Below are 57,280 nucleotides of genomic sequence, written 5' to 3' on the forward strand. Positions count from 1 at the left end.
CGCCGCCGCGCTCAAGCAGATGGGGCAGCACAGCATGGCAGGCGTACAGCGTGGGCATGAGTGAGCGGCGAATTTCCGCGTCGATCTGCCCAGGTTCGAACTCAGCGAAGGGACGCATGCGAATCGCGCCACCGACACCATTGACCAGTATGTCGATGCCGCCAAACTGGCGCACTGCAAAAGCCATCGCCGATGCCGCGCCTTCATATGTCTCGAGATCGGCGACGAAGCCGGCCGTGTCCGCGCCACCTGCTTCAGCGGCAACTTCGGAGACGAAGCCGGCGCGGTCGACGAAGAGCACCTTGCCGCCTTCGGCGGCTGCGCGGAGCGCTACGCCGCGACCAATCCCCTGTGCAGCGCCGGTGACGACCATGACCTTGCCAGCAAATCGTTGCCTGTTCATGCGGTCCTCGCTGCTGCGTTGGGAGTGAACTTCTCGTAGTGGAAGCTGTTGGGCTTCACCCCGTTGTCGTCGAAATGCTTACGCACCGCGTCGACCATCGGGGGCGGCCCGCAAAGGTAAACGTCGACATCACCATCGTTGACGGCCTCGGCCGGCATGTGCTGCGTCACCCAGCCCTTGCGTGGATGGGCCGACTCCGTGTCGGCCACGACCGTGCTATAGGTGAAATTCGGCAACTTCGCCACGTAGCCTTCGATCTCACCGACCTGTACCAGATCGGGATCCCGGGTCACGCCGTAAATGAGGTGGACCTTCTGTTGCGAATGGGTGCGCGCCAGCACTTCGAGCATCGACAGGAACGGAGCGAGGCCTGTACCGCCAGCAAGGAACAGCAAGGGACGCTCCACCGCGCGCAGATAGAAACTGCCGAGCGGTCCTGTCAGCTCCAGCTTGTCGCCGGGCTGCGCGGAATCGAGCCAGGTGCTCATCACGCCCCCGGTGATTCTCTTGATCAGAAAGCTGACTTTCGCTTCACCCGGTGCCGACGAAAAAGAATACGAACGGTGCTGACCGCTGCCAGGCACATCAATGTTCACATACTGACCCGGCAGGAATGCCGGCGCGGTCGCATCCACATTCAGTTCGAGCACGACAGCCGCATCGTTGTGCGGTTCGACCTTCGATACCGTCGCGGCAAACTTGTCCTGCCCGGTTTTGCACGCAGTGGAAGATGCCGGCACTGCAATCACACAGTCGCTTTCCGGCACCATCTGGCAAGTCAGTACGAGGCCACTTTCCTTTTCATCCTCGTTTAGTGCATCGTCGATGTAATCGTCGCCCAGGTCGTAGCGTCCGCTTTCGGCGCGGCACTTGCAGGTGCCGCACACGCCATCGGAGCAATCCATCGGCAGGTTGATCCTTGCGCGAAAGGCGGCATCAAGCACCTTTTCGCCCGCCTTGCATGTCACGAAGCGGGTTACGCCATCCTCGAAATTCAGTGCAATGTTATAGCTGGACATCTTGCCTCCTGTACTGCTCATGTCCTCCGATGCGCGACATCAAACGTGATAAACGTCGAGCACCTGGCGGATGTAGTCGTCCTTCAGCACAATTCGCTTGTACGAGATCAACAGTTGATCGTTGACCTTTCGCAGCGTGACGAACATCGTGCCGAAAAATTGATCGGTGGTTTTGTAGCGGTGGCTGAGCGTGTTGAAGTTGTAGCGCACATCCACTTCGTTCTCGCGCTCGTCCAGCACTTCCACATTGGTGACGTTGTGACTGGTACGCGGTTCAGGCATCGAAGCGCCGCTGCGCTCGGTCTTGATGCGGAATACCCGGTCTTCCAGGCCGCCACGGTCCGGGTAATACATCAGCGAAATCTGGCTCTCGTGATCGTCGGTGAGCTGGTCGTCGTCGTCCCATGCCGGCATCCAGTAAATGACGTCCGCGGTATAGCAGGCAAGCCAGTCGTCCCATTGACGATCATCGAGCAGGCGCGCTTCGCGGAACAGAGCAGCGCAGATTGTCTGGTAGTCGAAGCTCATGCCAGTGGCTCCCCGTGTTCCTTTTGCAGTGCATCGCGCATCACGTCGACCCAATATTCATGCTGGCAAACAAACAGTCCTTCGTCTTCGCTGCGCTCGCCTGAAATGCGCGGCTTGAGACCCATGCTCTTCGCATTTGCATCGGCGCCTTCGACCCACAGCGGCGCCCCGCGCGACAGGTCGTTCCACAACGCGGTAGTGCCGGCGTAACCTGCCTGGCACGCGCGGAACTCTTCAAGGTCGTCCGCGGTGCCCATGCCCGAGACGTTGAAGAAATCCTCGTATTGGCGGATGCGGTTAGCGCGGTCGGTTGTGCTCTCACCCTTTGGGGCAAAGCAGAAGATGCTGACTTCGGTTTTGTCCACGCTGATTGGGCGCACCACACGAATCTGGGTGCTGAACTGGTCCATCAGAAACACGTTCGGATAGAGGCACAGGTTTCGCGTCTGGTTGACGATAAAGTCCGCCTTGATTTCGCCCACGCGTGCCTTGATTTCGTCGCGGTATTGATAGACCGGGCGCACTTCCGGGTTCATCGTCCTGGTCCACAAGAGAATGTGGCCATGATCGAATCCGTACACGCCGGCCACCGATCTGCTCCAGCTGTTTGCGTCCACCGCCCTGGTGCCGTCGACCTTGCGACGATCCATTGTCGCGGCATAGTTCCAGTGCACGGTGCTGACGTGGTAGCCGTCGCAACCGTTCTCCATCTGCATCTTCCAGTTGCCGTCGTAGATGTACGAGGAGTTGCCACGTAACACTTCCAGCCCGTTTGCAGCCTGGTCGACGATCTGGTCGATGATGACCCTGGTCTCGCCGAGGTAGTCTTCCAGCGGCTGCGCGTCTGCATTGAGGCTGCCGAACAGGAAACCGCGATAGCTCTGGAAGCGAGCCACTTTCTTCAGGTCGTGCGAGCCGCTGGTATTGAATTGCACCGGGTATTCAGTGGTCTTCACATCCTTCACTTTCAGCAGCTTGCCGGTGTTGGCGAAGCTCCAGCCGTGGAACGGGCAGGTGAAGGTGCCCTTGTTGCCATGCTTTTTCCGGCACAGCATCGCGCCCTTGTGCGCGCAGGCGTTAATGACCGCGTGCAGTTCACCGTTCCTGTCGCGCGTAACAACCACGGGCTGGCGGCCAATCCAGGTGGTGTAGTAGTCGTTGTTGTCCGGAATCTGGCTTTCATGGGCGAGATATACCCAGTTGCTCTCGAAGATATGTTTCATCTCGAGCTCGAACAGATCGGCGTTCGTGAAGATGTCACGGCGGCAACGGAATACGCCGTTTTGCCTGTCGTCCTGAACGGCGGTGTGCAGCAGTTCATCCAGCTGCCTGGCTTTGTCGATAATGGCGGACATGGGTGTTCTCCCCACGCGTGCTCCGGGTTGTGGAACACGCGCATCGGTGTCGAAGGAATCTTGCGGAGAATTGAGCGGCAGCAGGGGTACGACGTGGCCGCCGCGTCGGGCGGTTACGCCGTGGCTGATGCACGCAGGCGATGGACCACCTGGTTATCCTTGCCCTGAACCAGCGGGGTCAACTCGATGTTGAATTCGATTTCCCTGTACGCGTCGGCCTTCATGCCCAGCGCGACGCCGCCGGTCTTTTCGACCACGTGGGGAATCAGGTCTTCACGCGTGGCGTAGGCGAAGTCGTCCCAGATCAACGGGTCGCCCTCGATGTTGATTTGCGTCGTCAGCTTGCGGTACTTGTCGGTGGTGGCGAAGAAGTGCACATGCGCGGGACGGTTGCCATGACGGGCAAGCACGTTCAACAGCTGCTGGGTGGCGCCATGCGGCGGACAGCCGTAGCCGACCGGCATCAACGTATGGAATTCGTACTTGCCGTCGGCACCCGTGCTAACCGCACCGCGCAGGTTGAACTCGTTCTGCGCGCCGGTCGGGTCGAAGTGCGAATAGAAGCCTTTTGAGTTGGCGTGCCAGCATTCGACTACCGCGCCTGCGACAGGCTTGCCGTCGGGGCCGGTTACCGTGCCGCGGATGACCAGCGGACCTGCATCCTGGTCCGGATTGATGTCAATCTTCGATACGCCATCACGCACGGGTGCACCGGCGACATACAGCGGACCTTCGATTGTGCGCGGCGTGCCGCCGGTGATGTCGGCCGCCTTGTCCTCTGCGTCCATGCGAATGTCGAGATATTTCTCCAGACCGAGACCAGCGGCAAGCAGCGCGGCTTCGCCGTCCTGACCGAGCTTGTTGAAGTAGCGAACGCCGGCCCAGATTTCGTCGGGCGTCATGTCGAGGTCGTCAATGGCCTTAAACAGGTCGCCCAGCAGGCGATGGACGATCTGCTTTGCGCGAGCATCGCCATCCTGGCTTCCGAGATTGGCAGCGGCCTTCAGCAGGTCCTGCGCTTCCTTCGAATCGAACACTTTTATGCTCATGTCTGCTCCTGAATCTCTATTTTCTCGTGGGGTTAACCCTTGGTTTAGCGCCCGTTTAAATATGCTTGAGAGGTATAATCGAGTGCTGAAACAGAGTGTGAAAGCAGAATAATGGACGCCAGAATGCCTCGTCCAACACTGATTTAGTATCGGTCTATATCCACGAGGTATTGAGATGGAGCTGCGGCATCTTCGCTATTTCGTCGCGGTAGCCGAGGAACGCAATTTCACGCGCGCGGCACAGCGACTGCACATGGCTCAACCGCCCTTGAGCCGTCAGATTCAGCAACTCGAAGAGATTCTTGAGGTGCAGCTTTTTCAGCGCGACTCGCGCCCGCTGAAGTTGACGGAAACGGGTAAGTTCTTCTACGCACACGCCGTCCAGTTGCTGGCTCAGACATCCGAACTCGAATCGATGACGAGGCGCGTGGGTAATATCGAGCGCAGTCTCTCGGTCGGTTTCGTGGGTTCCACGTTGTACGGAATGCTGCCCAAGATCATCCGGCGCTTCCGCGACGAAAACCCTACCGTCGAACTCAGCCTCCACGAGATGTCGACGATGGACCAGATCCGGGCGCTGAAGGACGGGCAGATTGATGTCGGGTTTGGCCGTATCCGACTTGAGGACGCGCACATCCGCCGGGTGATTCTTCGCGAGGAGAAGATGATTGTTGCCCTCCCGGAGGGTCATCCGCTTTCACTCGTCAAGACAGTCCTCGCTCTTGGCGATCTGGTCAACGAGACGCTGATTATCTTCCCGAAGGCGCCGCGTCCCAGTTATGCAGACCAGGTGCTTTCGGCATTCGAAGACCGTGCGCTCAAGCCGCGCCGGATATATGAAGTACGAGAGTTGCAGATTGCGCTAGGGCTCGTCGCAGCGGGGGAAGGAATTTCTGTCGTTCCGAGTAGCGTATACGGCCTGAAGCGAGATGATGTGAGCTACAAGGAACTCGACGATCCCACTCTGGTATCACCCGTCATCATGAGCATGCGCATGCTCGACGAGTCGCGGGACATTCGGGAGCTGCTTGAACTTATCTATCGGCTATATGAAGAGGAACGGACACCCCATGCGCCTCGCAACGAATTCGGGCGGTGATGGTCGCCATACCTCGGGGGTATGACACCAGACGTCGATGGTGTTGGACAGTCGATTATTGGGCGCGCAATACTTCAGTCACTCACCAACTCCAACATTCCAGGTATGAACGTCCAAATCACATCCGTCGAAGCGATTCTGGTTGATCTCCCAACCATTCGCGCGCACCAGCTCGCAATGGCGACGATGCAGCAACAGACCCTCGTCATCGTCCGTCTGCGCTCAAGCGATGGCATCGAGGGTATTGGCGAAGCCACCACGATTGGCGGTCTGTCTTACGGTGACGAGAGTCCCGAAGGCATCAAGCTGACCATCGACACTTATCTTGCGCCTGCAATCGTTGGGCAGGATGCGACCAACATCAACGACGCAATGCTCCGGCTGAACAAGGTTGCCCGGGGAAACCGGTTTGCCAAGTGCGCAATGGAAACCGCTCTGCTAGACGCTCAGGGAAAGCGCCTGGGCGTTCCAGTTTCAACGCTGCTTGGCGGCGTGGTCCGCAAGACCCTTCCGGTCCTCTGGACGCTCGCAAGCGGCGATACCCAGCGCGACATCGATGAAGCAGAAATGCTGCTTGCGGAACGTCGCCACAACACTTTCAAGCTGAAGATCGGCCGTCGCAGCGTTCGTGATGACGTAGCGCACGTATCGAAAATCAAGGCCGCGCTCGGCGACCGCGCCAGAGTGACCGTAGACGTGAATCAGGCCTGGAACGAGGCTGACGCAGCGCTCGGGATCGAAGCGCTCGAAGCGGCCGGTATTGACCTCATCGAGCAACCCACTCCGAGAGAACAGCGCGGAGCACTCGCCAGACTTGCCGCGCGTTTCATCGTGCCCATCATGGCCGACGAAGCAGTGACAGGCCCGGAGGATGCCCTTGAACTCGTGCGCGGAGCATGTGCGGATGTCTTTGCCTTGAAGATTGCGAAATCCGGTGGCATCTATGGAATGATGCGTACCGCTGCCATTGCGGATGCAGCGGGCGTTTCGCTGTATGGCGGCACGATGCTCGAGGGCAGTATTGGGTCGATTGCATCGGCACACGGGTTCGCTGCTCTCCCGCAACTTGCGTGGGGTACTGAGTTGTTTGGGCCACTCCTGTTGAAAGACGACATCGTCACCGCGCGCCCGCAATACCGGGACTTCGATCTTCATCTGCCAGAAGGGCCGGGTCTGGGCCTGCATATCGATGAAGAAAAGCTCGCTTTCTATCGTCGCGACAAAAGTAGCTGAGCGCTCGGACAAACCGGCGGCAACCACTTGGGCCCGTTCCGGTTGTTGTTCAGCTGGATCTGAGAGATCTCCACTTTTTCTGTTGAGAAACCCATGCTCTATCTCGTAAGAATGGATGTGCACCTGCCCCACGATATGCCGGTGGCTCAGGCCGACGAAATCAAGGCAAGAGAAAAGGCGTACTCACAGGAGCTCCAGCGCCAGGGCAAGTGGCAACAGCTACATCGCGTTGTCGGTGAGTATGCGAACTACAGCGTTTTCGATGTCGACTCGCACGACGAATTGCATACGATCCTTTCAGGTCTGCCGCTGTTTCCTTTTATGACCGTGAAGGTGACTGCGCTCGCACGTCATCCGTCGTCCATCCGCTGAAGCGGCAACGGTTGCCATGAATCGTGACGCCGGGGGCACCGCGATCCGTCCGCTTCAGGCGTTCTCGTGCACCGGGCATGCCCATACCCTGGTATGATTTTCGTTTGCGCTCAACCTGCGGATTGCCACGCCTGACGAAGCGTGTGCGATGCTCCAGGTCAAGGGCGGCGACAACGTCGCGTTCCAGCCGTTCGGGCGACAGGGCCGGCGGGCTGGGACAGGCACGGGAAGCGGAAGGCGTCGACAGAAACGATGCCGTCTGGAGAGGGCAATGCGTTTTGATCCGGCGTTCACCAATTGAATCAGTTCTCAGGCACCGTCCCCATATCGCTCGTCAACGGATTTCTGGCGGGCGCCGATCCGGTCGCGATCGAGCGGATGGCCGGGCAATCCGGCATCCCGTGCGAGCTGCTGCGTGAACCTGCGGCTCGCGTGACGCGGGAGCAGTTTTCGACGCTGTATCGCCGGCTGGCGATCGAACTCGACGACGAAATGCCTGGCATCTTCAGCCGGCCGCTTCGCAACGGCACGCTGAAGTATCTCTGCCTGAGCCTGCTCGATGCGCCCCGGCTCGAAATCGCGATGCACCGGTTCGGCCAGTTCTTCCATCTGATTGTCGATGACTTCAGGCTCGAATCGCGGCGCGAAGGCGCGCTCTGTCACATCGAGCTTGTGCCGGATCCCGAAGGTCCGGGCTTCGGCACGCTCGGCCGCGAGTTGATGCTGAAGCTCGCGCACGGGGTGGCATCGTGGCTGATCGGCGAGAAGATTCCGCTCTCCAGCGTGGCGTTCGATTGCCCGCGCCCGGCGCGTGCCGGCGACTACCTCTATCTCTTCCCTGGACCTGTCCAGTATGGTTGCGCGCGCACACTCATGTCGTTCGATGCGACGTACCTCGATATGGCGATCAGACAGCGCAAACCCGATCTGAAAAAATTCCTCGCGCGTGCGCCTGAGGACTGGATCTTCGTTTCGCTCGCCGAGCAACTGGTGTGCAACCGCACGCGCCAATACCTTGCAGCGTGTCTGCCGGCGATTCCCACCATCGAAGTCGTCGCGCGACATCTGCATTTTTCTGTCCGCACGCTGTGCCGGCGGCTCGTTGCGGAAGGCACGACGTTCCAGGCGGTCAAGGACGAAGTCCGTCGCGATATCGCCATTCAACGCCTGACCGGATCGACGGACGCGATCGCGTCGATTGCATACGACATCGGCTTCGGCAATACGACCGCGTTTCACCGGGCGTTCCGGCAGTGGACCGGCAGCACGCCGAAGACGTACCGCACGATGACCTGAGCGGCGACGCATGCTCCGTCGGCCCCGGGGCATGGCAGAAGATGTCAGCCGCGAGGTGATCCGGTCTCAGAGGTGGCCTGCCTCAATGGGCGCAATCTTGTGCGCTACAGCTACAGCTACGGCTACGGCCCCCCCATCGATGTGACGAGTCTGGGGGTGCAGGTACACGGCGGCATGGGCTTCATCGAGGAGACGGGCGCCGCGCAGTATTACCGTGACGCACGCATCCTGCCGATTTACGAAGGCACGACCGCGATCCAGGCGAACGACCTGATCGGCCGCAAGACGGTGCGCGACGGCGGCGCGGTGGCGAAAGCGCTGCTCGCGGACGTCGCGCGGACGATCGGGGCGCTCGGGCGGCACGACACGCCGGCATGCCGCTCGATGAAGCGCTATCTGGAGCAGGGGCACGATTCGCTCGCGGCGGTGGTCGAGTTCGTGGTGGCCAGTGTGAAGCACGATCCGAACGCGGTGTTCGCGGGCAGCGTGCCGTACCTGAAGCTCGCGGGCATCGTGCTGGGCGGCTGGCAGATGGCGCGGGCGCTGCTGGTCGCGATGGAGCAGCGTGCGGACGATCCGTCGTTTTACGGCGCGAAGATCGCGACCGCGCAGTTCTTCGCGGAACACGTGCTGGCGCAGGCGTCGGCGCTTGAAGCGTCGATCGTGACGGCGAAGGGCGATGAGGGTGTGCTGGCGCTTGACGCAGATCAGTTCTGACGCTTCAACGCCCCGGGCTTCACATGCGTGACCGGATCATACGAATCCGGTCACGCATCTTCCGCACGCGATACGCGGGTTTAGTGAGCCCAGCGCAGCACCAGCGGGTCGAGTCGTCGGGCGACCTTCAGGAGCCCGTCGCGCACTGCGGGCTGCATTGGCGCGAGCGGGTGACGCACGGTATCGGACTTGATGACGCCGCCCGCTTTCATCAGGGTCTTGCACGCCGCGAGTCCGCATTGGCGGTTCTCGTAGTTGATCAGCGGCAGCCATTGCTGATAAAGCTCCGCTGCCTGTTCCGTATCGCCTGACGCGTAGGCGTCCACGATCTTGCGGATGCCATCCGGATAGCCGCCGCCTGTCATCGCACCCGTCGCGCCTGCGTCGAAATCGGGAATCAGCGTGATGGCCTCTTCGCCGTCCCACGGGCCGACCACGGCGTCGCCGCCCAGCCTGATCAGCTCACGCAGTTTCGATGCGGCCTGCGCGGTCTCGATCTTGAAGTACGACACGTGTTCGATCTCCTTCGCCAGCTTCGCAAGGAACGATGCCGGCATCGGCGTGCCGGCGACCGGCGCGTCCTGGATCATGATCGGGATATCGATGGCAGCGGACACCTTGCTAAAGAATTCGTGAATGCCGGACTCGCCAACCCGGATCGTCGCGCCGTGATACGGCGGCATGATCATCACCATCGCCGCACCTGCATCCTGGGCCGCGCGGCTGCGGGCAGCGCATAGGTCGGTGCTGAAGTGCGTCGTCGTGACGATCACCGGCACGCGGCCCGCGACATGCTCCAGTACCACGTTCTGGACGGTGCTCCGCTCGTCGTCGCTCAGGACGAACTGCTCGGAAAAGTTCGCGAGAATGCAGATGCCGTTCGAACCGGCATCGATCATGAAATCGATGGCGCGCTTCTGACCGTCAAGGTCGAGCCGGCCGGCGTCGTCGAAAACGGTAGGCGCGACAGGGAACACGCCGCGATAGATAGGGGTTGCCATTGATCAAGTCTCCTGGATAGCTCGATGCGTGCCGTTCGCTCTGAGCGCAGCGGCGACTATACGGGTGCAGGCGCTGCGTCGTATAGCGAATGCTTTCTATCATGTGATCGCTTTCACGACTTACCCGGTGTCTCGGGTGTCAGTACGAAGGGAGGGAGGGGAGTGGGTCGCCGGGCGAACACCCGGGATTGCTTCGAACGGAAAAAGCGCACGTGCGGCTTTCGTTGAAGCACCCTTCCAGCGCGGAGCCAGAAGGGTAACGACCGATACGGCCTGGGATTCAGGCCGTATCGTGCGTGCTACAGCAACAACACGACAGCCTTACGCCTTGACCGAAGCCAGCGAGGCGTTCAGCGTCTTGCTCGGACGCATGACGGCGTCGAGCTTTTCGGCGTCAGGGCGGTAGTAGCCGCCGATGTCCGCCGGTTGGCCCTGCACCGCCGACAGTTCGCCGACGATGGTCTGCTCGTTCGCCGTCAGCTGCTTCGCGAGCGGAGCGAACTGTGCCGCGAGGGCTGCGTCACCGGTTTGCGCGGCGAGTTCCTGTGCCCAGTACATCGCGAGGTAGAACTGGCTGCCACGGTTGTCGAGCTGGCCGGTCTTCGGCGACGGATTCCGGTTGTTCTCGAGCAGCTTGCCCGTGGCGGCGTCCAGCGTCGTGGCGAGGATCTTGGCCCTGTCGTTGCCGGTCTTGATGCCCAGATCTTCCAGCGAAACAGCCAGCGCCAGGAATTCACCCAGCGAATCCCAGCGCAGGTGGTTTTCTTCCACCAGTTGCTTGACATGCTTCGGCGCCGAGCCGCCCGCGCCCGTTTCGTACATGCCGCCGCCGGCCATCAGCGGGACGATGGAGAGCATCTTCGCGCTGGTGCCGAGTTCCATGATCGGGAACAGGTCGGTCAGGTAGTCGCGCAGGATGTTGCCCGTGACCGAGATCGTGTCGAGGCCGCGGATCACGCGCTCCAGCGTGTAACGCATTGCACGGACCTGCGACATGATCTGGATGTCGAGGCCTTCCGTGTCGTGATCCTTCAGGTACGTTTCGACCTTTTTGATCATTTCGGCTTCGTGCGGACGGTACGGGTCCAGCCAGAACACGGCCGGCATGCCGGAGTTGCGTGAGCGCGTGACAGCGAGCTTGACCCAGTCGCGGACCGGCGCGTCCTTGACCTGGCACATGCGCCAGATATCGCCTGCCTCGACGTTCTGCACGAGCAGCACTTCGCCCGTCGCGATGTCGACGATGCGCGCTTCGCCGGCTTCCGGCACTTCGAACGTCTTGTCGTGCGAGCCGTACTCTTCAGCCTGCTGCGCCATCAGGCCGACGTTCGGCACCGTGCCCATCGTCACCGGATCGAAATTGCCGTTCGTCTTGCAGAAGTTGATGATTTCCTGGTAGATGCGGGCAAACGTGCTTTCCGGGATCACCGCCTTCGTGTCCTTCGGACGGCCGTCGGCGCCCCACATCTTGCCGCCGATACGGATCATGGCCGGCATCGACGCGTCGACGATCACGTCGTTCGGTGCATGCAGGTTCGAGATGCCCTTTGCCGAATCGACCATCGCCAGTTCCGGACGGTGTTCGTGGCACGCGTGCATGTCGCGGATGATTTCCTCGCGCTTCGAGCTCGGCAGCGTTTCCAGCTTTTCGTACAGGTTGACGAGACCGTTATTGACGTTCACGCCGAGTTCGTCGAACAGCTTGCCGTGCTTCTCGAACGCTTCCTTGTAGAAGATCTTCACGGCATGGCCGAACACGATCGGGTGCGAGACCTTCATCATCGTCGCCTTCACGTGCAGCGACAGCATCACGCCCGTCTTGCGCGCGTCTTCCATCTGTTCTTCGTAGAAGTCGCACAGCGCCTTCTTGCTCATGAACATGCTGTCGATGATCTCGCCGTCGAGCAGCGACACCTTCTGCTTGAGGACGATCGTCTTGCCGCTCTTCGTGACGAGTTCCATCTTCACGTCGCGGGCACGGTCGATCGTCATCGACTTTTCGCCGTGGTAGAAGTCGCCATGCGTCATGTGCGCGACGTGCGTGCGCGAAGCCATGCTCCACTCACCCATGCTGTGCGGGTTCTTGCGTGCGTAGTTCTTCACGGCGGCCGGCGCGCGGCGATCCGAGTTGCCTTCGCGCAGCACCGGATTCACGGCGCTGCCGAGGCAACGCGAGTAACGCTGACGGATTGCCTTTTCGGCTTCGGTCTTCGGCTCTTCGGGGAAGTCCGGCACCTTGTAGCCCTTGCCCTGCAGTTCCTTGATCGCGCTGACCAGCTGATGCACCGAAGCGCTGATGTTCGGCAGCTTGATGATGTTCGTATCCGGCAGCAACGTGAGACGGCCCAGCTCGGCCAGGTTGTCCGGCACGCGCTGTTCTTCGGTCAGGAATTCCGGGAACTCACCCAGGATGCGGCCAGCCACCGAGATGTCGCTGGTCGTGACCCGGATTCCAGCCGGCGCGGTAAACGTGCGGATGATCGGCAGGAAAGCACTGGTCGCCAGCAGGGGCGCTTCGTCGGTGAGGGTGTAGATAATCGTGGGTTGCTGGGTACTCATCGCGTGTCTCAAGAACAGAAAACAGGGTGGGGAAAGCCGCCGGCTGCGCGTAGCCCGGCACCAATGACCGAATTTTGCCTGATTTTGCGCGGGGCCTGAACCGGGCCCCGTACGGCAAACGCAAAACGCAAATTTTACCTGCAGACGGGGAAGGGCGTGTGAAAGTGTCAACGAGCCCGTGGCGGCGGGGCGGCGAGGCGGCTTTCGATCCGGCTCATCAGACTGCCGGTCCAGCGACGGATGAGCCTGTCCGATGCGACGGCCGGTATCGAATACGCAATGACCTGGTACACCCTGTTGCGTCTGACCTTCGAGACTTTCGCGGGGTCGAGCCACGCGTCGTTATCGACGAGCAGCAGCAATGTATCGAGTCCAATCACGACAGGCCACAGGCAGGCGAGCCGCAACCGCACCGAATGCGCGGGAATCGCGAGCGTGTATTCGATCGCTTCACGAAAGAGATCGAGCGTTTTGCGGACCAGCTCGAACATCAGCGGCTGGGCGCGTACCGAACTTTGGGGCAGTAGCAGGTCCTCGGGGCTCAGGCGCGCTTCGTCGAGCATCGTCGACGGAATGTAGCAGCGGCCGATGCGCAGGTCCTTGCCGCAATCGCGCAGCACGTTGGTCATCTGAAGCGCCTTGCCGAAACGCACGCCGCGGTTCAACGTCACGTCCGGCTGACCCCTGAGCGTGCCTGGCATGTGCGCCCAGGTCATCTTCGTCCAGAATTCGCCGACGCAGCCAGCCACCAGATACGTATACCTGTCGAGTTCCCCGAATTCGTGCAACGCAACGATGCGTCCCGACGATTCGTCCGGAAACGTGCGCAGATCGAATTCCATGCCCTCGGTCAGCGTCGTGACGATCTCGCGTACCGCGTCGCGATCGGATTCACCCAGTTGAGCCAGCACGTCGAGCGCGGGGCCGAGCGATTCGAGCAGGACTTTTTCATCCGGGTGAGTTTGCCGGGTCGCCACTTCGACCGCCATGCGTTCCAGACGATCGTCGTCTCCGCCCACACCATTCGCGCCGTTCACCTGCTCACGCAGCGCAAGCAGCATTTGCAGCCGTTGCCCCGGCGCAATCAGCGATGTATCCGCAATCGTGTCCGCGGCGCGCGCCAGCAGGTACGCGAGACCGATCGGATCGCGCATGCCGGCGGGCAATACGCGCAGCGTGAGGTAGAAGGAGCGTGAGACGCCCTTCAAAAGCGGGCCGAGGAGAAAGGCCCGGGCAGGATTGCGCATAGGGTGTTCGGATCAGGATGGGAAAGCGACGCTGCCGAATTGTACCTGGCAAACCGTTTCTCCTCAGCCTCACGTGTTCCGCACCCGGCACCGTGCGGCGATCCGATGCCCCGGTTCTCCGGTTCGAAGGAGGCCAGGCGCGGGGCGTGCTGCTTCCTTCGTGCCCTTACGTCTGGCGGCGTGGTCGAGGAACACACGGCCACGCCTGACAGCCTCAAGGGCCCGACGATACTCAGGCCAGACCGAATAGCACGGGCTGACCGTGCGCATCGAATGGAATGAACATGCCGATCGACCCGGTTTTGATCGACTCCACCATCCTGTTTAACGGCGCTTCCGCGTCTTCAGTCCGCGGCGCACACCCGTTTTGACCCGAGAGCGCCGCGACGAAGACGATTGCCCATTCCTGGAGAACCTGTCGCGATTCTTCGAGCAGATCGCTAAACGTGCCGAGTTCCTCGGGCGTCTTGTCCACGCACATCAGCGGTATCAGTGCGCCACCCTTACCCGCTTCGAAGCGGGCCCGTTCTTCAGGTGTGCAGTCAGCGGGCAACTCGACCGCGGTAAACACGAATAGCAAGCGCTGGGGTTCGGGTTGTTGCCGCGCGACGCGAACCAGCTCATCAAAACTCGAAATACTTGTCATCGATCATCCATGTGGTGTCGTGTCGGCAGCGCGCGGCAAGCTGGCTGTTCATTCCGTTACTGCGGGGCTGTTCCGTCGATGTGAACGTGTCGCACGCTGGATTGATACAGCAGAATCAGCGACACCCAGACGATACCGTACAGAAACATGAAGCAACTCGAGCGAACGCCAAGCCAGTCAAGAATCACACCGAAAAGGATCGGTAGCAGGAAGCCACCCAGCCCGCCAGCCAGTCCGACGATGCCGGTGACGACGCCCATCTGCTCCGGAAAGTCGTCGGCGACGTACTTGAACGTCGACGCCATACCGAACGCGAACACCGCGCCGAGAATGAACAGCAGTGCGATGAAGACCGGCACGCCAAGATGGATATGAAAACTGCGCGGGCCGTCGATCGTGCTCACCACGAACGAAGTGTCCGGGTACGACAACAGGAAGAGACATACCCACGCGACCCACAATCCCCACCACGTCACCTTATGCGCACCGAAGCGGTCGGACAGGGTGCCGCCGAGCGCGCGCAACACCGATCCCGGCAGCGAAAAGCCGGCGGCCAGCGCCGCCGCAGTGACGACCGAAAAGCCGAATTCGCCCTTCAGATACTGTGGGATCCACAGTGATAGCGCGGTGAAACCGCCGAAGCAGATCGAGTAATACTGGCAGTACCTCCATATCCTGGAGTCCTTCAGAACCCGAAACTGCCTGTACCACGGCCCCGACGTCTTACCTGCGCCCGGGTCGGTAGCGGAGCCCAGCCAGAAGATCAGCGCGGTGACGAGGAGCGCGATCGCATAGATCTTCGGGACAGCGCGCCAGCCCCATGCCGCCTGCAGCGAAGGCGTGATGAACAGATTCACGGCGGCGCCGACCGTGCCGGCGCCAAAGAATCCCATCGCGAAGCCACGCTTTTCGGGCGGGAAGAACCGCGCGACATACGGCGTTCCTACTGCGAACGATGCGCCAACCGCGCCGAGACACAGGCCGATCGCGAGGAACTGCCAGAACGCCGTCGCGTATGCGATCAGGAACACGGGGATGGCGCAGAGGACCAGCAACAGCGTCATCACCACGCGACCGCCGAAACGGTCCGTCCAGATTCCCAGCGGCACACGCAATAGTGCGCCAGTCAGAACCGGCGTGGCCGTCAGCAGCCCGAATTGCGTGCTGTTCAGTCCAAGCTCGGTTCGTAGTTCGATGCCGAGCACGCCGAACATCATCCATACGACAAAGCAGACCAGAAATGCCAAAGTCGTGACACATAGAACTACCATGGGACTTCTTCGTGAACTCATAACTGCTCCAGAGCAGGACGACAACGATAACGGCTACATGTGGACGTCATCGGTCAGGATGGGTGCGACGGGCAAACGCTACGGCCAGCCACTATTGCAACAACAGGCCCGGGCGCACATCCAGAGCGATGCCGCGCAGTTCGGCGCTGGATGCGAGCAAGGTCAGATATTGCTGAATCGACTTGTGCCGGACATGACCGGAGAGATAGCGTTCGATGGTCGCCTGCACCGCTTCAAACGGAAGGACTTCACCCGCGACGCGACGCTCCACCCAGACAATATGAAAGCCATAACGCGTATTGACGAGCCCCGGAAGCAGGCCGATGTGCTGGTTGCCGAAAATGGCTGCCTCGAATTCCGGCACGCTCTCGCCACGGATCAACTGCCCCAGATTTCCGCCGACCTGCCCGGACGGACAATTGGACAACGTCCGGGCGAGCGCATCGAACCGGTCGGGATGCTGTGCGAGCTCGCGGTGCGCTTCTTCGGCGCGCGCGCGGACCCGCGTCATCGCGGCCTTTTCGGTGAGCGCAAAGAGGATGTGGCGCGCGAAGACCAGATCCGGACTGCGGAATCTCTGCATGTTCGCTGCGTAGTAGCGCTGGCATTCCTCTGCGGACGGAACCGGCATCGCGCATTCCAGCTCCAGCAGACGGTCGACTGTCTCATCGTCGAGACCGGCGCCGTTCGCCAGCAAACCTGTTGCGGCGGCGCGCTGGGACAGCAGTTCACGTACCACCAGCGCCCGTCGCGCAGCGTGATCGGGATCTGGTTCGTCCGCGTGCAACGCGGATTCCGCCGCAATGGCAGCGCTTTCGATCACGGTACCGTTGACGCTAAGCACGTCAGGCGTGGCGGGCGCGGGTGAAATATCGCAGTTTGCCGACATGGGGAATTCCTCGCGTTAGCGCTTGCGAACGATCTGGTGAGGACGAACCAGGAAACTCACCGTCGCCATGCCGCTCCAGATGTGAACGAGGCGGGTGAATGGGGAAATGAGGAATATCGTGAAGCCGAGCGCAATATGGGTCTTGTAGACGAGCGGCGCCTGGAGGATGAGGTCCGCGGTGCCCGGTTGAAACGTGACGATACCCTTCACATAGTCGCTCAGGGTTTCGAACATCGCGCCGTCCATATGCGCCAGTGACAGTGGAATCGTGGCCAGCCCGAGTGCCAGTTGCAGCCACAGCATCACCAGCACGAGGATGTCCGCATGAGCACTGTTGATGCGAATGCGCGGATCGGACAGACGCCGGTACACCAGGATCGACAGGCCGATGATCGCGATGATGCCCGCGATGCCGCCCACCCCAACCGCGAGCCATTGATGCTGCGAGGCGTTCAGGAAGGGCGACACCATCCAGTGAGGCGCGAGGAAACCGGCGAAGTGTCCGCCGACCACGGTCAGCACGCCGACGTGGAACAGATTGCTGCCAAGGCGCAGTTGACGGCGCCTGAGCAGTTGCGACGAATCGCTCTTCCAGGTGTACTGCTCGCGATCGAAGCGGATCAGGCTGCCGAGCAGCCAGATCGCGAGACACACATAAGGATAGATGCCAAACAGCAATGCGTTGATGAAATGCTGACTCATGAGGTTTCTCCAGCCAGGATCCTGTTCTTTGATGCGTTGAATGTGAGCACGGAAGTCTGTCCGTTCCGGTTCATGTGACCAAGGTAATCAAGATGACTAACGTGACGGTCTTTTGTCGTAAAACTGGATCGGCTGCGGTGCCGTCGACAAAGGCGCTTGCGCGCCCAGGAAGCTCACCGGCTCCTCCTGCCACTCGCGATCGAGCGCTTCGCCGTCGATCGCGCGCGTGGTGGTGTCGTCGCATGCGGTCGCATTCGCGTTCTGCAGCGGCGCTTCGCCAGCGAGCGGCAGCAATGCGGCAACGGCCGCGAAATACGGCGTTCCGCGTTCGGCGAGCCGGGTTGCGATCTGCCGGTTGATATCGGCAATTTCGCCCAGCAGCGCGTGCGCTTGCGCCGGTGTTTCATGAGACAGGAACTCCAGGAAAACCGGCAGATAGTCGGGTAGTTCGCCGGCGCCGAGAAACAGTCCCTTCGCTTCGTACATGGCGAGCAGGTCCACCATCGCCTGCCCACGTTCGCGCGACTCGCCGTGGACGTGTTCAAACAGATAGAGCGAACTTGCCCGGCCACGGTCGAAGATTTCGACGTAGTCTTCCTGTAGATCCAGCAACGGCCGCGCCGACAGCCGGTCGACCAGCTCGATCAGGGCTGCGCGCGTGTCTGGCGGCAAGGCGGCGTACCCGGCCAGCGCGGCGCGGATTTCGTCGAGCGCGTCGATCAGCGCCTGATCGGGATAGTCCAGTAGCGCGCCCAGCATGCTGAGAATCTGACGGTTATCGTTCATTTATTCACCCGCCGCGCGAATCGGGATGGTCTTGCGTGTCTTGTTGATGCCCTTGCGTCCGCCGAACAGGCTGCTTTCCGTGGTGCCGTCGGAACACCCGTTGCCGAACGAGAAGCCGCACGATGCGCGCAGGTCGAAGGCATCTTCGGCATATTCGCGGTGGGCGGTCGGGATCACGAAGCGGTCTTCGTAATTGGCAATGGCCAGATACCGGTACATTTCATCGACCTGTGCGCTGCTCAGCTCGACTTCGTCCAGCAGTTCCGGACTCTCGCGACGTTCGACATGGCGTTCGCGCATGAAGGCGCGCATCGCCAGCATGCGTTTGAGGGCAAGCCGAACCGGCGCCTCGCGACCGGCAGTGAGCAGATTGGCCAGATAGCGCAACGGGATGCGCAGCGAATCGACGTCGGGCAGCAAGCCTTTCATGCCGAGCCGGCCATCGTTGGTGGCCGAGTTGATCGGCGAGAGCGGCGGGACGTACCAGACCATCGGCAGGGTGCGGTATTCGGGGTGAAGCGGAAAAGCGATCTTCCACTCCATCGCCATCTTGTACACCGGTGAATGGCGTGCGGCGTCGAGCCAGTTCTCCGGCACGCCGTCACGAGCGGCCTGTTCACGTACGGCCGGGTCGTTCGGGTCGAGGAAGATCGACAGTTGCGCTTCGTACAGGTCCTGCGGGTCCTTGACCGATGCGGCTTCCTCGATCCGGTCGGCGTCGTACAGCAGCACGCCGAGATAACGGATCCGGCCAACGCAGGTTTCCGAGCACACGGTCGGCTGACCCGCCTCGATACGCGGATAGCAGAAAATACACTTCTCCGACTTGCCGCTTTGCCAGTTGTAATAGATCTTCTTGTAGGGACACCCGGACACGCACATCCGCCAGCCGCGGCACTTGTCCTGGTCGATCAGAACGATGCCGTCTTCTTCCCGCTTGTATATTGCGCCGGAAGGGCAGGACGCGACACAGGCGGGATTCAGGCAGTGCTCGCAAAGTCGCGGCAGGTACATCATGAAGGTGTTCTCGAACTCCCCGTAGATGTCGGTCTGCACCTGATCGAAGTTGTAGTCGTGCTTGCGTTTCTCGAACTCGCCACCGAGAATTTCTTCCCAGTTCGGGCCGCACTGGATTTTCTCCAGGCGCTCGCCGGTGATCAGCGAACGCGGCCGGGCGACCGGTCCGACCTTGACGTCGGGCGCATCGTGCAGATGCGCATAATCGAAGGTGAACGGCTCGTAGTAGTCGTCGATCTCCGGCAGGTTCGGGTTGCCGAAGATATTGGCGAGCACACGCCACTTGCTGCCGGCGCGAAGCTCGATCTTGCCGTTCGTCTTGCGCTTCCAGCCGCCGTTCCAGCGCTCCTGGTTTTCCCAGTCCTTCGGATAGCCGACGCCCGGTTTCGTTTCGACATTGTTGAACCACGCGTACTCCATGCCTTCGCGTGAGGTCCAGACGTTCTTGCAGGTGACGGAGCAGGTATGGCAACCGATGCATTTGTCCAGATTCATCACCATACCGATCTGCGCGCGAATTTTCATCGCTTTTCTCCCGATTCGTCATTGGCCATCGCGAGGGTCGGCGCGCCGTGAGCGAGTGTGTGCTGATGACGCGCGGCCTCGGCCGCCGACAGCACGGACGCCGGCGTCGACTCGTCCTTCCAGTCGATCGTCTTCATTTTGCGGACGATCACGAATTCATCGCGATTGGAGCCGACGGTGCCGTAGTAGTTAAAACCGTACGAGAGCTGCGCATAGCCACCGATCATGTGGGTCGGCTTCGGCATCACGCGGGTGACCGAATTGTGAATGCCGCGCACGCCCGAGACTTCGGTGCCCGGTGTATTGATGATCTTTTCCTGCGCGTGATACATCATCACGGCACCCTCCGGAATGCGCTGACTGACGACCGCACGGGCGGCCAGCGCACCGTTCAGATTGAACGCCTCGATCCAGTCGTTATCGACCACGCCGATCTTTTGGGCATCGATCTCGGAGATCCAGACGATCGGCCCGCCGCGCGACAGTGTCAGCATCAACAGGTTGTCGGTGTAGGTGCTGTGAATGCCCCATTTCTGATGGGGGGTCAGGAAGTTCAGCGCGATCTCCGGGTTTCCATTCGAGTGGCTGCCGGCCATGCCGGTGGTGCTGCGCGTGTCGACCGGCGGCTTGTAGACACACAGCGACTCGCCAAAGTCGCGCATCCACGCGTGGTCCTGATACAGCTGCTGGCGTCCGGACAGGGTGCGCCAGGGAATCAGCTCATGCACATTCGTATAGCCCGCGCTATAGGACACATGTTCGGATTCGATCCCGCTCCATGTCGGCGACGAAATGATCTTGCGCGGCTGCGCCTGAATATCCCGGAAGCGGATTTTTTCATCCTCGCGAGCGCGCGCGAGATGCGTGTGATCGATGCCCGTGAGCACCGACAAAGCCCGCCATGCTTTGGTCGCGACCGCACCGTTGGTTTCCGGGGCGAGCGACAGGATCACTTCGGCTGCATTGATCGCCGAGAGAATCTGCGGCCGACCGTGCGAGACGCCGGCTTCGGCGACCGGATAATTCAGCGCCCGAAGCTGTTCGATTTCCTCGCCGGTTTGCCACGTAATGCCTTTGCCGCCGTTGCCGAACGAGTCGAGCAGCGGTCCGAGCGAGGTGAACTTGCGCCAGGTATCCGGATAGTTCCGTTCGACAACCGCAATGGTTCCCATCGTTTTTCCCGGCACCGGATCGCACTCGCCGTGACCCCAGTCGGCGATGCCCTCGGTTTGCGCGATTTCGCCGGCGCTGTCATGCTGGAGCGGCGACATCACGACGTCGCGTTCCACGCCCAGATGGCCTTCGGCCAGTTCGGAGAACCTGCGCGCGATGCCTTTATAGATCTCCCAGTCGCTTCTGGATTGCCACGCCGGGTCGACGGCCGCCGACAGCGGATGGATGAACGGGTGCATGTCGGACGTGTTCATATCGTCCTTCTCGTACCAGGTGGCGGTCGGCAGCACGATGTCCGAATACAGGCACGTGGTGGACATTCTGAAGTCGAGCGTGACGACGAGATCGAGCTTGCCCTCGGGCGCTTTCTCGTGCCACTTCACCTCTTTGGGCAGGATGCCGGCGCTTGTACCCAGATCTTTTCCCTGCACGCCATGCTCGGCACCGAGCAGATGTTTGAGGAAGTACTCATGTCCCTTGCCGGACGATCCGAGCAGGTTCGAGCGCCAGACAAACAGGTTTCTCGGAAAATTTTCCGCTGCGTCGGGATCGACGCACGACATCTCAAGCGAGCCGTCCTTGAGACCCTTCGCGACATAAGCGGCCGCGTCGGAGCCGGCTGATGCCCGGCCGAGATCGAGCGGATTGGTCTTGAACTGCGGCGCGGACGGCAACCAGCCCATCCGTTCGGCGCGAACGTTGTAGTCGATCGGGCTGTCGGTGAATCCGCTACCATCGGCGAGCGGCGACAGCAGTTCGGTGACTTTCATCGTTTCATAGCGCCATTGATCGGTATGCGCGTAGAAAAACGACGTGCCGTTCATGAAGCGCGCCGGCCTGTGCCAGTCGGTCGCGAATGCCAGCGGCAGCCAGCCGGTTTGCGGCCGGAGCTTTTCCTGACCGACATAGTGAGACCAGCCGCCGCCCGATTTGCCGATGCAGCCGCACATGACGAGCAGGTTGATGATCGAGCGATAGCTCATGTCCATATTGAACCAGTGGTTCAAGCCGGCGCCGACGATCACCATCGACTTGCCTTCGGTCTTGTGCGCGTTATCGGCGAATTCGCGCGCGACCGCGATGACGTCGTGTCGTTTGACACCGGTAATCTTCTCCTGCCACGCCGGTGTGTACGGGACGTCGTCGTCGAAACTGGTCGCGACGTTCGGGCCGCCGAGCCCCTGGTCCACGCCATAGTTGGCAATGAACAGGTCGTAGACCGTGGCAACCAGAATTTCACCGGCTCGAGTGGCGATCCTGCGTACGCCGATGCGGCGCGGCAATACGCTCGCATGGCCGGTATGCGTGAAATGCGTATGTTCGACATTGCCGAAATAGGGGAAGGCGACGTCGATTGCTTCGTCGTGCTTCTCCACGAACGACATGACCGGCCGGATCGCATTGCCGTGGACATCCTCTTCTTTCAGATTCCATTTGCCGGCGTCGCCACCTTCCTTCTGCCCCCAGCGAAAGCCGATCGATCCGGTTGGCGCGACAGGCTTGCCGCTCAATTCATCGAACGCGACAGTTTTCCAGGCGGCGTTGTTATCCTGGACGGACGCGTCATCGAGTTCGTCTGATCTCAGGAGTCTTTCGGGCACATAGTGGTCGCCCTGTTTGACGATGCGCACGAGCAGCGGCATGTCGGTATAACGCCGGCAGTAGTCAAGGAAATACTCGTTCTTGCCGGCGACGTGAAACTCCTTGAGCACGACGTGGCCCATCGCGAGACCGAGCGCCGCGTCGGTCCCCTGCTTCGGATGCAGCCAGATGTCGCCGAACTTCGCACCCTCGGCGTAGTCGGGAAAGATCGATACGACCCGGGCGCCGCGATAACGTACCTCGGTCATGAAGTGGGCGTCGGGGGTGCGCGTTTGCGGCACGTTGGAGCCCCACAACATGATGAAGCTCGAGTTGTACCAGTCGGCCGATTCCGGAACGTCGGTCTGTTCGCCCCACGTCTGCGGCGACGCCGGCGGCAGGTCGCAGTACCAGTCATAAAAGCTCAGACTGACGCCGCCGATCAGCGACAGATAGCGGCTACCCGCCGCGTAGGACACCATCGACATGGCCGGTATCGGCGAGAACCCGATGATCCGGTCCGGGCCGTGTCGCTTGATGGTGTGGATGTTCGCGGCCGCAACGATCTCGTTTATTTCGTCCCAGGTTGAGCGAACGAAGCCGCCCAGTCCACGGCGACGCGTATATGAGGCGCGGGCTTCCGGATCATTCACGATCGCAGCCCATGCCTCCACCGGGGCGAGCGTCAGGCGCTTTTCGCGCCACTGCCTGAGCAGCGCACTGCGAACCAGCGGATATTTAAGACGATTCGCGCTGTAGAGATACCACGAATAGGACGCACCGCGGGCACAGCCGCGCGGCTCGTGATTTGGCATATCGGGACGGGTGCGGGGGTAATCGGTCTGCTGGGTTTCCCAGGTGACGATACCGCTCTTGACATAGATCTTCCACGAACACGAACCTGTGCAGTTGACGCCGTGGGTCGAGCGCGCGATCTTGTCATGTTGCCATCGTTGCCGGTAGGCGTCTTCCCATCCGCGGTCTTCATGGGTTGTCATCCCATGACCTTCGGAGAACGTCGGCCTCGATGTGGAGAAGTACTTCAGGCGATCGATAAAGTGGCTCATCTGATCGACTCCGTGGCATTCGCTGCTGGAAGTCTACGCATATTGTTCAAAATTGTGGGCATCCTGAGTTTCTCCATGACGCTGCCGATAAACCGCATTCTGGAACGCCGGAATCTGATGGTTTCTGGATTGGGCGATCACTGCTTCTTCCGATATCGTGGACACCACCTTCACGCGCTTCGCATAAACCCGGTCGTCAGAATTCGCTGGGCCGGTGTGTCGGGGCAAGCTCAACGCTGCGGCTGGACCCCGGTATGTCCAGGCGCGGCGCGGGTAATCATCGCGACCCTGTCGTTCAGATCGCCAGTGCGTGAATCGCAAGCCTTCTGGCCTGGAAGCAGCGCCCAGGCTGAAATCCCCATGCCGCGCGCATCCTGCTATGAGAACTCATAAGCAGCATCGGCAACTTGACCCGGGTCAAATCGAGCCGACGAGTCTCCTAAATCCGGACGGTAACGGTAAGAACTTAGTGGGTCGAGTCTTGCATGAACTGCACTCCGTGGAAATCCATCGGACACTCAGGCGTATTCCATAATAGGTCACGTTGCGATATTTGATAAATCGTAACGAATCATCGGAAGCCCGTGTCCTGATTACCGCGACGGCACCCCATCGCGCCATTCGCCCCAATGTGTGACGATGTCCTGCACGAGTGGATTGCCGGCACGGTAAAGGTTTTCGATGGCGGGACCGAAGCCGCCTTGTGCCGCATAGTTGACGAGGTTATCGGACGCGCTCTGGCCGTCGTACGGCCGGTCGAAATCGGAACCCGAGCGCAGTGCCGCGACGCGGCTCAGATCGACACGCCCCGTGCTCGCCGCGCGCTTGAGCGCTTCGTACGTCGCGTTGTCTTCCTGCTGGGTCGTGCAGTAGGTGCCTTTGTTATCGGTCAGCAACTTCGTCCAGTAGCGTGCGCGCTCGCCGATATATTTGCCGGACCACCATGTATCGCCCGCGAGCGTGTCGCACTGGATCACTTCAGGCGGCTGGTTGGCCGGCGGATAGTTGAATTTCGCGCGCGCGAGCTGCGCGGCACTGGTGTCCGCTAACGTCACGTTTCGCGAAAGCGCAAACGCAGTATCGGCAAGCTTCGCGTTCAGCGCGAACACTTCGGTGCGGTAATCGAGCGGCGGCTTGCCGGAAGGCGACTTCGTGTTGATGCCCAGGAAGCCGCTGGGCCAGCTATCGGGTTTCTCGCGCGCGTCGATTTCCCACTGGATCCCAAAGTCGACCAGATACTTCGCCCACGCGGCCGATCCAAGCGTGCCCTGCATCGGATCGATACCCGCAATGCCCGCGATCATGAAATACGTGCGGCGCAGATCGAACCTGTCGGAGAACGTGAGCGCCATCAGCGAAGCCGCTGCATTGGAATGGCCCATGCCCGTCGTCAGCACGCAGACTTCCTGGCGGTTGCAATGCACTTCGGGGTAGTCGGGCGAAAGGCCTGGCACCTTGATGGCTTTCCACGGGCCAAGATTGTCGAGCCATACCTGTCCTTCAGGCCCGAACATCGAAATGATCATCACTTTCACGTCGCGGCCGTTGCCGGAGCCGGCCGGGCGGCCAGCGGCGTCGGAATCCTGCGCGATACCCGGCAGACACACGCCGAACGTACATGATGCGGCAACCGCGATGGAGAGTGCAGTGCGTGCGACAGGCAGGTTACGTCGGGTGCGACGGTTCGGGACTTGCTTGAGCAGCGCTTTCACGTTCATCGGGCGGGGCTCCCTCAGGTTGGAAGGCCAGGGCATGAGCGGGCGGTCGGGCGATGCATGTCCGGGACGCTTTGTCCGTGGTCCCGGTCCAGATCAGTATAGGGCGCAAAAAATTCTCCGATAGTCAGGACGTGATCGCGCGACCCGCTTCGGCGTTCTGTAGCGTCAATATCGGGGCTGTCCGCGAAGTCGCGCGTCACAGCCTGTCTTTAAGGAAACCCGTTTGCGCATAGTCAATTCTGCTCATGGATACGCTTTGATGCCGCATGCATAGTACGGAGAAAACGCCGTATTCGTCTCGACCAGGCAGAGATTGCGGCCTGCATCACGCGAGATGCAGGTTGCACAACCATCGCAGGGCTCATCATGAACGATCGGATAAGGAAGGGCGTGTTTGCGTGCCTGGGCACCGGAATGCTGACGGCGCCGCTGCTTGTCGTTGCCGCCGATCCCGCGGGCCAGCGGGACACGCTTTATTCGGTCGTCGCGGTGATCCCAGCGGGCCTGGCGTCCACCATCGCGAACGCCACGACGCTTTCAACCGCACTCGCCGCGCTGCTGACGACAAGCGGCAACCCAGCCGGTCCCGGCGCGAACCTGAAGACGCTCGTGACGCCCGACGCGGTGAGCGCGCCGCTTGCGGTGCCTCCGGCGCCCGCGAACTATCTGGCTTTGGTGACGGGGCAGCTTGCGGCGTGTCTGTCGGGCACGCAGGGGTCAACTGCGCCCGTTTCGGCATGCCCGCAAACGGAAACATGAAACCGGAAAGCAGGATGTTGGGCAGGAAATAGAAAATGATGAGTTGCATCACCTGCAACTGGTTTTGCGCGAGCGAAGAAAGCATGATGCCGGCCGTCGGACTGGCCGCGATGAGCAGCAGCACCGCGAGATAAATGGCAATCGGGCTGCCGGCAGACGGCACATGAAGACAAAATGTGTCGCGACAGGAATGATCGTTGCCTGAACAAGTCTGATCATCACGTAAGGCGCGATCTTGCCGGTCGAACGGATGTCGCCTGATCTGATTTAGGCGGGCGTTGAAAAGCGGCGCGTGAAGTTCAACCTGGCCGGATCGGGCTCGCGATGTCAGGTGACCGGAACGTTAAATGCATCGGGCTTTGGACAGACGGCTGCATCGTCACGCGCAAATCCGCGTTGACGCGCGAAGATCCGGCCGCGTTATCACGAGCGGCGTTCTCTATCCGGATGGATGAAGCGAGGGACGGCGGCAAGCCGGCTCCCTCGCTACCTGAAGCGTCTGGGTGTCGATGGGACGTCGACGTCCTGGAGGTGCAGCCTGCGCGGCCGTGATGCCATGCGCGCGTGGCCCTCCTTATTGCATGCTGTTCGCGCCCGAGCCCGAGCCCGAGCCCGTGCCGTGCGCGCGCTGCGCCGCAACGATACGGCTTGCGCGTTGCGCGTTCTCCGGATAGTCGAGCCAGTCCAGAGGATCGTAGCCGGCCGCACGCCACGCGACAAGATCCGCGCGTACGTCAGCGCGGGTAAGCGGGGTCGAAGGATCATACGGTCGCGAGCCAGTCTGGGCGAGCGCCGATCCCACACAGAACGCACTCACAAGCACACCTGCCGTAATACGAATAACTGTTTTCATGGCAACACCTCAAGCGGTGAGAGCCGCTCTTTTATGTTAGGTGATGCGTCGGGCAGAACAAAGGGCAGGGGCCGGGCGGGCCGGGCACAGGGCAGCGCCGCGGAACTCGCTGCCTGAGCGGTGGTTTGCGTTACAGCCGTCAGTCATCTCGTGGCGTGAGAGCGTGTTAATCGCGTGGCCCAGGCCACAGGCTGCCGATGGCCGCGATGCCGGTCGCGCCCGCCGACCGCGCCCTGGCAATATGGACGCGTTCCATGCCACCGAGCGCGTACACCGGTATATCCTTCAGCAAGGTCAGCGCCGCGAACGCATCCCATCCCAGCGGCGAAGCCTCAGGATGCGTGCGTGTCTGCAATACCGGTGAGAGCGTGACGAAATCCGCATCGAGTGCCTGAGCCTGGGACAACTGTGCAGCGTCATGACAGCTGGCGGAAAACAGAATGTCGTCAGGCACGGGACGTCGGGTCTGCTTCATCAGATGCTGGCTGCTCATATGCACGCCGTCGGCGCCGAGCGCGTCGAGTGTGAACGCCGCATGGTTCACGATCAGCCTCGCACTAAACGCGTGACAGAGATCGAGCGCCTGCCTTGCGAGCAGTGCGTAGTGGTCCGCGCTCATCGTCTTGCTGCGTAGCTGGACGAGCGCAATACCTGCCTTGAGCGCCCGTTCGAGGCAATCGAGAAAGACGTCCTGGCTTATTGCGTCCGGCTCGGGCGTGATCAGATAACGATCCGGCAGTGAAAGCGTGTTTTTCATCAGGGCATCGCCTGGTTTCCGGGCACACAGTGTAAAGGCAGACGGCACATGACGATCGCCGTTCAGCGCGCGCGGCTTTATACGACGCTACGACGCGGTCCTTTGATAGTATCTGGCTTTATATCCGCGCGGTTTTGCCATGCTTGCACTCAAGCTCACACTGGTACCTCTGTTTCTGCTGATCGTCTCGATGTCCGGTAAGTGGTGGGGTCCATCGATCGCCGGATGGCTTGCTGGACTCCCCGTCGTCGCCGGCCCCATTCTTTATCTGCTTGTCCTTGAGCACGGCCCCGCGTTTGGTGCGCGTGCCGCGACGCTGTCTCTTTGCGCGATCCTCGCATCCGAAGCGTTCAATTTTGCCTACGCCTGGACATGTCGTTCCTGTTCATGGCCGACGGCGCTGGCCGCCGCGTTGGGAACCTGGTTTGTCGCCGCATGCCTTCTGTCCTTGCTGCCTGTTTCGCCGATATGGGCAGTGTGCGCGGCGTTGACCGCTGTTCTCTTCGGCCAGTCGTTCCTGCCACGCAGTTCCGCCGTCGCCGCAGGGGCGCCGCTTCGTCGCGCGGATCTGGCCGGCAGAATGTTCGCCGGCGCGGTGCTGACGCTGGTCGTCACTACGTTGTCAGGGCGGCTAGGCGCGACGTGGAGCGGATTACTCGCGGTATTCCCGTTACTTGGGAGCGTGCTGTCCGTCTCGTCGCATCGCGCGCATGGGCCCGCGTTCGTGGTGTCGCTACTGCGCGGGATGGTGCTGGGCCGTTTTTCGTTTGCGGCGTTCTGTCTGTTTCTTTCGCTTGTGCTTGCCCGTCAGACGGCCACGACCTCGTTCCTCGAAGCGGCGGCACTGGCCATGTTCGTGCAGTGGTGTACCAGACGTCTGACAGTGACGGCTGGTGTGCGGACGCAGGCTAAAAGCGCGGCCGGGATGGAGTGAGGATTGCCGGATGGGTGGGGCATGAAGGCGCGGGAGCGGCTTCGCGCGAACGCTCGACCAGATGCTCGCGTTCCTGAAGGCCCGCGCGCCGGGTGCCGACGGAAAGCCGGATCCCGCGAAGGTCAAGGCGTTCTCTGAAGCGAATCCTGAAACCCTGAACCAGGCGAAATTCGTCGCGCAAAGGCCGCTGCCGGGCAGCTTTGTCGGCACGACCTACTGGGGCGTGCATGCGTTTCCCGCCACCAACGCAAAGGGCGACGTGCGATTCATCAAGTTCAAGGTGGTTCCGGTCGACGGCGAAGTCACGCTCACGGACGAAGAAGCGAAAGACAAACCCGCCGGGTTCCTCGTCGAAGAGCTCGAAAAGCGGATCGCGGCAGGCACTGCGCGTTTTCACGTGCTGGCCGTGCCTGACCGGCCGGGTGATCCGACGATGGACGTGACAATCCGCTGGCCCGATGAAGACAGTCGCGAAACCGTGGTGCTGGGCACGATCGACATCACGTCGCTCGAACAGAACGCGTCGTGCGACGAAACGGTGTTCGATCCGTCGATCCTGGCGGACGGCATCGGCATTCCGCCCGACGAGATTTTCGCCGCCCGCAGCGCTGCGTATCGGGTGTCGTTCTCGAAGCGGCGGGAGTGAATCCGGCGGGAACGCCCGGATCAGGCTTGCGCTTTCCGCGCGTGGGTCTGGCATGATGGCGTGGCGAGGGCAACGCACGCCCTGAAGCGTTGCCCCGCGATCGCCCGACATCCAGACCGACACGTTCATGACCACCCGATTCAATGCCGTGCTGACCGCGCTTGTCGCGGCTGCCCTGTTCGGCGCCACGACGCCGCTCGCCAAGGTGCTGCTCGGCGCGCTGTCGCCCTTCATGCTCGCGGGGTTGTTCTATCTGGGAAGCGGTATCGGACTCGGCTTCTGCATCCTCGTACGACGCGTGCTGTGTAAGACCCCGACTCGACATCAGAGCGAACGCGGCATGCCACGCGCTGATGTGCCCTGGCTGCTCGGTGCGATCCTCGCGGGCGGAATCGCGGGCCCCGCGCTCCTGATGCTCGGACTGACCTCGACGCCCGCAGCCACGACTTCGCTGCTGCTCAACCTGGAAGGCGTGCTGACGGCCATCATCGCGTGGGTGGTGTTTCGCGAGAACGTCGATCTGCCGGTGTTTCTCGGGATGATGACGATTGTCGCTGGTGGCGTGCTGCTGTCCTGGCAGCCGGGTGCAGGTGCGTTGCCCGTCGGCGCGCTTCTCGTCGTCTGCGCCTGTCTGTGCTGGGCCATCGACAACAACCTGACGCGCAAGGTGTCCACCAGTGACGCGATGATCATCGCCTGTATCAAGGGCCTCGTTGCGGGTACGGTGAATCTTTCGATCGCGTTGATCGCCGGCGCGCATCTGCCTTCCGCTGCACGCATCGCCGCCGCGATGACGACCGGCTTCGCGGGCTACGGCGTCAGCCTCGTGCTGTTCGTCGTTGCGCTGCGCAATCTCGGCACGGCGCGAACCGGCGCGTATTTTTCGGTGGCGCCGCTCTTTGGCGTGACGCTTTCACTCGCGATCTGGCCAGAACGGCCGCCGGTCGTCTTCTGGATGGCTGCCATTCTGATGGGGTTCGGCGTATGGCTGCACATCCGCGAGCGTCATGCGCATCTGCATACGCACGAGCCGCTCGAGCATACGCATGCGCATAGTCACGACGCGCATCACCAGCACACCCATGCGTTTCCGTACGACGGGCAGGAGCCGCACGTTCATCCTCATCGTCACGCACGTATCGCACATTCACATGCGCATTACCCGGACATTCACCATCGTCATTCGCATTGAGCGCAGCGCCTTAAACCACTGACGCTGAAATCGCGCTCTCAGGCCTGGCAGATCGCTGGCGACATCAAGGCCGCACATCTGTCCCCTGACGGTTTCGCCTCGCACGATTGTCCGCTGTTTCGGCGGCGTGACGACGGCTTCGGCTTGGGCATTGCCATGGTGTCGATCCGGGCTGATACGGTCGCGACAACCGTCAGAAACTGGCGCGCCCGATCGACGTTCCACCATCCACGAAGAGCGTCTGCCCCGTGATAAAACCTGCTTCCTCAGACAGCAGGAACGCAATGCTCGCGGCGAGTTCGTCGGGCTTGCCAAGGCGCTGCATCGGCACCATCGAAAGGAACCGTTGCTCGGCTTCGCTGCCCTTCGGCGTGTTTTCCCGGAACATCCCGGTTTCGACGGGCCCCGGCGCGATCGCGTTGACCGTGATGCCGGTTGCCGCCAGCTCGAGCCCCCACGTGCGCGTCAGGCTGATCATCGCGCTTTTGGCGGCCGCGTAAGCGGAGCGTTGCGCGAATCCGGGCACGACGAGACTGGACAGGTTGACGACGCGCCCCCAGCCCTTTCGCGCATGCCCGGCAGCAACGCCTGCACCGTCTGGATTGACAGCGATGACAAGAATTCCCCTTCTGGCAATGTGCCCGGAGGCCCCGGGGCATTCGGGTGGCTGCCCATGCTCCAGGGTCGCCAACGCGAGCAGGCGCATTCGGATACCATTAACAGTTCCGCGGCATGCTTCTGACAGGTGTGCGCGTATTGCTGCCTGACATTCCTCACTCATCTGGAACCCGACATCGTGACATCGACCTATACCGATACCCGACTCCTGATCAACAACGAATGGTGCGACGCCGCAAGCGGCAAGACGCTCGACGTCGTCAATCCCGCGACGGGCAAACCCATCGGCAAGGTGGCGCACGCCGGGATTGCCGACCTCGACCGGGCGCTTGCCGCCGCGCAAAGCGGATTCGAGGCGTGGCGCAAGATTCCCGCCAACGAGCGCGCCACGACGATGCGCAAGGCCGCGAGCTTCGTGCGCGAGCGCGCCGCGGACATCGCCCGCCTGATGACGCAGGAACAGGGCAAGCCGTTCCCGGAAGCGCGGGTCGAAGTGCTGGCCGCCGCCGATATCATCGAGTGGTTCGCTGACGAAGGTCGCCGTGTGTATGGCCGGATTGTGCCGTCGCGCAACCTGTCCGCGCAGCAACTGGTGATCAAGGAGCCGATCGGCCCGGTTGCCGCGTTCACGCCGTGGAATTTCCCGGTCAACCAGATCGTGCGCAAGCTGAGCGCGGCGCTCGCGAGCGGCTGCTCGTTCCTCGTGAAGGCACCGGAAGAAACCCCCGCGTCGCCGGCGGGCCTGCTGCAGGCGTTCGTCGATGCAGGCGTGCCGCCGGGCACGGTCGGTCTCGTCTTCGGCGATCCGGCTGAGATTTCCAGCTACCTGATTCCGCACCCGGTCATCCGCAAGGTGACGTTCACCGGTTCGACGCCGGTCGGCAAGCAACTGGCGGCGCTCGCCGGCCAGCACATGAAACGCGCGACGATGGAACTGGGCGGTCACGCGCCCGTCATCGTCGCCGAAGATGCCGACGTGGCGCTCGCCGTGAAGGCCGCGGGTGGCGCGAAATTCCGTAACGCCGGCCAGGTCTGCATTTCGCCGACGCGCTTCCTCGTGCACAACAGCATCCGCGAAGAGTTTGCCGCCGCGCTCGTGAAGCACGCCGAAAGCCTGAAGCTTGGCGACGGTCTCGCCGAAGGCACGACGCTTGGGCCGCTCGCCAATGCACGTCGCCTGACGGCGATGAGCAAGGTGATCGACAACGCACGCGCCACGGGCGCCACGATCGCGACCGGTGGCGAGCGCGTCGGCGCGGAAGGTAACTTCTTCTCGCCGACGGTGCTGACGAACGTGTCGCTCGAAGCCGATGTGTTCAACAACGAGCCGTTCGGTCCGATCGCGGCCATCCGTGGTTTCGACAAGCTCGAAGAAGCGATCGCCGAAGCGAATCGTCTGCCGTTCGGCCTCGCCGGCTATGCGTTCACAAAGTCGTTCCGCAACGTGCATCTGCTGTCGCAGCAAATGGAAGTCGGCATGCTGTGGATCAACCAGCCCGCCACGCCTTCGCCGGAAATGCCGTTTGGCGGCGTGAAGGATTCGGGCTACGGTTCGGAAGGCGGCCCGGAAGCGATGGAAGCCTATCTCGTGACGAAGGCCGTGTCGGTGATGGCAGTCTGATTCACGTTGGCGCTGTAATGCCGCCGCCCTGAGCCTTGCCTGAAAAGCAAAGCGAAGGGCGGCGTTTTCATTGAACGGCTAAACGCGTGACTAAACGCGCGGCAAAATCCTGAAACCATGCGTTCGAATCCAGATACGGCAGTGGCGGAAACGGGCGGCGTCGTTATCGGCGAAGATGGTCTTGCGCGCCCGGCGTGGGCCGCGGTCGATCCGCTGTTGCAGCGCTATTACGATACCGAGTGGGGCATGCCGGTGCGCGACGAGCGCGGACTCTTCGAGCGGCTCGCGCTGGAAGGCTTTCAGTCCGGTCTCTCGTGGCTCACGATCCTGCGCAGGCGCGATGCGTTTCGCGCAGCGTTCCGCGACTTCGAACCGGACACGGTTGCCGCTTTCACGCAGGACGATGTCGAAAGGCTGCTGGCCGACAGCGGCATCATCCGCAATCGTGCGAAGATTCTCGCGACGATCGGCAACGCGGCCGCAACCGTCGCCCTGCGCGCGGATGGCGGGCTTGCGGATTTCATCTGGTCATTCAAGCCGCGCGCGACACCCGAGCCGCGTACCATCGCCGACATTCCGACCACCTCCGATGCCTCCGTTGCGCTGAGCAAGGCGTTGCGCAAGAGAGGTTTCTCATTTGTCGGCCCGACCACGATGCACGCGCTGATGGAAGCGACGGGTATCATCGATACCCATTTGCTCGACAGCCATCGCCGCGGCAGTTCCGGCGTCTGGCCACGATCATCCTGAACCTGCGGAGCGATTCAACATGACTGGTCTTTCATCGACGATCGAAATCGAAACCGCGCCGAACCCGGAGTTCGCCGTCATTCTGCTGCACGGCCTTGGCGCCGATGCGAACGACTTCGTTCCGCTCGTCCCCGAGTTGCGCCTCGCGGGCTTGCCGGCCGTGCGCTTCGTGTTTCCGAACGCGCCCGAGATCGCCGTCACGGCGAACAACGGTTATGTGATGCGGGCGTGGTACGACATCCTGTCGTTTCAGGGCGTCAACCGGCAGGTCGACGAAGCCGGCATCGAGGCTTCGTGCGCGACGGTGCGCGAACTGATCGCCGCGCAGAATGCGCATGGCATTCCGACATCGAAAATTTTCCTCGCCGGATTTTCGCAGGGCGGCGCGATGACGTATTCAGCGGGACTGACACATGACAAATCGCTCGCGGGGCTGATCGTGATGTCGGGCTATGTGCCTTCGCCCGGTTTCATCGAGCGCCGCTTCGGCGCAGCGAATCGCGACACGCCGGTTTTTGCCGCACACGGTACCCACGACGATGTGCTGCCGCTCGCGCTCGGTGAAAAGGGCCGCGACTTCGCGATCGCGCAAGGCTGCAAGGTCGACTGGCACGCATACCTGATGCCGCATTCCGTGTGCGCGGAAGAGATCGAAGCGATCCGCGCGTGGCTCGGCGCGCGCATCGCGGCGCTTGCGGCCTGAGGCGTGCAGCCCGGAGCGTTGCTGCGGGAACAGCGCTAAAGCGTTCCGCAGAGCGTCTTTTCGTAGAGCGACAGCATCGCGGGCGCGTCGACGCGAATGCATACCTTGCATGCCGGCCGGCTGTCCCAGTCGGGTGCCGGCTCCGGCATGGTCGCTGGCTTCTGGATTGTCATTCCAGTAGCGATGCCATCCGTCAGCACACGCACGGGGCCGCTGCGCGTGGTGTACAGATGCGGCGCGAGCACATACGCAACCGCCGATGAATCGTGCACATAGATGCCCGCCAGCTGCGCGCTCTTCCTGTGAAAATCTTCATAATGACGCGACACGTCCCACACGAAACGTCCGGCGTCGCCTGCGCGATCGCGGATCGAGGCGAGATACGCCGTCGACATGATGGTGTTCTGCGTCACGTCGAGACCGACGATCGTCACTGGCCACGCGGCGCCCAGTACTACATCGGCTGCATCCGGATCGCCCAGGATATTCGCTTCGGCGGCAGGCGTTACGTTGCCGAGGAATCCATCGGTGCCGAATGCGCCGCCCATGATCACCACCTGCTTCACGAGCGTCGCGATCCGCGGGTCTTCGGCGAGCGCGAGCGCGAGATTCGTCAACGGGCCGACTGCGATCAGCGTGACCTCGCCGGGTTGCGCGCGCACCGTTTCGATGATGAAGCGATGCGCCGGTCGTGGGTCGAGCGCGCTTCCGGTTTGAGCGTGCGTATCGGGTCTGATGTTGCCGAGACCGTCGTCGCCGTGAATTGACGCAAGCGGCTCGGGTGCGGCGCGCCTGAGCGGCGCGGCGGCACCGCATGCGACCGGTGTACCCGGCGCGAATTTCGCGGCCAGATAGCGCGCGTTGCGTGTCGTGGTTTCGATGGTGCCGTTGCCGAACACGCTCGTCACGCCCAGCAGCGCGATGTCGGGATGCAGCGCCTGAAAGACGAGCGCCATCGCGTCGTCGACGCCGGGATCGGTGTCGTAGATAACCTTATGCTGGCTCATGGATGGAACGCGTCCGGCAGTTGTTCGCGCGCGGTGGTGTCGCGGGTCGCGCCGCGCAGGTTGCCCAGACGGATCGGCAGGTCGGGGCCGCCCAGCTCGATGATGACCTGGCGGCACGCGCCACACGGCGCGATCGGGCCATCGGTATCGCCGATCACGGCAAGCGCCGCGAACTGGTCGCGTTTGTAGCCCGCTGCAATCGCGCTGAAAAACGCGGTACGTTCCGCGCAGTTGCACAGGCCGTACGACGCGTTCTCGACATTGCAGCCTTCGAACACGTGGCCGTCGCTCGTCAGGAGCGCCGCGCCGACGCTGAACTTCGAATAGGGGGCATACGCCTTGTCGCGCGCGAAACCCGCGCGTTTCAGCAGTTCTTCCATGGTCATATCCGACTCCTCAGTTGAGCATGATGCACATGCCGATGTTTCTGCCAGACCATCTTGAGCACGCCTCCGATGCTAAACCAGTCGGACCCTTACATGCCGCGAGATGCTCGCGGGATATCATAGGGCTCGCCGTAAGGTATCCGCTCCCGCCCGTAAATACACAATGAATTCCACGACTGAGTCTTTCACGCGCCCGCCGCTGCGCTCGCTGACGCCGCTCGAAGCACGCGTGCTGGGTGTGCTGCTCGAAAAGCAGCACACCGTTCCGGACACGTATCCGCTTTCGCTGAACGCGCTCACGTCCGGTTGCAACCAGAAAACCGCGCGCAACCCCGTCATGAACGTCACCGAGGCCGAAGTGCTCACCACGCTCGATAACCTGAAGCGCCTGAGTCTGGTGTCCGAGGGCAGCAGCAGCCGCGTCCCGCGTTTCGAGCACAACATGGCGCGCGTACTCGGTGTGCCGGGCCAGTCGGCCGCGCTACTGACGACACTGATTTTGCGCGGACCGCAAACGGCCGCTGAATTGCGCCTGAACAGCGCGCGTCTGCATGGTTTCGCGGATATCTCCTCGGTGGAAGTTTTTCTCGACGAGCTGGCTACCGGCGAACCTGCACGCGTGATCAAACTGCCGCGCACACCAGGCGAGCGCGAAAGCCGCTGGATGCATCTGTTGTGCGGCGACGTCGCGATGCCGGAGACGTCCGAAGCGGGCGTGCTGGATGAATCCGTGTCCCCCTCGGCCTTCGAAAGCCTGAAAGCGGAACAGAAGCAGCTTCGCGAAGAACTGGATCAGCTGCGGACGATGGTCGAAAAGATGGCCGCCGAACTGGGCATCAGCGTCGATAAGACCGCAAACCAGCCGTAAGCACCCTCGAAAGGGGTGCTTTCAGGTCGCTTTGGCGCGTATTTTCGGGGTGGACCGACCCTGCCGGCGGCTGCCGGAGCCCGTCATTCGGGACGTCTGGCGGGTCAGACCACCCCATCACGGATTTGCGCAGACGCGCCCGGATGGGTTAGGGTGTCGGTCCGGGCGCCTTTTTGCGTGCGCTCGAACCACAATCACCGAACGGGATGAGTAATGAACAAACAGGAACTGATTGATGCCGTCGCAGCAGCGACGGGCGAAAGCAAGGCAGCGACCGGCAGCACGATCGACGCGATCATCGCAGCAGTGACCTCCGCCGTTGCACAGGGCGACACCGTCCAGCTGATCGGCTTCGGCTCGTTCTCCACGGGCGCACGTGCCGCGCGCGTGGGCCGCAACCCGTCGACGGGTGCCGAGATCCAGATCGCCGCCGCGAAAACGGTCAAGTTCGTGGCAGGCAAGTCGTTCAAGGAAGTCGTGAACGCGTCCTGATCGACCGTTCGTGGCGCTGTGTCGCAAGCCAGCGCCAGCTTCTGGCTGACCCGTTTTCGCGGGGTTTCCCGCGGATAAAACGGGTCAGGCCAGTGCCTGGCTCACCGCGGCCTGCGCATGCAGCGCGGTGGTATCGAAGACGGGCAACGTCATATCTTTCTGCGCGCTCAGCAGCGCAATTTCCGTGCACCCCAGCATGACGCCCTCGACCCCCTGGGTCTGCAGGCCGTCGATAACGCGTTTGTAAGCTTCGTGCACGATGCCGTGGCACGACGAATTCAATGCCAAACCGGTCCTGCATGCGGCTGCGAGAGAAGTCCTGCTCCAGTCAGTCCGATGGTCTTCATGGCCGTTGTCAGTTGAGCCATTTGCGCACGTCGCTTTCCCATGCGGGGTCGCCGCAACCCTTGGGATTTTCCGGGCCGAGTACCGTGATATAGCCTCTCGATTTCATGCACGACTCGTACGCACGGATCTTCGAGCACTGATTCGTCGCCGCGTTGCGCGAGATCGCCTTGCACTCGGCGATCGAGCGGTCCATCGCGGCGAAGTCGGGGTCGTTCGTGCCGACTGTGCCGCCTGCCGAAAACTCAACGGGTTGTGCATGGGAGCACGCGGCGAGTGGCAACACCGCTGCCAGTGCACTGGCAGCCAGAAACGACCGGCACGATCTCATCTTCACCGCTACACCTCTTCGCTCGATTGAAGCCGTGATGATACGCCGGCGTCGGCAACCTGCGCAGCACTGCCAGACACCGGCCGGCGTTGCATCGTCACGCGTCGAGCCATGCGCAGAGATCGGCGGTGTGCAGTTCGCGTGCGCCGAGTACGAAGCGCGCGTTCGCGGGCGCTGGCGCCGCGACGACGTCCGGACCGAAATTGAACGCGAACGTCACGTTGCCGCGACGGCGCACGCGCAGGCCTTCAGGCAGCGTGCCGATGGCGATCCCGGCGGCGCGCGCGGCGTCTTCGAGCAGCGCGCGATGCAGCGCGTGATCGAACCATGCACCCACATAACGCACACGTCCATGCGACACGAGCGCAGGCCAGCCGTCGTCGAAGCTCGCCAGTACCTCGGTGCTGGCCTCAGGCTGCAGATGCTCGCGCCAGTGAATCGCGTTGCCGTCGACGCCGTGGATCGACGTCGCGGGCGTGAGCGTCGGGCGCAGCGATTCCGCTTCCAGCACGCGAACCGGCAGCACGGATTGAAGCGGACCGGGCGGCAACGTCAGGGGAATCGAGAACTCCGGCGTTCGCGATCCGCTGCGCGGTCCGAACACCCATTGCGCCGAGGAGTTTTCAATCGCCCGCACGAGATCGTCCGGCACGACGGCGAGACTCGGCACGACCACCAGCGCGTACTGCGAGAAATCCGCGTTGCGCGAAACGATATCGACGTCCAGCGACATTTCCCGCAATGCCTGGTAGTAGTCGAATGCGAGCGTCTGATAGTCGAACGTCTTGCCGTGACGCTGGATCTCGAACATCCATTGCGTCTCGTAGTCGAACACCAGCGCGACCGGTGCGCGCGAAGCGGGCGCGAGGCCCGACAGCACGGAAGACGCCGCGATTTCCTTCGCCGCCCGCGCGATTTCCAGGCCGCCTGGCGACAGCTGGTTGTCCGGCAGGTTGAGCCCGGAATGCATCTGCTCCTGCGCATACGGACACTGACGCCAGCGAAAATACGACACCAGTTCCGCGCCGTGTGCGAACGCCTCGTACGCCCACAGTCGCACCATGCCGGGCGCCGGCACCGGATTCCAGGGCGCCCAGTTCACCGGACCGGCTTCCTGCTCCATGATCCAGAAACGGCCCGCGCCAATCGCGCGATAGCGGTCGTGATCGAATGCGGACACATCGGGGTGTCCCGTGCGTGCGTAGCGTGCCTTGTCTTCTTCGGGCAGCGCGATGACCTCGGTGCGCGCGAGCGGATAGCTGTCCCATGCGGCGACGTCGATGGCACCGTTCTCCACGAAACGGTAGTGATCGAAAGTCGTGAAGAAGCCCATGAAGTTGTGCAGTACGTCCGCGCCGGGTGCGAACTCGCGCAGCACGTCGGCCTGCTCGCGATGAAAGCTCGCGACTTCATCCGACATGAAGCGGCGAAAGTCGAGCAGGTGGATGGGATTCGCATCGGTGGGCGTGAGGTTCGGCAGTTCGATGGTGTCGAACGACGGGTACTCCATGCTCCAGAACACGTTGCCCCATGCGCGGTTTAGCGCGTCGACGGTTTCGTAGCGGCGCGCGAGCCAGGTTCTGAAACGCGTCAGCGCAGCCGTCGAGTAGCTCGGTATCGTGTCGTGGCAGCCGAGTTCGTTGTCGGTCTGCCACGCGATAACCGACGGATGCTTTCCATAGCGCTGCGCCATGGCCGTGACGATACGCACGCACTCCTCGCGATAGCGTTCGCTCGATACGTCGTAATGACGGCGCGAACCGAAGTTCCAGCGCGTGCCATCCGCGCGCACGGGCAGGATGTCGGGATACGTGTCCACCAGCCACCTGGGCGGCGACGCGGTCGGCGTGCCGAGAACGATCTTCAGACCGGCATCGGCCAGCGTCGAGACCGCTTCGTCGAGCCATGCCCAGTCATATTCATGGGCGCGCGGTTCCATGCGGCTCCACGCGAATTCGGCGATACGTACGTGCGAAATGCCGAGTTCGACCATCCGCTTCGCGTCGTCGGCCCACATCGATTGCGGCCATTGTTCCGGGTAATAGCAGACACCTAGCTGCATCAGGATTCTCTCTGGTAAAAGTAACGGGTCAGCCTTTGCTTGCACCGAACGTCAGGCCGGCAACGAAATGTTTTTGCATCGCAAAGAACATCAGCACGGAGGGCATCGCGGCCAGTACGGACCCCGCCGCGACGAGATTCCACGCGGTCGTCCACTGGCCCTTGAGCGCGGCGACGCCGACGGTGATCGGCGCGGCCTCGTCACCCTGCGTGAGACAGAGCGCCCAGAAGTAGTCGTTCCAGACGAACGTGAAGACGAGAATGCCGAGCGCGGCGAGAGCAGGGCGAATCAGCGGCAGGACGATGCGCGCATAGACCGTCCATTCGCTCGCGCCTTCCACGCGGGCGGCTTCGATCAGCTCGAACGGCAACTGCTTGATGAAGTTGCGCAGGAATAACGTGCAAAACCCGGTCTGAAACGCGATGTGAAAGATCACGAGCGCCCACACGGTGTTGTACAGGCCAACCTTGAGCGCCATGTCGCGCACGGGGATCATCAGGATCTGCACGGGCACGAAGTTGCCCGCGACGAACGCGAACAGCACGGCCGTGTTGCCGCGAAAGCGATACGTCGCCAGCGCGAACCCCGCCATCGAGGCCAGCAGCATTGCGCCGAGCACCGAAGGCACCGTGATCAGCACGCTGTTCGCGAAGTAGTGCAGCATCGGCGTCTGCGTGAGCGCCGCGCTGTAGTTGTCCCACAGCGCGAAGTGTTTCGGCCAGGTCCAGTAATCGCCTCGCGAAAGCTCTTCGGACGAGCGTATCGACGTCACGAGAACGGCCAGCATCGGCAGCAGCCAGACAAGGAGCGCGAGCGGCAGCGAGGCCTTGTATAACGCGCGGTTGAGCGGTTTCCAGCGTTCGACAGGAAGCGGATACATAAGGGCAGACTCCGTGAATCAGCGTTCTTCGCGCAGCATCCGGCGCAGGTGGAACACGATGTAGACGAGCATGATCGCGAACAGCACGACCGCGATCGAAGCCGAATAGCCTTCGCGGTAGTACTTGATCGCCTGGTCGTACATGTAATAGGCGAGCACGGTGGAGCTGTCGAACGGACCGCCGCCGCTCATCACCGAAATCAGGTCGAAGCTGCGCAGCGCGCCGATCACGGTCAGCACGACGGCCATGAACGTCGCGGGTCGCAGTTGCGGCAGGATCACGTGCCACAGAAGCCGCACGCCTTTCGCGCCTTCCATGCGCGCGGCCTCGACGACTTCCGGATTGATGGCGGTCAGCCCCGTGAGATACAGCACCATGCAATAGGGCGTTTGCGGCCACAGTGCGGCGAAGACGATGCCGAACGTGACGGTGTGCGGATCGCCCAGCACGGGAATGCCGTGTCCGACGATGAGCTTGAGGAGACCGAACGTCGGATCGTAGAACCAGCTGAACACGAGCCCGACCACGACACCCGAGAGCACGAACGGCGCGAAGAACAGCGACTTCACGATTCGCATGCCCCTGATCTGCTGGTTCAGATACAGCGCGAACACGAGCCCGAGCGGCGGCGCGAGCAGGAAGACGGCAAGCCAGATCAGGTTGTTCTTCAGCGCGACGTAGAACACGTCGGCATGAAACAGTTCGATGTAGTTCGCGAAGCCGACGAAGACCTTCGGCGTCATGCCATCCCAGTCGTAAAAACTGAGCCCGATGCTGTCGATGATGGGCCAGATCACGCACAGGCTGAAGAGCGCACAGGCGGGCAGCAAAAAGAAAAACGCTGCGCGGTGCTGGCGTTTCAAGGTTGCGGGCGTGCGCCGGCCCCGAGCCGTCGCCAGCGGGCGGGCTGCTGAATCAGACATTCGAGTGGCCTCGTAAAGTCCGCGGGAAATGCGGATGAGCCTTGAGTCCACGCCCCGATGCATTCGCCGCATCGAGGCGCCTGTACAGAGACGTTACTTCTTGTAGATGCGTTTGCGGGTCGCTTCGAGTCGCGCGAGCAGCGAGTCGAGTTGCGACGGATCGCTATAGAACTGCTGCATCGCCTTCATGCCTTCGTCGGCCATTTCCTTTGTCATGTCGCGGTCGTAGAACTGCGCGATGCCGCCGGTCGTGCTCGCAAGGGTCTGGAAGCCGACCTTCGAGATCGGATCGTCCGGTTCCTCTGCCTTGCTGTTGGACGGCAACTGGCCCCAGCCGCGTGCGAGATCCGCGTTGATCTGCGGCGTTTCCATGAAGGCGAGCAGACGCCGTGCATCGACCTTGTTCTTCGCCTTCGCCGGCACGAGCAGCACGTTGACCGGGCCGTCTTCGGCGGTCGGCACGTTCGCATCGACGATCGGGAAACGGAAGAAGCCGGTCTCGGGCTTGACCGATGCCGGAATGCTCGCCGAGAAGAACGTGCCCATCAGCATCATCGACGCCTTGCCGTTCACGAGGAACGGCGCGATCGAATCGAGATCGTAGGAGAGCGCGTTGTCGATGAAGTAATGGTCGTCGATCAGCGTCTTCCATGCCATGTAGACCTTCTTCACGCGCGCGTCCGTGTACGGCACTTCGCCGGCCATCAGTTTCTGGTGGAACGCGTTGCCGTTGATGCGCAGGTCGAGATAATCGAACCATGCTGCGAGCGTCCAGCTGTCGCGCGCGGCGACGGCGATCGGCGCAACGCCGCTTGCCTTCAGCTTCTTGCAGGCGTCGAGAAATTCATTCCACGTTTTAGGTTCGCCCTTCATGCCGGCCCTCTCGAAGAGATCCTTGCGATAGAAGAAACCGTACGCGTCGTAACCGAGCGGCGCCGCATACTGCTTGCCCTTGTACGTCGAGGCTTCCTTCACCGAAGCGTATTGCTGGTCCCAGCCGTTCTTGCTCCAGTCGGACGAGAGGTCTTCGAGCAGTCCGCGCTGCGCGTAATACGCCATGCGTTCGCCGTCGTGCCACGACACGACATCGGGCGGATCGGTGGCGAGCCAGCCGCCCATCTGCACCTTGTACGTTTCCTCGGTGACGTACGTCACTTTCAGGTCGACGTCGGGGTTCGCTTTCTTGAACTTGTCGAATGCGTCCTGCCAGGTCGAGCGCTGGTTGCCGCGCGCCGACACGTTGACGTTCAGCTCGCCGGCCTGCGCGGTCACGCCCGCCAGCAGCGCGGTGACCATCGCGACGGCGGCGACGGCGCTGGAAAGGCGCTTCGTACGACGCCGTGCGAGCGTTGCGTGATTGATGCCACTGGTTTTCATCTGCTGTCTCCTTGACTACGTTGTCTACGTTATGTGTCGGCACGCACCGTGCGGCCGGTCGATCCTGCCGGCTCCGCGGCCGGCGCATGCGGTACAGCTTTCAGCAACGCTCATGCAACCTGAAGCGAGGGCAATGCGGACCCCGCGACCGTGCGTTCAAGCGCAATGCCATCGGCGTCGAACAGATGGCACGCGTCGGCGGGAATGCGCAGCGCGATGCGCTCGCCAGGCTGCGTCGATGTATCGCCCGGCGCCTTGAAGACCAGTGCGCCGCCAGCGTAATCGGCGTGGATATAGCTGTGTTCGCCGAGCTGTTCCGTGAGCGTCGCGACGCCACGCAGCGACTGGTCTTCACCATCGGCGCGGATGTGTTCGGGACGGATGCCGAGCGTCACGGGCTGATCGCGCACGAGACGCGTGCCGTCGACACAGACCGCGAGTTTTTCGTCGCCCTTGGTGAGCTTCACCGTCACGCGGCCCGGCTCGATCGAATCGACGCGGGCGTCGATAAAATTCATGCGCGGCGAGCCGATGAAACCCGCGACGAAACGCGAGCGCGGACGATGATAAAGCTCGAGTGGCGCGCCAACCTGCGCGATGCTGCCAAAGCGCTGTGTATCCGCGCCCGCATGCAGCAGTACGATGCGATCGGCGAGCGTCATCGCCTCGACCTGATCGTGCGTCACGTACACCACGCTCGCCTGTGCAAAACGCTGATGCAGTCGGGCGATTTCGATGCGCGTCTGACCGCGCAGCGCGGCGTCGAGATTGGACAGCGGCTCGTCGAACAGGAATACGCCGGGCTCGCGCACGATCGCGCGGCCAATCGCCACGCGCTGCCGCTGCCCGCCCGAGAGCGCTTTCGGCTGACGCTCCAGCAGGGCGTCGAGTTCAAGAATCCGCGCGGCCTCGCGCACCTTGCGGTCGATGTCATCCTTCGGTGTTTTGGCGAGCTTCAGTCCGAACGCCATGTTCTCGAACACGGTCATGTGCGGAAAGAGCGCGTAGCTCTGGAACACCATCGCGACGCCGCGCTCCGCGGCGGGGACGCTGTTCATCAGCTTGCCGCCGATGTGGAGATCGCCTTCGCTCATGTCCTCGAGACCGGCGATGATCCGCAACAACGTGGATTTGCCGCAGCCCGACGGCCCGAGGAAAACGCAGAACTCGTGTTCGCCGATATCGAGATTCAGACGCCGGATCACCGGCGAATTATTGCCGTACGACTTCTCGACCTGCGTGAGACTGATTGCCGACATGCCCGTCTCCCTTTGAATTTAAGCGCTTAAATTTCGCTGCAAAAAAATCGGCGAAACGCTTGCGCCGCGTTCATTTAAGCGCTTAAATTCGTAGCTGGGATTTGAAATCACGATGTCTGTCTCCGGAGTATTTTCATGAAACTTAACAAAGCCTGCGCCGGCTGTGCAACATCTGGTTGCTGTTCCCTGAATGTGGGACGGTTCGCCGGTGTGACTTCACGGAACGGGTCGCCATGGTCACGTTGACGGAAGTCGCGCGCCGCGCGCGGGTCACGGCGGCCACGGTGTCGAACGTGCTGCGCAATCGCGAGAAGGTACGCCCTGAAACCGCCGAGCGCGTGCTGAGCGCGATTCGCGAACTCGGCTACCGGCCGAATCTGAACGCGCGGGCACTCGCCGAGGGACGCTCGTCGACGCTCGCGCTGATGCTCGGAAATATCGCCAATCCGTTCTATCCGGAGTTCGTGCTCGCGGCCGAGCGCGCCGCGCGCCGCGCGGGCTATTTCCTGATGGTGTGCAACACCGACGACGACGCCGAAACCGGCCGCGCCTATCTCACGCAGGTCGCCGGCACGCTGGCCGAAGGCGTGATCGTCCTCAATACCGATATCGCGATCAACGAGCTGTGCGCGTCGGCGGCGATCGGCGCGCCGATCGTGTTGAGCCTGTGGGAGCATCCGGAGTCGCCGCCAGGATTGCCGTGCGTCGCGGTCGATTTCGCGCGCGCGGGAGCGCTGGCGGCAGGGCATCTGCTGGAACTGGGACATCGCGACATCGGCATGCTGGTCGGCGACGGCTGCGGCGGTTTGCAGGACGCGCGCGCGAACGGGTTTCGCGAGGTCATGCGTGCCGCCGGCATCGAACCGGACGCCGCCGCGGTGCTGCAGATCCGCGACACGATCGATGCGGGCTACGAGGCGTGCATCCAGCTGATGTCGAATACGCCTGACCTCACGGCAATCTTCGCAACGAACGACCTGCTCGCGATCGGCGCGATGCAGGCGCTCGCGTCGCTGGGCCGTCAGGTGCCCGAGGACGTATCCGTGATCGGCATCACCGATATCCAGCTCGCGCACCAGGTGCGCCCGGCGCTCACGACGGTCGCGATCAACACGAGCGAAATCGCCGGGCTGTCCATCGATCTGCTGATCCAGCTGATGCGAAAGGAGCGCGTCGATGCATCGCCGCCCATGCTGCAAGGACCGCCGCCGAAGCTGATGGTGCGCCAGTCGACCTGTGCGCCCGGGCGAACCGGTTGACGCAAACCGCTCCACGAAACGGCTCCGGTATCGGCATCGGGACCCCGAGCCAGGGAGCTTGAAACCCCCGCCCGACAAGGCTTTGCAATTGGTCCGCATTTCAGAACAGTGATTTCGCCTTTCCGGTATTTATCCCGAGGTATGTCTGCTTCTACACTGGCTTCAATCGCTGCAAACAAACCGGTTTGCAGACCCAGTCAAGACAGATTTATTCGGAGGTAGTTACCATGAAGTCGCTCATCAAGGCTGTTGCTCTCGCTGTAGTGCTCGCTGCTCCGGTTGTTTCGTTCGCACAATCGAATGGCCCCGTGACCCGCGCACAGGTTCGCGCCGAGCTGGCTCAACTGGAAAAAGCCGGCTACAACCCGAACATCGGTGAAATCGACTATCCGGAGAACATCCAGGCCGCCGAAGCACGCGTCGCCGCGCAAAACAGCACTGTGCAAAACAGCGGTTATGGTTCGTCGACGAATGGTTCGTCGCAGGCAGGTGTCCGCCGTGAAGTCACGGTGAGCTCGTACTCGCCGCCGGTCTACGTCGCGCACTAAGCCGCACACGTTGTACACGCTGTAAATGTCGAAAGCCCGCATTGGCGGGCTTTCGTTGTTTCTGGCGTGCGAGTTATGCGTTCGATGCCGGGCGTCGTTCTCCCGTCAGCCGGGAACGCACGAAGCCGACGTGTTCGCGCAGCACATAGAACGCGTCGGCGTGGGCGAGCGGCATCTTCATCCGGTTGATGCCTTCCTCGATGTGATCGAGCTCCTTGAGCAGCGCGTCGCGCTCTTCGCCCGATGCCTTTGCCAGTGCGCCGCGCTCGATCGCGATCAGCGAACCGTACCAGCGATAGATCCGCGAGCGCACGCGCCAGCGATACAGCGCCGGGATCGTGCGTAACGCGGGAACGAGCAGCACCAGCGCGGGCAGCAATATCACCAGCAGCCGGTCGGCGAGACTCGCGAGCCAGAACGGCAGGTTGCGATAGAAGAAGCTCTTGCCGGACCGGTAGTACCGTATCGCGTCTTCGCTGATCCGGTATTCGTGCGCAATCGGACTCGGAAACTCGCCGGCGTGCTGCAACAGGCCTGCCGTGCCGTGAACCTGCTGCGCCGCTTCGATGAGCAGATCGGAAATGGCCGGATGCAGCGTCGAACGCGCGACGATTTCGACCGTCGGCCCGATCAGATGGACGGTGTCCGGCGGAATCTTGTGTCCGAGATCGAGAAGGCCTGGTGGCAGATCGATCTCGTTCAGATAAGGAAAGCGCCGCGTGTAAGCCGCCGCCTCCGAGAAGTCCAGCACCGACACCCCGGGCACCTGCAACAGCCGCAGCATCATCGCGCGCGTGGCCGAATCGCCGTTGACAATGGCCGCGTCCGCCTGCCCGGTGACGACCTGTCTCGCGGCTTCGGCGCCGTCGCTGGGCAGAAGCGTCGTGGTGCCGCCCGGCTCGATCCCGTTCGCGCCCAGGAGCGCCAGCGAGAGCAGGCGCGTGCCGCTGCCTTCCCGGCCGATCGCGATGCGCTTGCCCGCGAACTGCGAAAGCCGGTCCATGCCGTGGCCCCGATAGAACACCACGACCGGCGCGTAGAACACGCTGCCAAGCGACATGAGCGACGAGGTATCCACGCCCTGTGCGATGCCGCCCTGCACGAGCGCGACGTCCACATGCTGTTTCGGGTCGAGCAGGCGTTGCAGGTTCTGCACCGATCCAGCGGACGTCAGCACCTTCAGCGTGATGCCGTTGCGCGCGAGGATCTCGCGGTACGCCTCGGCGGCCGGCAGCAACGTGCTGTCCTTCGGCCCCGCGCTCATGACGATCACTTTCGGCGGCGCGGGATCGACGAGCCAGATGAAGAGTCCGACTGCCAGCGCGCACAGCAGGGCGGCCGGCCCCCAGACGAGGATGTGATCATGCCACTCCGCCACGGCATGGCCGTAGCGCCGGTGCGGTGAGTTCTGTTCGTGAGGGTCGCTCATACGTCGTTCCCCGGATGGCTGTTGTGGGCCCGTCCGTCGCATCGCGGGCACCGCGATACGGACGGCAGCCCGGAATTCTTTCATGGCCGCCCGCGCAGGCTGGCCGCGAGTGCGACGACGTCATAATGGTGAGCTAGTATCCTCTGGAAGCTTACCGCGCAAGGCAGCAGTCCGGCAGTCCGATCCCCCCATCTACCCAGGAGATGATTCCATGAGCACGATCACGACGAAAGACGGCACCGATATTTTTTACAAGGACTGGGGTACGGGGCGTCCCGTCGTCTTCTCGCATGGCTGGCCGCTGAGCGCCGACGCGTGGGACGCGCAGATGCTGTTCCTCGTCCAGAAGGGTTATCGGGTCATCGCGCACGACCGCCGTGGTCATGGCCGTTCCAGCCAGACGTGGAGCGGCAACGACATGGACACCTATGCCGACGATCTCGCCGCCCTCATCGTGCATCTCGACCTGAAGGACGCCATGCTCGTCGGCCATTCCACGGGCGGCGGCGAAGTCGCGCACTACATCGGCCGTCACGGCACGATGCGCGTCGCTAAAGTCGTGCTGATCGGCGCGGTGCCTCCGCTGATGGTGAAGACCGGGGCACATCCCAACGGCGTGCCCATCGACGTGTTCGACGGTATCCGCAAGAGCGTGGCCGACGATCGCTCGCAGTTTTACAAGGATCTTGCGATGCCGTTCCATGGCTACAACAGGCCCGGCGCGAAGGTGTCGCAGGGCGTGATCGACTCATTCTGGGCGCAGGGCATGCAGGGCTCGATCAGCGGCCAGTACGACTGCATCAAGCAGTTCTCCGAAGTCGACTACACCGAAGACCTGCAAAAGATCGACGTGCCCGCGCTCGTGCTGCACGGTGACGACGACCAGATCGTACCGATCGACGAAGCGGGCCGTCTGTCCGCGAAGATCATCCCCAACGCGACGCTGAAGGTTTACCCAGGTGGCCCGCACGGCATGTGCACCACGATGGCCGACAAGATCAACGCCGACCTGCTGGCGTTTCTCGAGTCGTGACACAGCCTGTCTGACGCGGGTCTGCTGACCGTTGTACGCGCAACCGCCTGCGTCATCGCCACTTCTGGTGCGGCAGGTTCACGGCGGTTGCCCCCGGAAAAGGGCAGCGGGAGCAATGTGACACGTATTGTGCGTCGCACCATTTACCTGTTTTTCCAGTATAGTGATCGGATCAATGGTGTCTTCCAGACTGCTAGAGGCGCCCTGTGGAGCGCCTGGGCATATGCCTTCCGCGTGGCCATGACGCACAGGCAAGGAGAGATCACATGTTCGATGTCGAAATTGCAGCCACACTTCTAAACCGCTGGGACCGCAAGCCGGCTATGGCCGGAGGCGGTACGTACCTCAACCTGTTGCGCGAAGGTAACCTCGACTTTACCCATCAGCAGGGTCGCGTCAACGTGGGTAATGCCGCCGACGAAAGCGAACTCGATTTCGAGTCGCTGGTTTTCGTCGACGGCTCGCGCGCCGTGCGGATCAAGTCGTCCGACCAGGCGCCGGGCTGGACCCGCTGGGCCGCGCTCGAACCGCCGCCCGTTCTCGTACCCGACTTCGCCTGAGCGCGCGCGGCGCATCCTGTCGCGCTGCGTCTTCGTCTTCGTTTTTAGCTTCGCCTTCACCCTGCATCGAAGAATCGCGATGCGTCATCGGTCCGTCACATCCCTCCCGAATAATCACCGCGCTCGACCATTCGAAACATCTTAAAACGCGATCGGCCTCTCACGCGGGCCCGATACGCTGGTTGACCCCGGGGGTTGTACATGACTATCCGTCATCGCATTACGCTGCTCGTTGTTCTGATGTTCATCGCGCTGTCGGCCATTGGCGGTTATGCCGTCTACCAGACAGGGCGTAGCGCCGCAGAAGTCCGTCAGGTGACTGAGGGCGTCGTGCCAGGCACGCTGGCTTCCGCCGATCTCGTCTCGCAGGTCAAGGATGTACAGCTGGCCACGATGACACTCGTCTACGCGCCCGACGGCAACGTGGTCGCGCAGGCACAGGAAGAACTCAAAACGAAGCAGGCCTCGCTGCAACGCGCGCTCGCGTTGCAGGACCGCGCGGCGGCCAGCCACGCGCAGAAAGGGCTGGTCGCACAGGCGCGCGACAGTGTCGAAAATTACTTCGCGGCGATCAACGAAACGGCGACGATGAAAGCCGCCGGCAAGAACGAACTCGCGCAGGCATTCTTGTTTGCCAACGTCGCGCAGTATCGCGACGAACTCGAAGGGATCGTCGAAACGCTGCGCGTCGAGAAAAACCGCGAGAAGGACGACGCCATTACCTCGCTCAACGCGACGCTCTCCACCACGACGATGGCGATTGCGATCGTGACGGGTATCGCCGTATTGCTGCTCACGTTGATCGGCGCACTGCTGTACCGGCAGATCACGCGACCGCTGAGCCGTATGCAGGCGATGATGAGCGAGATCGCCTCGAGCCAGGATTTCACGCGTCGCGTGCCGGTTGGGCGCATGGACGAGATCGGCCATTCGATCGTCGCGTTCAACGGCATGATCGCGAAGATCCAGGAAAGCTCGGCGCTGCTCAAGCAGAAAACCGCCGATATTCAGGCGATGTTGCAGAACATGCAGCAGGGCATTCTGACGGTCGTCGATGGCGCGGTGATTCACGCCGAGTATTCGGCGTATCTGGAAGCGATCTTCGAAACGCGCGACATCGCCGGTCGCGGCCTGATGGAACTGGTGTTCGCCGATACCGACCTTGGCGCGGACGTGCTCTCGCAGATCGACGCCGCCACGCATGCGTGCCTTGGCGAAGACTGCATCAACTTCGCGTTCAACCAGCATCTGCTCGTGAACGAAATCACACGACGCATGCCCGATGGCCGCGAGAAGACGCTCGATCTCAGCTGGTCCGCGATCACCGACGAAAGCGATACGGTCGTGCGTCTGATGCTGTGCGTGCGCGACGTCACCGAGTTGCGCGAACTCGCGGCGCAGGCGAGCGAGCAGCAGCGCCGGCTGGAGATGATCGGCGAGATTCTCGCGGTGAGTGAGGAGAAATTCCAGCAGTTCATCGAGAGTTCAGCGGGCTTCGTCAGCGAGAACGAGCGGATCATCCGCAAGCATTCGCAGGCCGACGGTGCGGCGATCGCCGAACTGTTCCGCAACATGCATACGATCAAGGGCAACGCGCGCACCTACAACCTTCAGTATCTGACCAACGTCGTGCACGAAACGGAACAGCGCTATCACGAGCTGCGCCAGGCCGATGCCGATCGTGCGTGGGATCAGGACGACCTGATGCAGGAACTCGCGCGCGTGCGCGAAGCGATCGAAAGCTACGCGACGATCAACGAAGTCAGCCTCGGACGCAAGGGCGCGTCGCGTAGCGCTCACGTCGAGCACTATCTGATGGTCGATCGCGCGCACATCCGGGAGAGCCTGCAACTGCTGGAAACCGCGAACGTCGCAAGTCTCGACGAGCTGGTTGCGATGCGCGATGCGGTGCACCGGACATTGCGTCTGGCGGGGAGCGAGAGCGTCGGCGAATCGCTCGCGGGCGTGCTCGAATCGTTGCCATCGCTTGCGCGGGAACTGGGCAAGGCGGAGCCGGCGGTGCGCATCGACGACAACGGCTACCGCCTGCGCAGCCAGGCCGCCGGCACGCTGCGAAACGTATTCATGCACCTGCTGCGTAATTCGATCGACCACGGTATTGAAAACGGCGACGAGCGCATCGCGAATGGCAAGCCGGCGGCTGGTGCGATCGTTATCGAAGTCGGCGTCGATCACGACATGCTTCAGGTCACGCTCAGCGACGACGGACGCGGCCTCGCACTGGCGCGTATCCGGGGCATCGCGATCGAGCGCGGCTGGATCGGCGCCGACGAGAAACTGGACGACGCCGCCATTGCACAGCTGATTTTCCGGCCGGGGTTTTCGACCGCTCACGCGATCACCGAAGTGTCGGGGCGTGGTGTCGGCATGGACGCGGTGCGCGATTTCCTCGCTCGCGAACACGGTCGCATCGAGTTGCGTTTCACCGACGATCGTCACGGCGCCGACTTCCGGCAGTTTCAGACGGTCGTCTGCCTGCCGGACAACATGGCGATCGACAGCCTCGGCACGGACGCACGTCGCGATGTCAACGCGTCGCAGGCCGGCGCGCTCGTGGACTGAACTGAAGCACCGGTCGCGCGATTTTCTTCCCTATCGCCCGATGGACATCCAGAAGAGAAGGACAGGTTGTGATTGAACAGTATTGTCTGGCGGCTCTCGCCGGCGGCGCGGTGAGCGGCGTACTCGCGTTCGCGGCGTACCGCTTTTACGGCGCTCACGCACGCACGCGGCAGCGATCCGAAGTGCAGGCGCACATCGAGACGCTGGCTCAGACCAGCGCCGCGCAGCATGCATTGATCGAGCAGGCCGCGCACGAAAAGCAGCAGCTCGAAACGCAGATGGCCGCGCTGCGCGAGGCACTCGCGAGCGAGGCCGACGCGGCGGAAAACATTCGCGCCTTGATGAACGCCGCGACAGAAGACCGGCATCAATGGGCCGCGCTTGCACAACAGATCGCGAGCGAAGCGTCGCGTCTGAGGAGTCTTGGCGCGACGTTCGAGCGCTGGCACGAACAGATGATCTCGCTGATGGCGCAGAACCGGGACATGCACGCGAAGAATCAGGAGCTTTCCTCGATCGTGAGGCACGTGGTGATCGTCTCGCTGAACGCGTCGATCGAAGCCGCGCGCGCCGGCACGGCCGGGCGCGGCTTCGCGGTCGTGGCGAGCGAAGTCCGGGCGCTCGCGGCGCGCTCGGAAGAGCTGTCGAAGAGCTATCGCGACAGCCTGCATCGCAGCGACCTCACGACGACGGGCACGTTCCAGGACATCCAGGCCGGCGGAAAAATGATTACTGCGTCGCTGGGCAGCGTCGCGACGCTCGCGAGCCAGTTCCAGTCCCGCTTCGATCAGGCGCCGACGTGATCAGTCAGCACGCAAGGGAAAGTTTCGAGCGCATTTTTCAAAAGGCGGCGCGCGCGCGGCTGCCGATGGAAGCGGGCGACAGTTGCGAAATCGTGCCGGTCCGCGAGGGCGACGCCGGGCCTGAACGCACGGAAAGCGTCGTGGTTCTGACGATCTCGTCGATCGTTTTCCGGATGCTGCTCGTGCTGCATTTCGACGAAGACGCCACTACGTGCGATTACTTCGCGAGGAACGAAGAGGGCGCGACGTTTCGCGAAACGTTTCTCGAGATCTGCAATCTCTGCAGCGGCGCGATGAACCAGGCGTTGCTGCACTACTTTCCGGACCTCGGCATGTCGACGCCTTACGTGCTGAGCGCGCGTTGCCTGCCCTATCTGGAAGAGCTGAAACCCGGTTACCTCGAATCGTTCGCCATCACGATCAACGGTTCGATCCGTCTTGGCGCGACGGTCTGCGTCTGCGCGCACGCGCCGCTGGATTTCACCGCCGAGGTGAACGCAGTCGAGGAAACTAGCGGCGAACTCGAACTGTTCTGAATTTTGCAACTGACGTCACAGGAAACAACATGTCGAAAATTCTGGTGGTGGACGACTCGGGCACGGTGCGCGACGAGGTCGCCGGTTTTCTGCGCAAGAACGGCCTCGACGTCGATACGGCCGTCGACGGCAAGGACGGCCTCGCGCGCCTGAAGGCAAGCCCGGGCATCCGGCTCGTGATCAGCGATGTCAACATGCCGAACATGGACGGCCTGACGATGGTCGAGAAGATCCGCGGCGAACTTGCGAATCATGCTGTGAACGTGATCATGCTGACCACGGAAAGCAGCCCCGCGATGAAGGAGCGCGGCAAGGCGGCGGGCGTGAAGGGCTGGATCGTGAAGCCGTTCAAGGGCGATGCCGTGCTGGAAACGTTCAGGAAGCTGGCAGGCTGAACGGTCCGCGCGTTCGGGCGGAGGCGGTTCCTTGCGTCATTTCTGCGCGATGTCATGCTCGATTCCCGCAGTGTGGATCCGTTGATCGCAGGCGCGCATCCGCGCGCTAGAATGTGTCGACCCGCGAACACCGTCGACGCGGTCATCTTCAGGTTCACACAGGATTTTCCATGCTCAAAAAGAAGATCGTATGTCTCTCGCTACTGTTACCCGTTGCAATGACGTTTACCGCCGCAGCCCAGGCCGCGACCGGCGATAGCGCGTCACAACCTTCCGCGGGCGCGGCTGCATTGAAACCGGCCCAGATCGAGACCATCGCAAAGGAAGCCTATATTTTCGGCACGCCGATGGTCGATATGTACCGGACGATGTACGCGTTCTCCGTCGACAGGACCGGGTCGCAGTACAAGGGGCCGTTCAATTCGATCCTGAATATCGCGCGTGTCTTCACACCTGAAGACACTGCGTTCGTCACACCCAATTCCGATACGCCGTACTCGTTCGCCGGGCTGGACCTGCGCGCGGAGCCGGTCGTCATCACGATTCCGCCGATGGAGAAGAACCGGTACTTCGTATTCCAGCTGATGGATATGTATACGTTCAACTTCGACTACATCGGCAGCCGCACAACGGGTAATCAGGGCGGGCACTACCTGATCGCGGGCCCCGGCTGGAAGGGGGCGACACCGAAGGGCATCAGCAAGGTCATCCATTCGGAAACCGACATGGTGAACGTGGTGGGCCGAACGCAGCTCTTCAATCCCGCCGATCTCGACAATGTGAAGAAGATCCAGGCCGGCTACAGGATCGAGCCGCTCTCGGCGTTCGAAGGTCAACCCGCACCGCAACCGGCACCCGCCATCGACTGGATCAAGCCCCTGCCGCCGGGCGCGGAACACACGTCGCCCGAATTCTTCAACCAGCTCGCGTTCGTGTTGCAGTTCGCACCGGTGAATCCAGCGGAAGCCGCGTTGCGTCATCGCTTCGAGCAGATCGGGATCGTTCCTGGTAAAACGTTCGACGTGTCCGCGTTTTCGCCTGCCACGCAGGCGGCGCTGAAGGCGGGCATGGAAGACGGGCAGAAGGCGATCGATGCACGTCGTGCTTCGCTTGCCGGCCGGAGCGACACGCTGTTCGGTTCGCGCAAGTTTCTGAAGAACGACTATGTGGCACGCGCCACGGGCACGCAGGTCGGCATCGGCGCGAATTCGCGTGACGAAGCGCTGTATCCGATTCTGGAGAAAGACGCGACCGGTCAACCGCTGGATGGCAGCAAGCATTACACGCTGCATTTCGCGAAGGGTCATCTGCCGCCTGTCAACGCGTTCTGGTCGATGACAATGTACAACGTGCCGGAACAATTGCTGGTCAAGAATCCGCTCAACCGCTATCTGATCAATTCGCCGATGCTGCCCGAACTGAAGACCGATCCGGACGGCGGATATACGATCTACATCCAGAACGAATCGCCGGGCAAGGACAAGGAAGCGAACTGGCTGCCCGCGCCGCAAGGCAAGTTCATGGTCGCGATGCGCTACTACTGGCCGAAACCCGCGCTGCTGAAAAACGAGTGGGTTTCGCCGAAGATCCAGCCCGCGAAATAAGCGATGCGCTGAAAGTGACTTCCATGTTCACGGAAGCCTGAACCGCCCGGGTGCCCTTTGCGAGTTACGGGCGCCCGGGCGGTTTTTGTTTCCGCTTCTCCGCCAGTCACCCCGACACTTTTTAACTCGACGATGCGTCGGCACAATCCCGTTTCGCTGCGATACACCCCGGTCAGAGTCCATCCGTCGCCTTCCGGCGCGCCGGCGCGGACATCCGTAGAATGCAGAGTCGGTCCATTTGACGTGGACGCAAGACCGTACGGTCGTCGTTCGAATCCGGGAGCCTGAAATGAAAGCTGCGATAGTTCACGATTTCAACGCATCGCCGCGTTACGGCGACTTTGCCGGTCCGGTTGCCGAAGCGGGCGAGACGCTCGTGCAGGTCCGTGCGGCGGCGCTCAGCCAGCTCGTGAAGAGCCAGGCATCCGGGCGCCACTACAGCAGCGGCAAAACGCTACCGCTCGTGCCGGGCGTCGATGGCGTGGGGCTGCTGCCGGACGGGCGGCGTGTGTACTTCGCGTTTCCACGCGGGCCATTCGGCGCGATGGCGCAAACGACGGTCGTGAAGACGACGTACTGCGTGCCGGTGCCGGACGACGTCGATGACGTCACGGCCGCGGCGATCGGCAATCCGGGCATGTCGTCGTGGGCCGCGCTGATCGAACGCGCGCATTTCCAGCGCGGCGAGAACGTGCTGATCAACGGCGCGACCGGCGTCTCCGGCCGGCTGGCGATCCAGATCGCGCGGCATCTCGGCGCGAACAAGGTGATCGTGACGGGGCGCAACGCGAAGAGTATCGAAGGCCTTGCCGCACTGGGCGCCGACGTGCTGATTCCGCTCGATGCGTCCGCCAGCGCGCTGACCGAAACGTTCCGCGACGCCATTCACGGTCATCGCGTGAACGTGATCCTGGATTACCTGTACGGGCCGTCGGCGGAAAGTCTGCTGGGCGCCGTGGGCGGACACAGCGGCGAAGCCGAACCGCGTATACGCTTCGTGCAGATCGGGTCGCTTGCTGGCAACACGATCAATGTTCCGGCTTCGGCGCTACGCAGTTCGGGGCTGGAGATGATGGGCACCGGGCTTGGCAGCGTGTCGAACGAGCGGCTGCTCGGCGCGATTGGCGAACTGCTGAAGGCAGTCGTGAGCGGCGGATTGTCGATCGAAGCCGACGCCGTGCCGCTGACCGACGTCGAAAGCGCATGGACCAGTGAAGCGTCCGCGCGGACTGTGTTTACGCTCTGATGCAAGGCGCACGAATGTTTTCGGGCCGCCGGGCGACGCGACGGCTCAGCACGTCCATCGAAAGATCGCCCTCGATGTGGTTTGCACCGGAAGCGGTGTGCGATCGCCAATAACCAGCAGATGACTTGCGCGAACGTATGCGTCGTCATGTTGGACCGCGCAGCGGCGGTGTACGTAAGGCAACGGGTGTGGACTGAATGATCGATGTTGTGGTCTGGCCGTACGCGAGAAATGCGTCCAGCACCGTATCGAGCGTGTCGATGCTTCTGATGCACAGCTTCATCATGAAACAGTCCTCACCGGTGATGCGGTGACACTCGATCACTTCGGGTGTTTCCTGCGCGAGCCTGATCACTTTCGGCAGTTGCCCAAGCATCGGGCGCACGCGCACGAAAGCAGTGACTGCGTACCCTAACGCTCTGGGATCGATATCGACGCGGTAACCGCGTATCACGCCCGTTTCCTCGAGACGGCTGACCCGTTCACGCACCGCCGGACCCGACATACCGATCTTGCGCGCCAGTTCCGCCGTGCTGATTCGGGGATCGGCGCTGAGCGCCTTCAGAATTGCGACGTTGGTCGCGTCGCCGATATCCGGTTGTTCGCTAAAGTCAGATGCCATGCGAGCCTCTATTTCGAAAGAAAATAGCTGGCGTCACCTTCCATTCCGTATGTCGAAGTATAGGCGACATGCGTAGCATGGGCGTATGGACCGGAGACCATTGCCGCATGCCAGGAGCGTCATCGCAGAGCGGGTGCCGCCACACGCGTGGTTCGTCATCAGCGCGGTGTTTCACTACCTCGGCCCGTCGTTCGCAGTGATGTTGTTCGCGCACATCGCACCGCTCGGCGTCGCCTGGCTGCGCATCACGAGCGCGGCAATCGTCTTTGCGATCTGGCGACGGCCGTGGCGCTATTTCGCGAAACTCACCGGGCAGGAGCGCTGGCTCGTCGTATCGCTCGGTGCGGTGTTAGCGGCGATGAATTCGCTTTTCTATCTCGCCATCAATGCGCTGCCGCTCGGCACGGTCGGGGCGATCGAATTCCTCGGACCGATCGGACTGGCTGCATTCGGCGCAAGGTCCGCTCGCAATGTCGCGGCGTTGATTGTCGCCGGCGCGGGCGTTTATATTCTGACCGACGTCCGCATTGCGGGCGCTCCGCTCGCTTACCTGTACGCGTTTGCGAATTGTGCGCTGTTCATCGTCTATATCGTGCTCGGGCATCGAATCTCGGGTGAGGGCGG

At 62.1% G+C, this 57,280-nt stretch carries 54 protein-coding genes and 3 pseudogenes (2 of these 57 running past the window's edge); 26 read left to right on the forward strand and 31 right to left on the reverse strand.

Annotated elements, in window-relative coordinates; genetic code table 11:
• The 5 genes from benD to catA form a co-directional block, all read right to left on the reverse strand.
• Window positions 1–403: the 5' portion of a benzoate diol dehydrogenase BenD gene (gene benD / locus LPA34_RS11380; RefSeq protein ID WP_228978085.1), read on the reverse strand. The gene continues 374 nt to the left of window position 1, outside the view; the window shows 403 of its 777 coding nt (coding positions 1–403); its start codon is at window positions 401–403; its stop codon lies off the left edge, out of view.
• A complete protein-coding gene (benC, locus tag LPA34_RS11385) occupies window positions 400–1,422 on the reverse strand; it encodes a benzoate 1,2-dioxygenase electron transfer component BenC (protein WP_228978087.1) in 1,023 nt (340 codons plus the stop codon). Before benC ends, benD begins: the two co-directional genes overlap by 4 nt.
• A gap of 39 nt (window positions 1,423–1,461) precedes the next feature.
• Window positions 1,462–1,950: a benzoate 1,2-dioxygenase small subunit gene (benB, locus tag LPA34_RS11390; RefSeq protein WP_228978090.1), complete on the reverse strand. Its 489-nt coding sequence runs from the start codon at window positions 1,948–1,950 to the stop codon at window positions 1,462–1,464.
• Window positions 1,947–3,305 (reverse strand): Rieske 2Fe-2S domain-containing protein, encoded by a 1,359-nt coding sequence (locus tag LPA34_RS11395; RefSeq protein WP_228978091.1) that lies wholly within the window; start codon window positions 3,303–3,305, stop codon window positions 1,947–1,949. The genes benB and LPA34_RS11395 overlap by 4 nt, the downstream gene beginning before the upstream one ends.
• Before the next feature lie 113 nt (window positions 3,306–3,418).
• Entirely contained in the window at window positions 3,419–4,354 is a 936-nt protein-coding gene (catA, locus tag LPA34_RS11400; protein WP_228978093.1) for a catechol 1,2-dioxygenase, read from the reverse strand.
• A 175-nt stretch (window positions 4,355–4,529) separates the two neighbouring features.
• Here catA and LPA34_RS11405 point away from each other — a divergent pair, with 175 nt between their 5' ends.
• The 5 genes and pseudogenes from LPA34_RS11405 to LPA34_RS11425 form a co-directional block, all read left to right on the forward strand.
• Window positions 4,530–5,453, forward strand: a complete 924-nt coding sequence (locus LPA34_RS11405; RefSeq protein WP_228978095.1) for a LysR family transcriptional regulator — start codon at window positions 4,530–4,532, stop codon at window positions 5,451–5,453.
• Window positions 5,454–5,558: 105 nt separating this feature from the next.
• The gene (locus LPA34_RS11410; protein ID WP_228978202.1) at window positions 5,559–6,686 is read left to right on the forward strand and encodes a muconate/chloromuconate family cycloisomerase; all 1,128 of its coding nucleotides are present in this window, start codon (window positions 5,559–5,561) and stop codon (window positions 6,684–6,686) included.
• A gap of 93 nt (window positions 6,687–6,779) precedes the next feature.
• The gene (catC, locus tag LPA34_RS11415) at window positions 6,780–7,058 is read left to right on the forward strand and encodes a muconolactone Delta-isomerase (protein ID WP_228978096.1); all 279 of its coding nucleotides are present in this window, start codon (window positions 6,780–6,782) and stop codon (window positions 7,056–7,058) included.
• A gap of 297 nt (window positions 7,059–7,355) precedes the next feature.
• Entirely contained in the window at window positions 7,356–8,354 is a 999-nt protein-coding gene (locus LPA34_RS11420; RefSeq protein ID WP_228978098.1) for an AraC family transcriptional regulator, read from the forward strand.
• 138 nt (window positions 8,355–8,492) lie between these two features.
• A pseudogene (locus tag LPA34_RS11425) lies at window positions 8,493–9,071 on the forward strand (acyl-CoA dehydrogenase C-terminal domain-containing protein); the annotation flags it as partial.
• 80 nt (window positions 9,072–9,151) lie between these two features.
• Here the strand turns inward: LPA34_RS11425 and LPA34_RS11430 are convergent.
• The 10 genes from LPA34_RS11430 to LPA34_RS11475 form a co-directional block, all read right to left on the reverse strand.
• A complete protein-coding gene (locus LPA34_RS11430) occupies window positions 9,152–10,072 on the reverse strand; it encodes a dihydrodipicolinate synthase family protein (RefSeq protein ID WP_228978100.1) in 921 nt (306 codons plus the stop codon).
• 321 nt (window positions 10,073–10,393) lie between these two features.
• Window positions 10,394–12,631 carry an NADP-dependent isocitrate dehydrogenase gene (locus LPA34_RS11435; RefSeq protein ID WP_228978102.1) on the reverse strand — a complete coding sequence of 746 codons (2,238 nt, stop codon included), beginning with the start codon at window positions 12,629–12,631 and terminating at the stop codon, window positions 10,394–10,396.
• 167 nt (window positions 12,632–12,798) lie between these two features.
• Window positions 12,799–13,878, reverse strand: coding sequence for a phytoene/squalene synthase family protein (locus LPA34_RS11440; RefSeq protein ID WP_228978104.1), 1,080 nt, complete (start codon window positions 13,876–13,878; stop codon window positions 12,799–12,801).
• Window positions 13,879–14,110: 232 nt separating this feature from the next.
• Window positions 14,111–14,524 carry a ribonucleotide reductase subunit alpha gene (locus LPA34_RS11445; protein ID WP_228978105.1) on the reverse strand — a complete coding sequence of 138 codons (414 nt, stop codon included), beginning with the start codon at window positions 14,522–14,524 and terminating at the stop codon, window positions 14,111–14,113.
• Window positions 14,525–14,580: 56 nt separating this feature from the next.
• Entirely contained in the window at window positions 14,581–15,795 is a 1,215-nt protein-coding gene (locus LPA34_RS11450; RefSeq protein WP_228978106.1) for an MFS transporter, read from the reverse strand.
• 112 nt (window positions 15,796–15,907) lie between these two features.
• A complete protein-coding gene (locus LPA34_RS11455; protein WP_228978107.1) occupies window positions 15,908–16,705 on the reverse strand; it encodes a peptidylprolyl isomerase in 798 nt (265 codons plus the stop codon).
• Window positions 16,706–16,720: 15 nt separating this feature from the next.
• Entirely contained in the window at window positions 16,721–17,407 is a 687-nt protein-coding gene (gene narI, locus LPA34_RS11460) for a respiratory nitrate reductase subunit gamma (protein ID WP_228978110.1), read from the reverse strand.
• 96 nt (window positions 17,408–17,503) lie between these two features.
• Window positions 17,504–18,193 (reverse strand): nitrate reductase molybdenum cofactor assembly chaperone, encoded by a 690-nt coding sequence (gene narJ, locus LPA34_RS11465; RefSeq protein ID WP_228978111.1) that lies wholly within the window; start codon window positions 18,191–18,193, stop codon window positions 17,504–17,506.
• On the reverse strand, window positions 18,194–19,735 hold the full coding sequence (gene narH / locus LPA34_RS11470) for a nitrate reductase subunit beta (protein WP_228978113.1): 1,542 nt from the start codon (window positions 19,733–19,735) through the stop codon (window positions 18,194–18,196). It abuts the gene before it with no gap.
• Window positions 19,732–23,556, reverse strand: coding sequence for a nitrate reductase subunit alpha (locus LPA34_RS11475; RefSeq protein ID WP_228978115.1), 3,825 nt, complete (start codon window positions 23,554–23,556; stop codon window positions 19,732–19,734). Before LPA34_RS11475 ends, narH begins: the two co-directional genes overlap by 4 nt.
• Between LPA34_RS11475 and LPA34_RS11480 the strand changes: the two genes are divergently transcribed.
• Window positions 23,548–23,949, forward strand: coding sequence for a hypothetical protein (locus LPA34_RS11480; RefSeq protein ID WP_228978117.1), 402 nt, complete (start codon window positions 23,548–23,550; stop codon window positions 23,947–23,949). The genes LPA34_RS11475 and LPA34_RS11480 overlap by 9 nt on opposite strands.
• Before the next feature lie 200 nt (window positions 23,950–24,149).
• Here LPA34_RS11480 and LPA34_RS11485 read toward each other — a convergent pair whose 3' ends face one another.
• Entirely contained in the window at window positions 24,150–25,274 is a 1,125-nt protein-coding gene (locus LPA34_RS11485) for a purine-nucleoside phosphorylase (protein WP_228978119.1), read from the reverse strand.
• Between the two features lie 366 nt (window positions 25,275–25,640).
• Between LPA34_RS11485 and LPA34_RS11490 the strand changes: the two genes are divergently transcribed.
• A complete protein-coding gene (locus tag LPA34_RS11490; protein WP_228978121.1) occupies window positions 25,641–26,033 on the forward strand; it encodes a hypothetical protein in 393 nt (130 codons plus the stop codon).
• Here the strand turns inward: LPA34_RS11490 and LPA34_RS11495 are convergent.
• From LPA34_RS11495 to LPA34_RS11505, 3 genes and pseudogenes are all read right to left on the reverse strand, one after another.
• Window positions 25,996–26,276, reverse strand: a pseudogene (locus LPA34_RS11495) (ABC transporter permease); the annotation flags it as partial. The gene LPA34_RS11490 and the pseudogene LPA34_RS11495 overlap by 38 nt on opposite strands.
• 331 nt (window positions 26,277–26,607) lie before the next feature.
• The gene (locus tag LPA34_RS11500; RefSeq protein ID WP_228978123.1) at window positions 26,608–26,886 is read right to left on the reverse strand and encodes a DUF4148 domain-containing protein; all 279 of its coding nucleotides are present in this window, start codon (window positions 26,884–26,886) and stop codon (window positions 26,608–26,610) included.
• Between the two features lie 166 nt (window positions 26,887–27,052).
• Window positions 27,053–27,643, reverse strand: coding sequence for a thiamine phosphate synthase (locus LPA34_RS11505; protein ID WP_228978125.1), 591 nt, complete (start codon window positions 27,641–27,643; stop codon window positions 27,053–27,055).
• Between the two features lie 139 nt (window positions 27,644–27,782).
• Between LPA34_RS11505 and LPA34_RS11510 the strand changes: the two genes are divergently transcribed.
• The 3 genes from LPA34_RS11510 (at window position 27,783) to LPA34_RS11520 (ending at window position 30,415) form a co-directional block, all read left to right on the forward strand.
• Entirely contained in the window at window positions 27,783–28,577 is a 795-nt protein-coding gene (locus LPA34_RS11510; protein ID WP_228978135.1) for a hypothetical protein, read from the forward strand.
• Window positions 28,578–28,638: 61 nt separating this feature from the next.
• Window positions 28,639–29,223, forward strand: coding sequence for a catalase (locus tag LPA34_RS11515; RefSeq protein ID WP_228978137.1), 585 nt, complete (start codon window positions 28,639–28,641; stop codon window positions 29,221–29,223).
• A 127-nt stretch (window positions 29,224–29,350) separates the two neighbouring features.
• Window positions 29,351–30,415, forward strand: coding sequence for a DMT family transporter (locus tag LPA34_RS11520; protein WP_228978139.1), 1,065 nt, complete (start codon window positions 29,351–29,353; stop codon window positions 30,413–30,415).
• 193 nt (window positions 30,416–30,608) lie between these two features.
• On the opposite strand, the pseudogene LPA34_RS11525 reads toward LPA34_RS11520, so the two are convergent.
• Window positions 30,609–31,021 (reverse strand): annotated as a pseudogene (locus LPA34_RS11525) (SDR family oxidoreductase); the annotation flags it as partial.
• Window positions 31,022–31,208: 187 nt separating this feature from the next.
• Here LPA34_RS11525 and LPA34_RS11530 point away from each other — a divergent pair.
• The 3 genes from LPA34_RS11530 (at window position 31,209) to LPA34_RS11540 (ending at window position 34,107) form a co-directional block, all read left to right on the forward strand.
• Window positions 31,209–32,654, forward strand: a complete 1,446-nt coding sequence (locus LPA34_RS11530; protein ID WP_228978204.1) for an NAD-dependent succinate-semialdehyde dehydrogenase — start codon at window positions 31,209–31,211, stop codon at window positions 32,652–32,654.
• A 117-nt stretch (window positions 32,655–32,771) separates the two neighbouring features.
• Window positions 32,772–33,404: a DNA-3-methyladenine glycosylase I gene (locus LPA34_RS11535; protein ID WP_228978141.1), complete on the forward strand. Its 633-nt coding sequence runs from the start codon at window positions 32,772–32,774 to the stop codon at window positions 33,402–33,404.
• A 19-nt stretch (window positions 33,405–33,423) separates the two neighbouring features.
• Entirely contained in the window at window positions 33,424–34,107 is a 684-nt protein-coding gene (locus tag LPA34_RS11540; RefSeq protein WP_228978143.1) for an alpha/beta hydrolase, read from the forward strand.
• Window positions 34,108–34,142: 35 nt separating this feature from the next.
• Here the strand turns inward: LPA34_RS11540 and LPA34_RS11545 are convergent, their stop codons facing one another.
• Entirely contained in the window at window positions 34,143–35,114 is a 972-nt protein-coding gene (locus LPA34_RS11545; RefSeq protein ID WP_228978144.1) for a nucleoside hydrolase, read from the reverse strand.
• Window positions 35,111–35,500 (reverse strand): cytidine deaminase, encoded by a 390-nt coding sequence (locus LPA34_RS11550; RefSeq protein ID WP_228978146.1) that lies wholly within the window; start codon window positions 35,498–35,500, stop codon window positions 35,111–35,113. The genes LPA34_RS11545 and LPA34_RS11550 overlap by 4 nt, the downstream gene beginning before the upstream one ends.
• Before the next feature lie 163 nt (window positions 35,501–35,663).
• Between LPA34_RS11550 and LPA34_RS11555 the strand changes: the two genes are divergently transcribed.
• Together LPA34_RS11555 and LPA34_RS11560 are read left to right on the forward strand one after the other, a co-directional pair.
• A complete protein-coding gene (locus LPA34_RS11555; protein ID WP_228978147.1) occupies window positions 35,664–36,368 on the forward strand; it encodes a YceH family protein in 705 nt (234 codons plus the stop codon).
• Window positions 36,369–36,581: 213 nt separating this feature from the next.
• A complete protein-coding gene (locus LPA34_RS11560; protein ID WP_228978149.1) occupies window positions 36,582–36,860 on the forward strand; it encodes an HU family DNA-binding protein in 279 nt (92 codons plus the stop codon).
• A gap of 84 nt (window positions 36,861–36,944) precedes the next feature.
• Here LPA34_RS11560 and LPA34_RS11565 read toward each other — a convergent pair whose 3' ends face one another.
• The 7 genes from LPA34_RS11565 to LPA34_RS11595 all read right to left on the reverse strand — a co-directional run bounded on the left by LPA34_RS11565 (window position 36,945) and on the right by LPA34_RS11595 (window position 44,038).
• Window positions 36,945–37,148, reverse strand: coding sequence for an aspartate/glutamate racemase family protein (locus LPA34_RS11565; protein ID WP_324251727.1), 204 nt, complete (start codon window positions 37,146–37,148; stop codon window positions 36,945–36,947).
• Window positions 37,149–37,215: 67 nt separating this feature from the next.
• The gene (locus LPA34_RS11570; protein WP_228978206.1) at window positions 37,216–37,536 is read right to left on the reverse strand and encodes a hypothetical protein; all 321 of its coding nucleotides are present in this window, start codon (window positions 37,534–37,536) and stop codon (window positions 37,216–37,218) included.
• A gap of 97 nt (window positions 37,537–37,633) precedes the next feature.
• Window positions 37,634–39,598, reverse strand: a complete 1,965-nt coding sequence (locus LPA34_RS11575; protein WP_228978151.1) for a beta-galactosidase — start codon at window positions 39,596–39,598, stop codon at window positions 37,634–37,636.
• A gap of 28 nt (window positions 39,599–39,626) precedes the next feature.
• Window positions 39,627–40,478, reverse strand: coding sequence for a carbohydrate ABC transporter permease (locus LPA34_RS11580; protein ID WP_228978153.1), 852 nt, complete (start codon window positions 40,476–40,478; stop codon window positions 39,627–39,629).
• A gap of 18 nt (window positions 40,479–40,496) precedes the next feature.
• A complete protein-coding gene (locus LPA34_RS11585; RefSeq protein ID WP_090536445.1) occupies window positions 40,497–41,402 on the reverse strand; it encodes a carbohydrate ABC transporter permease in 906 nt (301 codons plus the stop codon).
• 93 nt (window positions 41,403–41,495) lie between these two features.
• Complete coding sequence (locus LPA34_RS11590) at window positions 41,496–42,698, reverse strand: ABC transporter substrate-binding protein (protein ID WP_228978207.1); 1,203 nt, start codon at window positions 42,696–42,698, stop codon at window positions 41,496–41,498.
• 191 nt (window positions 42,699–42,889) lie between these two features.
• Window positions 42,890–44,038, reverse strand: a complete 1,149-nt coding sequence (locus tag LPA34_RS11595) for an ABC transporter ATP-binding protein (protein WP_228978155.1) — start codon at window positions 44,036–44,038, stop codon at window positions 42,890–42,892.
• 233 nt (window positions 44,039–44,271) lie between these two features.
• Here LPA34_RS11595 and LPA34_RS11600 point away from each other — a divergent pair, with 233 nt between their 5' ends.
• Complete coding sequence (locus tag LPA34_RS11600) at window positions 44,272–45,297, forward strand: LacI family DNA-binding transcriptional regulator (RefSeq protein WP_228978157.1); 1,026 nt, start codon at window positions 44,272–44,274, stop codon at window positions 45,295–45,297.
• 227 nt (window positions 45,298–45,524) lie between these two features.
• On the forward strand, window positions 45,525–45,845 hold the full coding sequence (locus LPA34_RS11605; RefSeq protein WP_228978158.1) for a DUF4148 domain-containing protein: 321 nt from the start codon (window positions 45,525–45,527) through the stop codon (window positions 45,843–45,845).
• 73 nt (window positions 45,846–45,918) lie between these two features.
• Here LPA34_RS11605 and LPA34_RS11610 read toward each other — a convergent pair whose 3' ends face one another.
• Window positions 45,919–47,274 (reverse strand): TAXI family TRAP transporter solute-binding subunit, encoded by a 1,356-nt coding sequence (locus tag LPA34_RS11610; RefSeq protein WP_228978160.1) that lies wholly within the window; start codon window positions 47,272–47,274, stop codon window positions 45,919–45,921.
• Window positions 47,275–47,485: 211 nt separating this feature from the next.
• Between LPA34_RS11610 and LPA34_RS11615 the strand changes: the two genes are divergently transcribed.
• The 8 genes from LPA34_RS11615 (at window position 47,486) to LPA34_RS11650 (ending at window position 56,034) form a co-directional block, all read left to right on the forward strand.
• Window positions 47,486–48,307 (forward strand): alpha/beta fold hydrolase, encoded by an 822-nt coding sequence (locus LPA34_RS11615; protein ID WP_228978164.1) that lies wholly within the window; start codon window positions 47,486–47,488, stop codon window positions 48,305–48,307.
• 266 nt (window positions 48,308–48,573) lie between these two features.
• On the forward strand, window positions 48,574–48,867 hold the full coding sequence (locus LPA34_RS11620) for a hypothetical protein (protein ID WP_228978166.1): 294 nt from the start codon (window positions 48,574–48,576) through the stop codon (window positions 48,865–48,867).
• A gap of 201 nt (window positions 48,868–49,068) precedes the next feature.
• Window positions 49,069–51,450 (forward strand): ATP-binding protein, encoded by a 2,382-nt coding sequence (locus LPA34_RS11625; RefSeq protein ID WP_228978168.1) that lies wholly within the window; start codon window positions 49,069–49,071, stop codon window positions 51,448–51,450.
• A 68-nt stretch (window positions 51,451–51,518) separates the two neighbouring features.
• The gene (locus tag LPA34_RS11630; RefSeq protein WP_228978169.1) at window positions 51,519–52,253 is read left to right on the forward strand and encodes a methyl-accepting chemotaxis protein; all 735 of its coding nucleotides are present in this window, start codon (window positions 51,519–51,521) and stop codon (window positions 52,251–52,253) included.
• The gene (locus LPA34_RS11635) at window positions 52,250–52,789 is read left to right on the forward strand and encodes a hypothetical protein (protein ID WP_228978170.1); all 540 of its coding nucleotides are present in this window, start codon (window positions 52,250–52,252) and stop codon (window positions 52,787–52,789) included. Before LPA34_RS11630 ends, LPA34_RS11635 begins: the two co-directional genes overlap by 4 nt.
• A 29-nt stretch (window positions 52,790–52,818) precedes the next feature.
• On the forward strand, window positions 52,819–53,184 hold the full coding sequence (locus tag LPA34_RS11640) for a response regulator (protein WP_090536429.1): 366 nt from the start codon (window positions 52,819–52,821) through the stop codon (window positions 53,182–53,184).
• A gap of 170 nt (window positions 53,185–53,354) precedes the next feature.
• Window positions 53,355–54,788: a DUF1254 domain-containing protein gene (locus tag LPA34_RS11645; protein ID WP_228978171.1), complete on the forward strand. Its 1,434-nt coding sequence runs from the start codon at window positions 53,355–53,357 to the stop codon at window positions 54,786–54,788.
• Between the two features lie 289 nt (window positions 54,789–55,077).
• A complete protein-coding gene (locus LPA34_RS11650; protein ID WP_228978173.1) occupies window positions 55,078–56,034 on the forward strand; it encodes a quinone oxidoreductase family protein in 957 nt (318 codons plus the stop codon).
• A gap of 145 nt (window positions 56,035–56,179) precedes the next feature.
• On the opposite strand, the gene LPA34_RS11655 is transcribed toward LPA34_RS11650, so the two are convergent.
• Entirely contained in the window at window positions 56,180–56,656 is a 477-nt protein-coding gene (locus LPA34_RS11655) for an Lrp/AsnC family transcriptional regulator (RefSeq protein ID WP_228978174.1), read from the reverse strand.
• 85 nt (window positions 56,657–56,741) lie between these two features.
• Between LPA34_RS11655 and LPA34_RS11660 the strand changes: the two genes are divergently transcribed.
• Window positions 56,742–57,280, forward strand: the 5' portion of a protein-coding gene (locus LPA34_RS11660; protein ID WP_228978176.1) for an EamA family transporter. It continues 334 nt past the right edge of the window; only the first 539 of its 873 coding nucleotides appear in the window; it begins with the start codon at window positions 56,742–56,744; the stop codon falls past the right edge of the window.

This window comes from Paraburkholderia gardini, from assembly GCF_907164575.1.
Taxonomy (GTDB): domain Bacteria; phylum Pseudomonadota; class Gammaproteobacteria; order Burkholderiales; family Burkholderiaceae; genus Paraburkholderia; species Paraburkholderia gardini.

Coding starts and splice junctions, on each gene's coding strand:
- benC (WP_228978087.1), bottom strand. CDS start 1,422: ATGTCCAGCTATAACATTGCACTGAATTTCGAGGATGGCGTAACCCGC.
- benB (WP_228978090.1), bottom strand. CDS start 1,950: ATGAGCTTCGACTACCAGACAATCTGCGCTGCTCTGTTCCGCGAAGCG.
- LPA34_RS11395 (WP_228978091.1), bottom strand. CDS start 3,305: ATGTCCGCCATTATCGACAAAGCCAGGCAGCTGGATGAACTGCTGCAC.
- catA (WP_228978093.1), bottom strand. CDS start 4,354: ATGAGCATAAAAGTGTTCGATTCGAAGGAAGCGCAGGACCTGCTGAAG.
- LPA34_RS11405 (WP_228978095.1), top strand. CDS start 4,530: ATGGAGCTGCGGCATCTTCGCTATTTCGTCGCGGTAGCCGAGGAACGC.
- LPA34_RS11410 (WP_228978202.1), top strand. CDS start 5,559: ATGAACGTCCAAATCACATCCGTCGAAGCGATTCTGGTTGATCTCCCA.
- catC (WP_228978096.1), top strand. CDS start 6,780: ATGCTCTATCTCGTAAGAATGGATGTGCACCTGCCCCACGATATGCCG.
- LPA34_RS11430 (WP_228978100.1), bottom strand. CDS start 10,072: ATGGCAACCCCTATCTATCGCGGCGTGTTCCCTGTCGCGCCTACCGTT.
- LPA34_RS11435 (WP_228978102.1), bottom strand. CDS start 12,631: ATGAGTACCCAGCAACCCACGATTATCTACACCCTCACCGACGAAGCG.
- LPA34_RS11440 (WP_228978104.1), bottom strand. CDS start 13,878: ATGCGCAATCCTGCCCGGGCCTTTCTCCTCGGCCCGCTTTTGAAGGGC.
- LPA34_RS11445 (WP_228978105.1), bottom strand. CDS start 14,524: ATGACAAGTATTTCGAGTTTTGATGAGCTGGTTCGCGTCGCGCGGCAA.
- LPA34_RS11450 (WP_228978106.1), bottom strand. CDS start 15,795: ATGGTAGTTCTATGTGTCACGACTTTGGCATTTCTGGTCTGCTTTGTC.
- LPA34_RS11455 (WP_228978107.1), bottom strand. CDS start 16,705: ATGTCGGCAAACTGCGATATTTCACCCGCGCCCGCCACGCCTGACGTG.
- narI (WP_228978110.1), bottom strand. CDS start 17,407: ATGAGTCAGCATTTCATCAACGCATTGCTGTTTGGCATCTATCCTTAT.
- narJ (WP_228978111.1), bottom strand. CDS start 18,193: ATGAACGATAACCGTCAGATTCTCAGCATGCTGGGCGCGCTACTGGAC.
- narH (WP_228978113.1), bottom strand. CDS start 19,735: ATGAAAATTCGCGCGCAGATCGGTATGGTGATGAATCTGGACAAATGC.
- LPA34_RS11475 (WP_228978115.1), bottom strand. CDS start 23,556: ATGAGCCACTTTATCGATCGCCTGAAGTACTTCTCCACATCGAGGCCG.
- LPA34_RS11485 (WP_228978119.1), bottom strand. CDS start 25,274: ATGAACGTGAAAGCGCTGCTCAAGCAAGTCCCGAACCGTCGCACCCGA.
- LPA34_RS11490 (WP_228978121.1), top strand. CDS start 25,641: ATGAACGATCGGATAAGGAAGGGCGTGTTTGCGTGCCTGGGCACCGGA.
- LPA34_RS11500 (WP_228978123.1), bottom strand. CDS start 26,886: ATGAAAACAGTTATTCGTATTACGGCAGGTGTGCTTGTGAGTGCGTTC.
- LPA34_RS11505 (WP_228978125.1), bottom strand. CDS start 27,643: ATGAAAAACACGCTTTCACTGCCGGATCGTTATCTGATCACGCCCGAG.
- LPA34_RS11510 (WP_228978135.1), top strand. CDS start 27,783: ATGCTTGCACTCAAGCTCACACTGGTACCTCTGTTTCTGCTGATCGTC.
- LPA34_RS11515 (WP_228978137.1), top strand. CDS start 28,639: ATGCTCGCGTTCCTGAAGGCCCGCGCGCCGGGTGCCGACGGAAAGCCG.
- LPA34_RS11520 (WP_228978139.1), top strand. CDS start 29,351: ATGACCACCCGATTCAATGCCGTGCTGACCGCGCTTGTCGCGGCTGCC.
- LPA34_RS11535 (WP_228978141.1), top strand. CDS start 32,772: ATGCGTTCGAATCCAGATACGGCAGTGGCGGAAACGGGCGGCGTCGTT.
- LPA34_RS11540 (WP_228978143.1), top strand. CDS start 33,424: ATGACTGGTCTTTCATCGACGATCGAAATCGAAACCGCGCCGAACCCG.
- LPA34_RS11545 (WP_228978144.1), bottom strand. CDS start 35,114: ATGAGCCAGCATAAGGTTATCTACGACACCGATCCCGGCGTCGACGAC.
- LPA34_RS11550 (WP_228978146.1), bottom strand. CDS start 35,500: ATGACCATGGAAGAACTGCTGAAACGCGCGGGTTTCGCGCGCGACAAG.
- LPA34_RS11555 (WP_228978147.1), top strand. CDS start 35,664: ATGAATTCCACGACTGAGTCTTTCACGCGCCCGCCGCTGCGCTCGCTG.
- LPA34_RS11560 (WP_228978149.1), top strand. CDS start 36,582: ATGAACAAACAGGAACTGATTGATGCCGTCGCAGCAGCGACGGGCGAA.
- LPA34_RS11570 (WP_228978206.1), bottom strand. CDS start 37,536: ATGAGATCGTGCCGGTCGTTTCTGGCTGCCAGTGCACTGGCAGCGGTG.
- LPA34_RS11575 (WP_228978151.1), bottom strand. CDS start 39,598: ATGCAGCTAGGTGTCTGCTATTACCCGGAACAATGGCCGCAATCGATG.
- LPA34_RS11580 (WP_228978153.1), bottom strand. CDS start 40,478: ATGTATCCGCTTCCTGTCGAACGCTGGAAACCGCTCAACCGCGCGTTA.
- LPA34_RS11585 (WP_090536445.1), bottom strand. CDS start 41,402: ATGTCTGATTCAGCAGCCCGCCCGCTGGCGACGGCTCGGGGCCGGCGC.
- LPA34_RS11590 (WP_228978207.1), bottom strand. CDS start 42,698: ATGGTCACCGCGCTGCTGGCGGGCGTGACCGCGCAGGCCGGCGAGCTG.
- LPA34_RS11595 (WP_228978155.1), bottom strand. CDS start 44,038: ATGTCGGCAATCAGTCTCACGCAGGTCGAGAAGTCGTACGGCAATAAT.
- LPA34_RS11600 (WP_228978157.1), top strand. CDS start 44,272: ATGGTCACGTTGACGGAAGTCGCGCGCCGCGCGCGGGTCACGGCGGCC.
- LPA34_RS11605 (WP_228978158.1), top strand. CDS start 45,525: ATGAAGTCGCTCATCAAGGCTGTTGCTCTCGCTGTAGTGCTCGCTGCT.
- LPA34_RS11610 (WP_228978160.1), bottom strand. CDS start 47,274: ATGAGCGACCCTCACGAACAGAACTCACCGCACCGGCGCTACGGCCAT.
- LPA34_RS11615 (WP_228978164.1), top strand. CDS start 47,486: ATGAGCACGATCACGACGAAAGACGGCACCGATATTTTTTACAAGGAC.
- LPA34_RS11620 (WP_228978166.1), top strand. CDS start 48,574: ATGTTCGATGTCGAAATTGCAGCCACACTTCTAAACCGCTGGGACCGC.
- LPA34_RS11625 (WP_228978168.1), top strand. CDS start 49,069: ATGACTATCCGTCATCGCATTACGCTGCTCGTTGTTCTGATGTTCATC.
- LPA34_RS11640 (WP_090536429.1), top strand. CDS start 52,819: ATGTCGAAAATTCTGGTGGTGGACGACTCGGGCACGGTGCGCGACGAG.
- LPA34_RS11645 (WP_228978171.1), top strand. CDS start 53,355: ATGCTCAAAAAGAAGATCGTATGTCTCTCGCTACTGTTACCCGTTGCA.
- LPA34_RS11650 (WP_228978173.1), top strand. CDS start 55,078: ATGAAAGCTGCGATAGTTCACGATTTCAACGCATCGCCGCGTTACGGC.
- LPA34_RS11655 (WP_228978174.1), bottom strand. CDS start 56,656: ATGGCATCTGACTTTAGCGAACAACCGGATATCGGCGACGCGACCAAC.